Raw genomic sequence first — 57,671 nt, 5'->3', positions numbered from 1 at the left:
TCAAGCTCTGCTTCGGGTAAATCGAGTTGATATAAATGCGCGCCTGACTTCAAATCGGTAACGGTTTCTATATCGAAAATCAGCACAGGTAAACGCATAAAATCTTACTCAATGGGTGATAGAAAAATGAATATCACAATTCAGTATCTTGAACAGAGAACAAACCTGTCGATAAATAACGATCACCACGGTCACAAACAATACAAACAATCACTGCATCTGGATTTTCTTCGGCAATTTTTAAAGCTGCCCATACCGCACCGCCCGATGATGTGCCTGCGCTGATGCCTTCTTTTTGCGCCAGTTTACGCATGGTTTTTTCCGCTTCAATTTGCGGAATATCAATAATACGATCAACACGACTACGGTCAAAAATGGTTGGTAAATATGCTTCAGGCCAACGGCGAATCCCTGCAATACTTGAACCATCTGAAGGTTGTAAACCAATAATTTGAATCTCTGGATTTTGTTCTTTTAAGTATTTAGACACCCCCATAATGGTGCCTGTTGTGCCCATAGAGCTGACAAAGTGGGTAATTTTACCGCCCGTTTGCTGCCAAATTTCAGGCCCTGTGGTCAGGTAATGTGCTTCAACATTATCTGGGTTACCAAATTGGTTCAGCACCAAGCCTTTGCCTTCGCGTTGCATTTGCAAAGCCAAATCGCGCGCGCCTTCCATGCCTTGTGCTTTAGTCACTTCAATCAATTCTGCACCATAGGCACGCATGGCATCTTTACGTTCTTGGCTCATATTGTCAGGCATGATCAGCTGCATTTTATAGCCACGCATAGCTGCAACCATCGCCAAAGCAATGCCGGTATTGCCACTGGTTGCCTCAATTAAAGTATCGCCCGGTTGAATTTCACCGCGTTTTTCTGCCTGCATAATCATGTTGTAGGCAGGACGATCTTTAACAGAACCCGCAGGGTTATTGCCTTCCAGTTTTGCCAAAACCGTTGCCTGCGTATGACTTGCCAAACGCTGCAAACGCACCAATGGGGTTTTGCCCACATAATGATCTAACAAAAATTCATCACTTTGGAAATCTGATTGGGTATCAAGCATGGTCTGCACCAATATCAAGGTGGGCTTATTGTATGAAAATTTGCACCTTCCTGCACGTTTTTCACAGGCTTTTTATCAAAACAGCAATAGTCTGCCGACAATTTATGCATCACTTACTGCCTACACAATTCTAGGCAAGATGAACACAATTTCAGATTGTCTTTTGCGGGATGGATGCAAAAAAATGCACACCGATTGATTGCGAGATGCAGCTGAACCACTCGCACCAAACAGATGAAAACACAGTCGGGAGAAATAAAGCATGCTAAACTGCCAAACATAGGGATTGAACTGCGTTAACCATGTCAAATATCAATAAAAAGTTATTTAAGCGCTTACATTTAAATCATGCTTATGGACAGCTGATTGCACTTATTTTTGTGCCAATTATGGTTTTGGCATGCGTCGGCACGATGTTGGTTTTATCTGAAACCTCGAATGCCGCAAAAGCACAGCAGCGGCAAATGGCAATTGCGATTTTGACCCGTTTTGAGTTGCCATCTGAAGCAGCTTTGCATCAACTGGCTAGCTTTCCGTGGAAGTACGAAGAAGCACGTACTTTTATGCAAAATATGATGAACGAAAAGCACTTGATTCGTACTGCACTGATTGATGCTTCAGGTACGCGCCGTTTAAGCATGGGTTTTCAAGACCAAGCCGAATGGCCCAAATTCCCTAAAAATGCCGATTTTTTTGGCCCAATTCTGTATAAAAATAATCATGTGTATGGCATGCAAATTCAGCAAGACATCAACCGTCCTGCATGGTTGCTGATTGAACTGGACAATCAGCCATTACAAATTGCCCGTTATCGGGTCATGATTGTATTAATTGCCACAGGCTTGCTGACCCTGTTGTTGTTATTGCTGTGTCTGAATTTCTATTCACGACGCTGGATTGCACCCATGTATGAAATCCGCATGCAGCTACAACGCCTGAATGCCGATACGCTCGATCAACACATGGTCATTAACAGCACTGGCGAATTACGCTTATTGCAGCGGGATATTGCCAATGTGGTAAAACGCCTGCATTTCAGCTTTTTAGAACTCAAAGAACATACCGAACAAACCGAAGATGACTTGCGCCGCACCCTCGATACTTTGGAAGTGCAAAACATCACTTATCGTCAGGCACGTGACCAAGCGATTTCTGCCAACCAGTCTAAATCGGTATTTTTAGCTAACATCAGCCACGAACTCAGAACACCGTTAAACAGTATTGATGGCTTTATTCACCTGTTATTGCGTCAGGAAAATCTGAGCAATGAGCAGAATTTGTATTTACAGACTATTCGTAAATCATCGGCGCATCTTTTAGCACTCATTAATGACGTATTGGATTTTTCTAAAATTGATGCAGGCAAACTGGAGCTGGATACCGCACCCTTTGATTTAGAAGAAGCCATTTTTGATGTAATGGATATGCTCTCGCCTTTGGCTGCGCAAAAGCACATCAACATGGCCTTTTATTTTGCCGATAACGTGCCGCAATATGTGCTGGGCGATGCTTTACGTTTCAAGCAAATTTTGACCAATTTAATTTCCAATGCGATTAAATTCACCCCCGATGGTGAAATTATTGTACGGGCACGGGTAGAACATGACGATATTGGACAATGCCTGATTCACTTTAGCGTCCAAGACAGCGGCATTGGTTTAAGCGGCACAGACCGTAAAAAATTGTTTGAGTCTTTCTCTCAAGGTGATACTTCGGTCACGCGTCAATTTGGTGGTACAGGTTTAGGTTTGGCCATTTCCAAACAGTTGGTGCATTTGATGCAAGGTCAAATTGGCTTTGAAGACAATCAGGAACGCGCCCCAACCGAAAAAGGCTCGACCTTCTGGTTTACTGCCATGTTTGCGGTAGATGAAGCGCATGCACAGCAGCATCCAAACTTTAAAGAGATTCAGGTGGTGTCGTATTTGGCGCACCCTGCCACAGCGAATGTCTTGCGTCATTATCTTGAAAATTATGCGGTGCGACATATTGAAGCCGCTTCAATTTTAGATTTATTTAGCCGCTTAAAAGATGTATCCGACCTGCAAGACAATACTTGGTTGATTGTTGATCATAGTGGCGACACCGAAGCTTTATTAAAAGAAATTCGTACCCGTTATCAAGGTAACTTGGCAGTGTATGGCTATCAAATGGCGCTAGACCCAAGTCTGTTAAATGAATATCGAGCGCGGGCTTTGTATCAACCACTCAGTCGTTCCGCCTTAATTGACTTACTTAACAATGAAAACAGTTTTGATGAACAGGATTCTGCATCATTTGATGGTAAAGGCCTGCACATTTTAGCGGTGGATGACCATCTACCAAACCTGATTGTACTCGAAGCCTTGTTAGGCGAACTGAATGTGACCACCACCAAAGCGCAAAGCGGTCAGGAAGCGTTGGGAATTTTGCAGCAACGTATTGAGCAGGGACAGCAACCATTTGACCTGATCTTTATGGATATTCAAATGCCTGTGATGTCGGGGGTAGATACCACTCGTGCGATTCGTTCTTTAGAATCAACTTTGGAAAATCACAAACGCTTGCCTATTATTGCTCTCACCGCGCATGCACTTGCCGATGAAAAGCAAAAATTACTCAAAGTCGGTATGGATGACTATGTCACCAAACCGATTCAGATTGAACAAATCATCCAAATTTTAACCCATTGGACCACGCAAAGTTTTAATAAGCCACCTGCAGTCGATAAAGCCATTGTGATTGAAGCGCTAGATCCACAGGTGTTGGATTGGCAACAAAGCCTAATGCTGGCAGCCAACAAAGAAGACCTTGCAGTGGATTTACTGAAAATGCTAGTGGATAGCTTTGCCACAGAATTACATGAAATTGAACAGCTGATTGAACTGGAAGATTTCCCACAACTCGAGCATGTGTTGCATCGTCTGTATGGTGCGACCCGCTATGTTGGCACACCGAACCTGCAAGAAGTAACAGGCTCATTTGAACAGTTTGTTTCGACCTTACGTAAAGAACGTCGTAAAGCCGATGATCTGTTTGTGCAAGAGGTCTTAAACCGTTATCAGGAATTACAAACCTGTATACAGCAAGTTGAACATGCGGCAGAACACATTTTTACCAAACACAATGCGGTGAGTTAGCCAACATCAAAGTGACATTCACCGCGAACGCCTCAACGAGAAGATACAGTTTGTAAGCACGACTCACCCAGCACTATTCACAAAAAAAAGTCACGTAATCAAAGGCAAGGTCGCAAGGCTTTGCCGTGACTCTGCTGTCATTTATCGCACTGCTGCCCATGTTATGCTTTGCCCAGTAAAAACAAGAGCTCACATCATGACCTTACTTCGTATCGAAAAAAATAATGGCATCGCCACAGTTTCCCTGAACCGCCCAGACAAACGCAATGCCATGAGTTTTGCCCTACTCAAAGAATTGGTGCGGACTGCCGAAAAACTTAAAAAAGACCGCAGCTTACGTTGTGTGATTTTAACAGGCGAAGCAAAGGTATTTAGTGCAGGCATTGACTTGGCCGACCTCAACAATCCACAAAACCGTGCATTTGCGGCTTGGGAGTTAATTAAGCCGGGGCAAAGCCTGTTTCAAAAAGCATTTCTCGTTTGGCAACAATTGCCTGTACCTGTAATTGCTGCAATTGAAGGCTATTGTTTTGGCGCAGGGATGCAATTGGCTTTGGCTACAGATATTCGTATCGCGCATCCTGACACGCAAATGTCGATTATGGAAAGCCGTTGGGGCTTAGTGCCTGATATGGGGCTAAGCCGTTCATTAAAAGGTTTAATTGGTTTAGACCTTGCCAAAGAACTGACCTTAACTGCACGTATTTTTGATGCCAACTATGCCAAAGAAATTGGTTTGGTCACGCATTTAGATGCAACCCCCTTACAAAAAGCACAAGCCCTTGCTGAAGAAATTGCACAACGCTCCCCAGATGCATTGGCTGCAGCCAAACAAGTGCTGGATGCTATGGAACATGCGCCAAATAAATCTTTACGTTTAGAAAAAATTTGGCAATTAAAATTATTGCTGGGTAAAAATAGCCAACTGGCACGTAAAAAGGACAAGAACCCTGAAGTGACCTTTGCACCGCGTCAGTTTTGATTCAGTTCAAACACAACAGACTTTGACCAAAGGCTAAATTGACATTTCAAGCCAGACTTGTACTGTAGGCAAAAACGGAGAATCAGCGCTATGCATTTTGATCGTGACACAAAAATCGCTTTTTTAGGTATGGGACTTATGGGGACGCGCATGGCAACCCGCTTAGTTCAGGCAGGTTTTGAGGTCGCGGTGTGGAATCGTAGCCCTGCGGCTTGCGAATCTGTGCTCAGTCTAGGGGCAAAGTCGCTGCAATTGAGCGAGATCGGACAATATCCAGTGATCTTGAGTTGCCTTGCCGATGATCATGCCGTCCAAGCTGTATTAGATCAAATTGAGCCATTTTTGACTGCTCAACAAGTTATTGTCGATTTTTCCAGTTTGTCTGTAGATCAAACCCAAAAGCTAGCGCAGCAAGCCAGCCTCAAACAGGTCACATGGATTGACTCACCTGTATCGGGAGGCACTGCGGGAGCCGAACAAGGTAGTTTGGTGATTTTTGCAGGGGGTGATGCAAACACCATCGAAAAATTAAGCCCGATTTATCATGTGCTGTCACAACGTGTAACCCGTATGGGTGAAACAGGCACAGGACAAGCCACTAAAATCTGCAACCAACTGATTGTTGCTGCCAACAGCACCCTAATTGCCGAAGCTGTTGCCTTAGCAGGACAGGCAGGCGTAGACACCCGTTTACTTGCACCTGCTTTGGCGGGTGGTTTTGCCGACTCGAAACCGTTTCAGATTTTAACTCCACGTATGGCAACTCACAGTTTTGAGCCTGTGCAATGGAAAGTCCAAACCCTGTCTAAAGATTTAAACAATGCCTTACAACTGGCAGCGCAATTTCAGTTACAGATTCCTGTGGCAGAAAAAGCCCTTTCACAACTGCAAGCCCATCAAGCCAAAGGTTTTGCAGAAGCAGATTTAGCCACCATTATTCATCAGGTCGAAGCTTAATCGGCTTGATTCCTGATCCAACCTTTGCCTGCAAGGAGCACCTGCATGTCTAAACTGGCGGTTAATCTGTCGATGATTTTTACCGAAGTGCCTTTAATTGAACGCTTTGCCCTTGCACGCGAACATGGTTTTCAGCATGTTGAAATTCAATTTCCCTATGAGCTGAGTATTGAGCAGATTCAAACCCAACTCACACTCCACCAACTCAGCCTGTGTTTAATCAATGTCCCTGCGGGTGACCTCATGCAAGGCGGCAATGGTTTGGCGGGCGTACCCGGAAAAGAGATTGAATTTCATCATGCCTTAGAGTTAGCCATCCGCTATGCCACGGCATTAAATGTCCCTAGCGTCAATATTTTGGCAGGCAAACAACCTGTCGATGCCGATTTACTGCCTTGCTTAAACACACTGGCAGAAAACCTAAAACTGGCCTGCTCGATGCTCACTCAACATCATATTCAGCCTGTCTTTGAAATGATTAATGGCACCGACATGCCACGCTTTTTAGTACAAAATATTGCGCAAGCTCAAGAGATGCTAGAAGCAGTCAAACATCCTGCTCTTAAAATGCAATACGACTGTTATCACATGGCGATGATGGGTGAAGATGTGCTGAGCGCATTGCAAGAAAACATTCAGGATATTGGTCATATCCAGTTTGCCGACAATCCAGGACGCCATGAACCCGATTCAGGCGAGCTAGACTATACTACTATTTTCAAATGGTTACAGCACAGTGCTTATTCAGGCTATATCGCTGCAGAATACCGCCCAAGTCTGGCGTCAAATCAATCATTTGCATGGAAAGACAAATACTTTCCCTCAAATCAAAGTGGTTAAAATTAAACCGATTTGAAATTTCAGGCTAAAACAGCTATATTAGACGATGAATAATTTTAGGAAATTATACACCCCATGAATTTAGAACCATCGCCCGGCGCTTCTAATTCTCACGATCTTGCAATGAATACCCAAAAGCATGACGTACAAACTTGTCTTAAAGTTGTACATGAAGCTCTCCTTGATGTAAAAGCCAAAGAAATTGTTGAACTTGATGTCAGCAGCATCAGCAATGTTTCAGATGCCATTGTGATTGCTAGCGGTACATCAACTCGCCACGTAAAATCTCTTGCCGACAATGTTGCCGAAGAAGCGCGCAAAGCAGGCTTCCGCCCAATTGGTATTGAAGGTGAACGTGATGCAGAATGGATCTTGGTCGATCTTGGTATGGTAGTGGTTCACATCATGCTACCAACAGCGCGTAAATTCTACGACCTAGAAAGCTTATGGCGCACTACGCCTGAGTCTGTTGCTTAATACAACAGCTCACTTGAGCAGCCTTAAAGATACACAAAAAGCGACTTTCAAATAAGTCGCTTTTTTAATGCGGATCTTTTGAAGTTTAGATCTCTAATCGTTTTTATATCGTATTAACCTACCCTAACCAAATTCCCTATCTCGACTGACCACTTTACATCAGCCATAAAAAACCGCCCGAAGGCGGTTTCATCTCTAGGAACAGTGTCTTAGTGACCTGTACCGTTGATTGATTTAGTCATATCTTCCACAACTTTCTTGGCATCACCAAAAATCATCATGGTCTTGTCGTTATAGAACAAGTCGTTGTCTAGACCCGCATAACCTGTTGCCATTGAGCGCTTGATGACCATAATGGTACGTGCTTTATGCGCTTCAAGAATTGGCATGCCGTAAATTGGCGAGTTTGGATCGTCTTTTGCCGCAGGGTTAACTACGTCATTTGCACCAATCACCAACACCACATCTGTTGCAGGGAAATCTGAGTTGATTTCGTCCATTTCTAAGATGTCTTCATACGGTACGTCTGCTTCTGCAAGTAATACGTTCATGTGACCCGGCATACGACCTGCCACTGGGTGAATCGCAAAACGAACAGTTACACCTTGCTCTTTTAACAAGTTGGCCAATTCTTTGACCGCATTCTGTGCACGACCTTGCGCCATACCATAGCCCGGTACAATTACTACGCTGTCTGCATTTGACATCAAGAAGCCAGCATCATCAGCAGAACCTGAACGGTAGTTACGTTGCACTTGCGCACCCGCTGCTGCCGTTGGTGCTGCTGCACCACCCATCGCACCACCAAACAATACGTTGATGATTGAACGGTTCATGGCTTTACACATGATGTAAGACAGAATCGCACCTGAAGAACCGACCAATGAGCCTGCAACAATCAGCATGTTGTTTTCAAGTGTGAAACCAATACCTGCTGCCGCCCAACCTGAGAACGAGTTCAACAATGACACCACAACTGGCATGTCACCACCACCCACTGGTGCAATCCATACCCAACCGAATGCCAATGCTAAACCTGTCATTGCCCAGAATGAAGTCATGTTGCCGCTCAGGAAGAAGTGAATCCCAAAACCGAGCATAGCAAGGAAAATTAACGCCTGAACAGGTTTTACCCATGCACCCGAAATAGTTTTTGCCCATTTCTTCGCCGCCAATTTACCGTATGCAAAAACAGATGCAGTAAAGGTAATCGCCCCCACGAAACAGCCCACAAACAATTCAAATAAATGAACTTTGCTCATTTCATGGAAAGTAATGCCATTTGCAGCCAACAAGTCTGGACCAAGTTCGATTAACTTGTTGTTATGAATAATCGCAGCAATCGCAATTAAAACTGCAGCCAAACCGACTAAAGAGTGCATTAACGCTACAGTTTCAGGCATTTGAGTCATTGGCACCGTACGTGCGCGGGCAATACCCACCACCGCACCTGCTGCCATAGCTGCCAGAATCATCCACACAACTGGATTGTCTGCCACAAAGAATGTAGTCAAGACTGCAATCGCCATTGCGATCATGCCGTAACGGTTGCCCGCAATCGCAGTTTTAGGCCCAGACAAACCACGTAAAGTTAAGATAAAGAGCACAGCCCCGATTAAATAGAACCAGTCTGCATATTCACGAATAAATTCCATGCATTAGCCCTCTTTTTTCTTTGCTTTTGGTTTGAACATTTCCAGCATACGTGCAGTCACTGCAAAACCACCGAAAATATTGATGCTTGCCAAGAACACAGCAATCGCACCCAGTACACTCACCACATTAATGGTTTGGAAATCGACACTGCCTTCTACACCCATGATTGGTAGACCAACAGTTTGAATCATCGCACCGACAATAATGATTGAAGAAAGTGCATTGGTTACTGCCATTAATGGCGTATGTAACGCAGGTGTTACCCCCCACACCACGTAGTAACCTACGAAGATGGCAAGGACAAAAATCGTAATTGTTTCAACCATGAGAATTCTCCTTAACCACGCTTTAACAGCACTTGACCGTTATGAGTGACCAGCAACGCTTTCTGAATTTCTTCTTCAGGATTCAATGCGAAGTTCTTGTCGTTATCAAATAATGTTTCAACAAAATTCAACACATTACGCGCATATAGTGCAGATGCTTCTGTCGATACAGTCGATGGAATGTTTGGAATACCCAAAATTTTCACACCATTGGCAGTCACTACAGTTTCACCGCATTGTGAACCTTCGACGTTACCGCCCGTTTCGACTGCCATATCTAAAATCACAGAACCCGGCTTCATTTTTGCCACAGTTTCCGCTTTGATTAAACGCGGTGCATCACGACCCGGCAATAACGCAGTGGTAATCACGATATCCGCATTAGAAACGGCTTTATCGACAATCACTGCTTGGTCTTTAATGTATTGTTCACCAGGCATCCAGCCATAACCATTTTTGGCAGCATCGGCAGCTTTTTGTTGTTCTTCTTCAGACATTGGTACGTCTAACCACTTACCACCCAAAGATTCCACCTGATCTTTTGCCGTTGGACGCAAGTCAGTTGCTTCGACTACAGCACCTAAACGCTTCGCTGTTGCAATGGCTTGCAAACCAGCAACACCCACACCCATGATCACAACACGCGCAGGTTTTACAGTACCCGCTGCCGTCATTAACATTGGGAACATGCGTTGATATTCTGCTGCAGCCAACAACACAGATTTATAACCTGCCAAGTTGGCTTGTGATGACAACACGTCCATATTTTGCGCACGCGACAAGGTACGTGGCAAAAGCTCTAAAGCAAATGCAGACACCTGAGCCGCAGCAAATTGGTCTAATTCAGTATTGCGGTAAGGATCAAACATCGCCACCACAGTGCTGTTCGGTGCAAGTTTTTGAATTTCTTCACCCTTTGGGGCACGAACTTTCAAAATCATTTGGCTACCGCGATAAGCATCATCTGTCATGGTCGCGCCTACTTGTTCATAAGCGCTGTCGATATAAGCGGCTTTTACGCCTGCACCACGTTCAATGACTACGCTATGACCCGCGCTAATCAACTTCTTTACTGTTTCTGGCGTCGCAGCGACACGATTTTCACCGACAACAGTTTCGGTTGGAATTCCGATCTGCATGAGCGTTCCTCAAGCTAGTTTTTCTTAAGTCAACATCGTGGATAACGATGCTTTCCCCTCAGGATAAGTTTTGTTGAATTTTTGGATTCTAATGCAACATTTTTAAATTACCACCCAATATTTATTTAATAAATACCCATATTTTGAACTGATGATTCATAAAAATATTGTTGCGAGATATAATTGATAAGTTTTGCTTCTTGAATATAAGTCTAATTATTCAGCAAAACTTCGATTTGAAGTGTCTAAAAGAAAAAAAGCGATGCTTTGAGCTTGCAGTTGACCACATTTAAATGAATTAAGCATTGATCATTCTGACACGCATTTCACTTAATTGGGAAAATCCGACTTAGCGCTAAAAGATTGCATATCTATACATTTAAGCGCTAAAAGCAAAAACTTAAACACCAAATTGACTTTTTTGACAATTTTTACACCGCACAACAAGGTTCAATTTAGAAGTGTTTTGCGCATCTGAAAACCTTAGAAAAACCTACCTTTGCCTTATGAGTAAAATAGAATATTTGAAACAGTAAAACTTTTAAAAGAAGCTTGAATTTATTCAACTCAGGTCTAAGTTAAGTGCTGCTATTTTTTTCATTTTTTTTGTGCGTCATTTAGTCTGATGATGGATTTTCTCTGTTTTGCAACATTTTTAGCTAATTTGCACCATTATCGTGCAAAGCTCATTTACTCTACTTTTCACAAAATTTATGCCATCTCAAGCAGACCATCTGCATAAAATCGGCTATGCTTACTCAAATACAGCACACAGCTTTATTCATGCAGTCGCATCTGTCTTTATCCATCATACAACTTGTATTTGTGTGCGCGGCATGTGTCACTTTTCTTGCATCCACCTTGCTCGACAGCATTTTTCATGATCAGACTTAACGCCACACAATGGGGCTCCATCTTTGCCTTATTTGCAGCCTTTTTGTTTAGTACCAAAGCCATTTTTATTAAACAAGCTTATGCACTTTCACCGTTGGTCGATGCAACCGTACTCATGGCTTTGCGCATGGCAAGTGCCCTGCCTTTCTTCCTACTGATTTGTTGGCTCAATACCACAGTCGCAACATCTCTACACGCAATTGGCTGCTGCTGATCTTTGCAGGTTTGATGGGCTATTATTTTTCCAGTTGGTTGGATTTTTTAGGGCTGATGTTCATTAGTGCCTCATTAGAACGCATTATTCTGTTTTTATACCCAACACTCACCGTCTTGGCTTCGAGTGTGATGTATCGGCAGAAACTTAGCTGGTTGAGTCTGTTTGCAATTGCCCTGAGTTATGGCGGAACAGTGATTGTGATGTTACAGGAACAGAGCAATACTCCGCATGACACGTATTTTTGGTTAGGCAGTAGTTTAGTGTTCGCCAGTGCAGTGTGTTTTGCAGGCTATTTATTGCTGACCAAAAGCCTGATTCAGCATTTTGGCTCTTGGAATTTTACAGGTCTGGCTTTAAGTATTGCCTGCATCGGTACGCTTACGCATTACAGTTTGGTCACACCGAATCCACTGGGACTGGTGCAACAACTGCCTGTAGAAGTGCTAGGCTATGGTATTGCTTTAGGGATATTTGTCACAGTCTTGCCCACCTTACTCATGGCGCACAGTATCGCCCGTTTAGGTGCGGCACAATCGGCCATGATTGCTTCAATTGGCCCCATCTTGACGATTTTATTGGCCACAGCATTTTTAGGTGAACATCTAAATGGCATACAATGGTTCGGCTGCATGCTCAATATTGTAGGCGTGATGATGATCACCTTGTCCAAAAACAAGTTCTCTCATTAAGTTAAAGGCGACATCCTGCCACTAATGAAGTTGAATATTGGATTCAATCTTTGAGCTACTGCAACCCCGTTTTACCATTGACCTTAGGATAATTATGAACACTGCACCCGACATCAGCCAAGATAAAATCCTGCTCTGGTTGATGGCGATTGCCTGTGGTCTATGCGCGGGGGCGAATTATTATTGCCAACCGCTGATTTACTCGATTCATCAATCTTTCCAAATTCCGCAATCCCAAGTGGCATTGACAGTGACTTTTGCACAAGTGTCTTATGCTCTGGGTTTATTATTCATTGTGCCCATGGGCGATATTGTCAATAAAACCAAATTCATTCCCTTATTGATGTTTTTGGCCTCGATTGGCTTATTTTTATGTGCCTTTTCCAGCAATTTAAGCATGCTATGGATTGGCACGATTATCACAGGGCTGTTTTCAGTTGCAGCATAAGTCTTAATTCCCTTTGCCACCATGACCGTAAAACCTGAAAAAATGGGTGAAGTGGTCGGTTTATTGATGAGTGGTTTATTGGTCGGTATTTTACTTTCGACCAGTTTGGCAGGTTTGCTGTCCAACTTATTCCATTGGAAAGTGATTTACCTGATTAGTGGCGTGCTGATGCTATGCATTGCCGCAGTCCTCAAAGCGCGCTTGCCGTTTATCTCAACCAGCAAACTCAGCTATTTGGCCGTATTTCAGTCTATGGGCAAACTCATTTTAGAAGAACGTCGTTTGGTCTATCGTGCCTTACTCGGTGCGTTTGCTTTTGCAGCGATGAGCGTATTGTTTTCCACCATTGCAGTATTACTTAAATCTAGTTTTGGCTTAGCTGACTTTATGGTGGGCATTGTGGCAATGGTGGGTGTATTCGGTGCTCTTTCAACCAAACACGTGGGGAAAATTGCAGATCGTGGCTATGTTACAGCGCTGACGTGGGGGGGGTTGGCGTTATTGGCAATTAGCTGGGGCTTTCTATACAACGGACAATTTAGCTTATGGAGTTATATTCTTGGTTTTGGCTTAATTAACCTTGGGCTTGCTACCGTACACAGCAGCAACCAAAACGTGATTTTTCGCTTACGCCCCGATGCCAAATCGCGGATTAACTCAATTTATATGACCAGTTATTTTACTGGCGGTGCTTGTGGTTCTGCTTTGGGGATCTATGCTTGGCAACACGGTGGATGGTTGTGGAGTTGCCTAGTTGGTTTGTGTTTTGTTGCCGCCGCAATGAGCTTTGCCCTGCTCGACTGGCAACATCAACGTCAACACACCGCCATGCCTTAAACGCTGCGATTACAATCAAGCAAGTCGCTTAAGACATTTGCATCACAGGATAAAATGGCTGACTCAACTCCACATTTTCTAAATTTTCCAATAAGATTTGGATAAAACACGGCATCAACGCACACAGTAAAGTATTGGCATGGCTGAGTTGTTTGCGGTTGATTGCACTGTTATAAGTTGCACCACCTTGTAAAAGTTGCTGCTGTAACGTCAATAAGCGCTTAAACAAACATGCCAAAATTGTAGCTGAATCATGGATGTGCAATGCCTGCATAATCTGCTGTTTCTCTGCTTCATAATCTGCACGCCATTCAGCTTCAGTCATTTTTTGATTACGCCAATCCCAAAAACTTTGATACAAATAAGGATTGGTCAGCAATACCTCTAAACTTTGTGGATATTTTTCCCAAATGATTCTCGCCATGCGCTGATCGACATCTTTTTGATACATGCGCTGCACAAATTGCTGCAAAGTCTGTTGTGTATGCTCTGCCGTCTGACCTTGCGCATACAAGGCACTCAACGCCACCCATGCTGTCATAAATTGCATATCGACATCATCATGAAACTCAATGGCTTTTTTCCACCAACTTAAACTGCGCTGCATGCGTAAATTAAATGCCGTTGAAAATTCATTTTTCTTAGTGCGATAAATTTCTTCTAATACCAACATTTTATTTTCCCTCTTATGCTGCGTTATCCTATCTTTTCAACATACTAAAAAACGGCTACGCATACAAATACTGAGCAGTTCCGCTTTAGCATCTACGGTTGCGCTGCTTTGTTCATAGCGAACAAAGCAAAGTTAATGCCAATGGATGTGGGTTGGGGATACTGTCGATTTTCACTTAAACCCCGTATAATGCGCGGTCTTGTGCTTTTGTTTTTCAATTCAGGTGGGTTATGACACGTGCCATCCAAACTTTACAACCTCGCATTTCGGTTGCCCCGATGATGGACTGGACTACCCGCGATTACCGTTTTTTTGCACGTTTATTTAACCCCAATATCATTCTGTATACTGAAATGGTAACCACTGGCGCAATTTTATTTGGTGATGCCAAGCGCCATTTAGATTACAGCAAAGAAGAACATCCTATTGTCTTGCAGTTGGGCGGTTCAAATCCGAAAGACCTTGCGACCTGCAGTAAAATGGCACAAGACTGGGGTTATGATGAAATCAACCTGAATGTTGGCTGCCCAAGTGATCGAGTACAAAACAATAAAATTGGTGCGTGTTTAATGGCAGAACCAGACTTGGTTGCAGAGTGTATTGCCGCCATGCGTCAATCGGTTGATATTCCTGTGACCGTAAAACATCGCATCGGGATTGATGACATGCACTCTTATGCAGAGATGCTGCATTTTGTGGATACTGTGGCTCAAACAGGTTGCAATAACTTTATCGTGCATGCCCGAATTGCCTTATTACAAGGTTTATCGCCTAAAGAAAACCGCGAAGTTCCGCCTCTGCGTTATGAGGATGTGTATCGCCTAAAACAAGACCGCCCCGAATTGTTAATTGAAATTAATGGTGGAATTAAAACGTTTGCCGAAACCCAACAACACCTCAAGCATGTCGATGGGGTGATGATTGGTCGTGAAGCCTATCACAACCCTTATTTACTGGCAGAGCTTGGGCAATTATGGGGGCTAGAATTACCTGACCGTTTTGAAATTATGCAGCGCATGTTGCCGTATATTGAACAACGTCTACAACAAGGTGCACCACTTTCTGTCATTACCCGCCATATTTTAGGTTTATTCCAAAACCTGCCAGGTGCACGTAAATGGCGTCAGGCACTAAGTGGCGGCAATGCCAAAACATTTGCAGATGTAGAGCAAGCATTGGTCAATATTCAAGCAGCAATGCAGCGTACGGAAGACTATTCAAAAGAGCAGCAGCTACAACGACCTACTGAATAAAGTCATTGGCGATGTGCAAAATCAAAGAACTTTTTTATAAGCCATGCCTCGCATGGCTTTGATTTATGTATTTTTAGCCTGTAAGGCATCTAACTTTTTCAACACTTCTGCCACAGCTACCATCGCAAAACTGGACGTGACCACCACCGCCGAACCATAGCCGCCACAGCGCAAGCCTGCGCTTGGGCATACATCGGCACTAGAAAATGGATTGTCGATGGAATACACACAGGTAATCCCAAACTTTTCTTTTGGCTTTTTACAAATACCTTTGCTGCGTAATTGGGCGCGCAATTTGGCCAACATTGGGTCTTGTTCGGTTTTAGATAAATCTGCCACTCGAATTTTCAACGGATCAAGTTTGCCACCTGCACCACCCGAAACAATCAGTGGAATCTTGTTAAAACGACAATGCAGCATCAACGCTAGTTTAGCTTTTACGTCATCAATGCAATCTAAAATCAAATCAGGTGCAGTCGCCAATAACGCTTTGACGTTATCTGGACTGAGGTAATCATCGACCAAATTAATTTTGATACGTGGATTAATAGAACGGCAACGCTCTGCCATGACATTAATTTTTTCATGCCCCAAGGTTGAGCTCATGGCAGGCAATTGACGGTTAATGTTAGATGCTGCGACCACATCCATATCCACCAATGTCAGCTCGCCGATACCCGTACGTGCCAACGCCTCAACCGCCCAAGAGCCGACACCGCCAATTCCTATCACCATGACATGACTTTGGGCATAATGCTGAAAAGCACTGTCGCCATAAATTTTGGCCACACCTGCAAAACGGCGTTCATATTCATCATCTTGAAGAAGATCTGTCATGCTGCAATCAAATTTAATTTCAAAGTGTGGGCATTTTACTGCGTTTCGCAGACTTCGTGTTGTTTCATCTAAAGTTTAGGCAGGTCTAATACTTGAACACTATTCTGCCAAAGCTGTGCGGCTAAAGTTTGCGGTGAAATATCTAAACAATCCGCTAAACCTTCAAGCACATAAATCAGGTTCGCAGGGGTATTTCGGGTTCGTGATTGAGTATCTGTCTGACAACATAAAGGCGTCATATCGGGGCAGTCGGTTTCCAAAACCAAATGTTCAGCACCAATTTCCTGCACAACACGGCGCAGTTTTTTTGCATTGGGATTGGTAATCTGCCCTGTCACACCAATTTTAAAGCCTAATTTGATCAGTGCTTTGGCTTCTTCTACCCCACCGCTAAAAGCATGTGCAATGCCACCAAACTGAAATTGTTGCTGTTTGAGTATTTTTAAGGTTTCGGCATGAGCCTTACGAATATGTAGCAGTACAGGTTTTTGTCGATGGCGTGCGATTTCCAATTGCGCGGCAAAAAAATCTTGCTGCTTTTGAAACGCTTCAGGCTGTTTATGTTCAACCAAAAAAGTGTCTAAGCCAATTTCACCCACCGCGACACAATGCTGTTGTTGCAAAAACTGTTCTAAATCTTGTAAATGTTGGTCTTGATGTTGTTCGATATAAAAAGGATGCAAGCCTGGTGCAAGATGACTTTGTGGCACATGCTCAAGTTGGTTTAAAAACTGTTGTGTAGAGATTAAATCTTGAAAACGTGATTGTACAAAGCCAATCAGTACCAAATGTTCTACGCCTGCTGCCTTGGCCGCATACGCCAATTGCTCCCGATCTGAGTCAAAATCAGGTACATCAAAATGGGTATGCGTATCAAACAGCGCAATGCTCATATTAAGATTTCGCTTTGGTTGTGTTTACTGCACTGGCTTCGGCAGATTTTGCGGTTGCTTCAGAGGCTGCTTCTGTTACAGGCAAATACGCAGCTTTTAAAATCCCCTGCAGTTCTGCATACGGAATGGTTAAACGCGGTAAACCAACGACATAAGGGCCTATTTCATATTCTGCGTATTGCAGAATTAAACCCTGTTGACCTAAATAGTAATTTTCCGACAGCTTAAATTTCCACGCTTGTTCATATTCTTGCACATTGGTGGAAAGTTCAGATGCGATGACCCATTGTTTAAACGCTTCGTAGGCTTTGCGCTCCAATTGTGGACGCTGCTTCTCTAACAGAATGTCATTTAACAATACTAATTTTTTCTGTTCTAAATCAAAATTATAGTATTGCTGTGCCGATGCACCATGCGCTCCTCCCAAATAACTACTGCTATTCAGTACCACGGTTGCCAAAGGCTGATCTGCATTCAAAATTTTAGGCTTAATCATCAAACTGATTTTATGATTTGAGCTTAAAGCTTTCAGTTCCTGATCAAGTACCAAAAAGCTTTGCACATAAGGCACAGTTTGTTTTTCTAATTTTTGCGCCAAAGTTTCCACTTGTGCAATGGCTGCTGCAGTGGGGTTGCTGGCAGGTGCATCTGCAGCACTGGCTGCTGTATTTTCACTGGCTGCATTCTCAACTGCTATAGCCTCAGAAGCCGCCTGCTGTGGTGCAATTTCTAAAATTTGTGCCAATTCTTGAATAATTTTCTGATCAATAAAATGGTCGATAAAGGCCTGATTACTATTCAAACGCTCAATTGAAATTTCAGGGCAGTTATTCCCTTCACATTTAGGCAACGACAAATTCAGTTTTTCAGTATCCCCGACCAGTTTTAAGCTTTGTTGTTCCGCCTGCGTCTGCTCTGGCTCGACTGTTTCTGGTTCGGTTTTCTTTGGCTGACATGCAGTAATCCCTAGCGTTGTAATTAAAATACTGATCGCCAAAATACTTTTATTTTTCAACATGGATCCAACCTTGATTTCATCTATTTTTGCTTGTCACCGTACTCACCTACTAAAACATAGATGGATAGATGTCTGCTTTTAAAACTTGTTGTGTTTGTGCTTTGCTTAGGTAAATATCTAACTGCGTGCCATCTTTGACAATTTCATGGGTGCGATAATGCAATCCTAAGCCCTGATCATCAAAAAACCAATCTGCCTGCCCCCAGTATAATTTGGCAGGTGCTGCTTTTTGCACGTCACTGCTTTGTGTTTTGAGCCAATCCTGATAGGCCTGCTGTACAAAAGTATTCATACGGGTTTGTTGTTTGGCATCAATCACATCTAAAACAGACAAGGCTTTTTGCTGCTTCCGATCTGCCACAAAGAAATAATAGCGTTCCTTGACTTGCGTGCCTTCCTGTTTGCTATCTACCCCGACTTGCAACAAAACATATTGATTGCGTTGATATGCCATACGGGTGTACATCGCCAATTCATAAGCTTTATTTTGATCTAATTGTGCCTGCCAAGCATCGGATTTTTTCACATAGGCATCTACGGCTTGCTGCAAATTCATGTTTTGTTTTAAGCCAATTTGGTCTTGAATCACCATGGCCTGATTTTTTGCAATCCAACTGTTGAGCCATGTATCTTGGGTATTTAAAGTTTGTACTTCTAATTCAATGCAGTTTTTATTTTCACAAAATGGCAAGGCAATTTCTGCCGCCTGTTGCTTGATATTCAAATACGGTAAAACATCCGCTTGATCTTTCTGAAAAATAGACGTTTGCTCATCTGAGTTTTGATCTTGTTTAGATGAGTCACAGGCGCTAAGCAAAACCATCCCGCTCAAAATTGCACCCAGATAAACCGATTTTTGCTGCATGATTTCCCCAATTCACTTATCAAAAATAATCTTTAATCTTTTACCGCCCCCATAATAAAACAGCTTCCTAAAGAAGCTGTTTTAATTTTGAAACTTTTAGCCACGCTGAACATTCATCTACGCTACGCTGATCGCACCTGCCAGATCAAACATTAGCAACGGCTTAGTGCTCGCGCGTGTTTCTAAACTCAATGTCAGGGTAACGCTCTTGCATTAACTGTAAATTCACACGGCTTGGCGCGAGATAAGTTAAGTGACCGCCACCATCGACAGACAACTGATCGTGGGCTTTTTTCTTAAATTCGTTAAACTTTTTCTCATCGGCACAAGACACCCAGCGTACCGTGTTGATGCTGACAGGCTCGTAAATACAATCGACTTTGTATTCTTCTTTCAGGCGATAGGCGACGACTTCAAACTGTAGCACACCAACAGCACCTACGATTAAATCATTGCTGTTTTGTGGCATAAAGACTTGCGTTGCACCTTCTTCTGAAAGCTCTTTAAGGCCTTTTTGCAGCTGTTTGGACTTCAATGGGTCTTTCAAGCGTACACGACGGAACATTTCAGGTGCGAAGTGCGGAATCCCTGTAAATTGCAACTTTTCACCCGAAGTGAAGGTATCGCCAATTTGAATCGTCCCGTGGTTATGTAGACCAATAATGTCGCCCGGCCAAGCTTCTTCGAGGTGCTGACGGTCACCTGCCAAGAAGGTCAAGGCATCGCTGATACGTACATCTTTATCAATACGCACATGCTTCATTTTTAAGCCTTTTTCATACTTGCCTGAACAGATTCGCATGAAAGCAATACGGTCACGGTGCTTCGGATCCATATTGGCCTGAATTTTAAAAACAAAACCACTAAAGCCTTCTTCATTGGCTTCTACAATACGGTCTTGCGTTGGATGTGCTTTTGGCGGCGGCGCATATTCACTGAATGCATTCAATACATGATCTACACCGAAGTTACCCAAAGCCGTACCAAACAGCACTGGTGTTTGACGACCCGCTAAAAACTCTTCACGGTCTAAAGGCTCATTCGCCATTTGTACCAATTCAAGTGATTCTTCAAATGCCGCCCATGCCAATTCACCTACTTTTTCACGTAGGTCTGCATGGTTATAGCCATCACGTACTTCAATTTCAGGAATAGTTGAACCAAAACCTGATTTGTACACATAAAACTTTTCTTCGATGAGGTTAAACACCCCTGCGAAATCACGCCCTGTACCCATTGGCCAAGTGATTGGCACACACTTAATTTTGAGGACATTTTCAATTTCATCCAACAACTCTAATGGTTCACGAATTTCGCGGTCCATTTTGTTGACGAATGAAATGATGGGTGTGTCACGCATACGACACACATCCATTAATTTAATGGTACGGTCTTCGACACCTTTCGCACCATCAATCACCATCAGTGCAGAGTCCACCGCAGTTAGAGTGCGGTAAGTATCTTCAGAGAAATCTTCGTGCCCTGGGGTATCGAGCAGGTTAATCATTTTGTCTTTATACGGGAATTGCATCACCGAAGTTGTAATGGAAATACCACGTTCTTTTTCCATTTCCATCCAGTCAGATGTTGCGCCACGATCTGACTTACGGCTTTTTACCATCCCTGCAACTTGAATGGCTTGTCCCCATAACAGCAGTTTTTCTGTCATGGTGGTTTTACCAGCATCGGGGTGGGAAATAATCGCGAAAGTACGTCGCTGTGCGACCTGCGCCGCTAACTCATCTTTAAAACTCATGCAAGACACCTACTGCAACCGCAGTGTATAAGATCAAAATGATCAATATGAAAAATTGGCGTAATTGTAGCAGATTTGAATCAAATTTTATTGATTGTTGATATGTTCTAATTTATCCACAACTGAGAATATAGTTATTTTTTCAATCTATACTTTTGCTTTTGGCTTTTCGGTTTTTCTGGAATCGTACGTTCAATCAAACCTACTTCTATGGCAGGATTCATATCGTTCTTTTGGAATGTTGCGCTATGAGTTAAACCTAACAACTGCATCAACTCAGCCAAACTATATTCATCTTGTTTCATCACTGAAATTAAACGCTGGACTTGGTCGCTCACTTGTACGCTATCTTGAGCGGTAGCATGATCGCTAGCTTAAGCCGAATGTTTAAACAGCTCTTCTAAACGCTCAACATCCATTGGTAAGCCTAATAAGTAGCCCTGTAATTGCTGACAGCCTAAACGGGTTAAAATCTCAGCTTGCAATGGCGTTTCCACCCCTTCAGCGGTCACAGTTAAACCCAGTTTAATGGCTAACTGAATAATACTTTCTAAAATTAATTCTTCTTTGCTGTCCAAACACAAATCTAAAATAAAAGCACGGTCAATTTTCAACTCATCGACTGGCAATTTTTTCAAATACAAGAAACTCGAATGTCCTGTACCAAAATCATCAATCGCCAATTGAATCCCCATTTGACGCAAACGCTCAAAACTACGAATACTCGATTCAATATGATGCATTGCTGTACTTTCAGTCACTTCAATCATCAGGTGATGGGGTTGAATCTCATAGCGTTTAAACAAGTTTTCTAACGTCGAAAATAAGTGTTTATGTTCAAACTGCACTGCCGATAAATTCACAGCCACAGGAAATAACGGTGCACCCGATCTTTCCCAAATTTGAATTTGTTTAAAGGCTTCTTCTAGCGTCCAATAGCCAATTTGAATAATCAACCCCGTCTTTTCAGCCCCTTTAATAAACATATTTGGGGTAAGTAAACCATGTACGGGGTGATACCAACGAATTAAAGCTTCTACGCCACAAATTTTATGGTCAGCGGCTTTAAACTTTGGCTGATAGAACAACGCAAATTGTTGTTGTTCAACCGCTTTATATAAATCATTAATCAACTTACTTTGGCTTTTGGCCTCAAGTAACTCCAGATCATAATTAAATACCGAACTGGTGTTACGCCCCTGATATTTAGAGGTCAGCATCGCCGCATCAGCATTCATTAAAATATCTTGCAAATTGGTGCCATGCTCTGGATACATCGCAATGCCAATACTGCCTGAAATATTAATGACCTTGCCTGCAATTAAGAAACTTTGCTGAATCAGTTCTAATATTTTTTCAGAAATGAGCGTGGCTTCTGCGATATCGGTATGTTCAATCACCAAAAGAAATTCATCGCCACCAATTCTTAATAACTGGGTATTTTCGCCCAAGTGGGATTGCACACGTTTAGACAACTGAATCAGCAATTGATCGCCAACATGATGCCCAAATACGTCATTCACCGCTTTAAAGCGGTCTAAGTCGATATACAAAAATGCAATTTTAGTGTTTTTTTGCCGATGCTCAGAAAAAAGCAATTGTGCATATTCAGCTAAATATAAACGGTTGGGCAATTTGGTCAGGTTATCTTTGACTGCCTGATTGGCCAATTCACGGTTGGCTAAAGACAATTGTCTGCTTTTTTCTTCTAAGCGCAGCTCCAGCAGAGATACGCCCACCGCAGCAGCAAAAATCAGACTGGTCACTAAAATAACCACCAACAGAGCTGGCCCTTGCCCGATCTGGAAGTGCCCTGATTGAGGCAAATCTGCTGTAGAGTAAAAATGCAGTGCTTCCATGCCTATATAGTGCATGGCAACAATGCTCAGACTCATGAGCACCGCAATGAAAATTTTATATTGTGCCTGACGCCCCATTCTGCACTTGGAATGAAACATAAACCAAAAGGTAAGTATTGCACCGCCAATGGCCACTAATACAGACAGCAAAACAATGGTAGGATCATAATAACTACGGTAGCCTTCTACCTGAATTCCCATCATGCCCGTATAGTGCATGCCTGAAATACCCAACCCCATTAAAATGCCGCTCAGGATCAAACGCGCCACAGGCAAGGTCGATTGCGTGGTCAGCCAAACCGCAAACGTAGAGGCGATAAATGCAATAACAAAAGATAGGGTCGTAAAGCTAAGATCAAATTGATACGGTGCAGGTAACTGGCAGGCCAACATGCCCACAAAATGCATACTCCACACTGCCGCACCCAGCAGCAAACCACTCATGATTAATGCAATTTTTTTTAGTTGTTGTTGTACATTTTGAAAAAGCATTTGCCCAACAGACACTGCAAAATAGCAGGCCAATACTGAGATTGCTACCGAGCCAATTACCAAGCTCAGATCATAATGTACATGCATCATTAGATGTATCCATCTCTGTCATATTTTATTGTTTTTCGGCTACTCAATCTCACACTCTCTTATAAATAATAACTAAAAAGCAACCTGAACGACGGATTGATCTAGCAAAGACTGCATTGACTTAAGAGTCTAATACTATTCCGCTTTGGTCAATAGTCAAATATATAATATGTCATCATGAAATAATGGCAATTCAAAACTGCTAAAAATAGCTGTCTGACTCAAAGCTATATGCATCTTGTCACTTTACTTTTCGCTTTAGGATGAAAAAAACCAGCAACTTTTCGCTGCTGGTTCTATTTGATTAAGATTCTAACATTGTTTTAAGGTTGATTCGGCTCAGAAACACCTTTTTGTAACATGGCATAGTCTTGCAACACCTGCGCTGCTTCAATCACAAAAGCTTCTTCCTCAGGTAAAGCAGGGCGTTGTGCCGCTTTCATTTTGGCACGCGCTTCTGCCAAAGCATCAATAGATGCCTGATAGCTTTCCCAATTAGCAAATGGTTTCAAACCTGTTTCCTGACGGCGTTTGTTTTCCGCAGTCAGCGTTTGTTGCTCCAAAGCTAACAACTCTGCTCTGCGTTGTTCAATATCTAACACAATGCTTTTGCGATCTTCAGTTTGTTTGGCAATTTGCTTACGTTGTTCCAAATATTGAAATTGTGGATCAAGCGTGACACGTTGCTGTGACAATTGACCCAACTTGGTGATGTACGGCTGTACTGAACCTTCACGCTTAAATGGCGCAGTTGGAATGGTATCCCACTTCAAGGCATTTTTAGCTTTACGCTCACCAAACTCCTCATTGTAAATATCCACCAGTTTAATATCTGGAATCACACCTTTGTTTTGGGTACTTCCACCTGTAATACGGTAGAACTTACGTTGAGTTAAGGTCGCCTGCCCATAAGCTAAGGTGTCGAGTTGTACCTGCGCTGTACCTTTACCTGTGGTGGTGCTACCAATCACAATCCCGCGCTGATAGTCCTGAATTGCAGCAGAGTAAATTTCACTGGCCGAAGCAGAAGCAAGGTTAATCATCACTGCCAATGGGCCTGCATAAGTCTGTGCACCGCCATCGTCATCTTCAAATACGCTCACGTTGCCATTGCCATCACGAATTTGCACTACAGGGCCTGATTTGATTACTTGCCCAAGCATACGTGCCACTTCTTCTAGTGAACCGCCAGGGTTGTTACGTAAATCGACAATAATCCCTGCGACATTTTTGGCCGCCAAACTTTTCAGGGCATTGTTGGTATCTTCCGACACCGAGCGATATTCATTACCTGCACGACGCGCACGGTAATTCAAATAAAACGATGGAATTTCAATCACACCATAGGTATAAGTTTGACCATCACGTTTGATGTCAATCGTTCGTGAGCGAACTCCCGCATCTTCTTCCTGAATCACATCACGCACAATGGTCACATTACGCGCCTGATTCATCGCCGCACCCGCACCCAACAAACGCACAGTGACTTTGGTGCCACGTTTACCGCGAATCAGCCCCACAATTTCATTGCTCGGCCAACCCACAACATCCACCATTTTTTCGCCATCTTGCGCCACACCAATAATGCGGTCACCCGATTTCACCTGCCCTATTTTACTGGCAGGGCCACCTTCAACAATGGTTTCAATTTTAGTGTAGTCTTCATTGCCTCGTTCAGGACGAATCGACACCCCAATCCCTTCAAGCTGCAAAGTCGTTTGACGATTCAGCTCCATCGCATCAACAGGTGGGAAATAATTGCTGTGCGGATCATAAGTCAGCATCATCGCATTCAAAGTTTTATCCAGCACATCATCGCTCTTTAAACGATCCATGCGCTCTAACTGACGAGTATAACGCTTAGTTAAAGTCTGCACTGGAGTCAAATCTTCTGGACTTGCCAAATCCTGACCATTGGTCAATTCAGGGTTATCTTTAATGGCTTTTTGTTTTGCCAATTCTTCTTCTTTGCTAATGGTCAGGTTAATGAGCTGTGACACCAACATTTTTTGCCAATGCTTACGCATTTCTGCTTCAGTATTAAAGAACGGTGCTTTTTCCCGATCTGTTTCAATCGTGACATTTGGCTGTTTTAAATTTTGTGGTTTTTTCAGCTCTGCCAACATGAAATGATAAAACTGTTTTAAGCGTTCACGATACTGTGCATGAATTTGATACGGCCCCGCCAAATTGCCTGCTTTTAATGAAGCGCCAAATGTTGCTGCATATTGTTTGCGGTATTGCTCAACTTCTTTAGCCAAAAACAAAGTATGGTCTGGGTCTAAACTGTCGATATAAAAATCAAAAATGCGCTGCGACGTCGCAGCATCTAAACGCTGATTTAAATAATGCTGACGATCGACCAAGGTCGCCAATTGACGCGAAACCAAAGCTTGTTCCTGCGTCGGCACAATACTGTTAGCAACGACAGCGGTATTATTGGCTGCAATTGCCTCGTTAATGGCGTGAGAAAAGAAAAAACCGCCAGTTGCTATTGCAACCGCACAAGCGATGGTTTGAAGTTTCATAAAAATATTTACGTCCTTGGTTTTTGACCAATCTCTGCTTTTCACAATGAATTGAGCAGATTCAAAATCTTATACAACTTAATTTGGGTCTATCGTGTAGTTTTATCATAATCTGTGCTGTCAAAATGTAGCAAATCATTGCAGAATTCAGGTATTGTTTTTTTATTGATAAAAATCGAATACGGACACCCAATATGATTGGCGCATTGATGCTCGACATCGCTGGCACAGAACTTACTCAAGAAGATATTGAACTATTAAGCGCTCCGCAAGTCGGTGGAGTCATTTTATTTGCCCGAAATATCCAATCTCCTGCGCAAGTACGCGCCTTGACCGACCACATGCGTCAGGTACGCCCTGATATTTTAATTGCAGTCGATCAGGAAGGCGGACGCGTACAACGCTTAAAACAAGGTTTTACCCTATTGCCTGCTATGGGTAGATTTGGCGAGTTATACCAAAACGAACCTGAACGTGCCTTAGATTTAGCCGAAGAATGTGGCTGGTTGATGGCCACCGAAGTATTAGCCGTAGGCATTGATTTTAGTTTTGCACCCGTTTTAGATTTAAATGACATCAGTGATGTCATTGGAGATCGTGCTTTTGCTGCGCGTCCTGTCGATATTATTGCTTTGGCAGATGCTTTTTTACGTGGAATGCATCGTGCAGGAATGGCAACCACAGGCAAACACTTTCCTGGACATGGATCGGTTAAAGCAGACTCTCACGTTGCTGCCGCGATAGATTCACGTTCTTTTGCCGAAATTCAACAACAGGATATGCAAACCTTTATCCAACTGCAAAATCAACTGGATGCGCTCATGCCTGCGCATGTCATTTATGATCAGGTCGATCCGAACCCTGCAGGTTTTTCTGAGTTTTGGTTACAGCAAGTGCTTCGCAAAGACTTGGACTATGATGGTGTACTCTTTTCGGATGATTTAAGCATGCAGGCGGCTTGTGTAGCAGGCGATGCCGATGCACGTATTCATGCCGCTTTGCTTGCAGGCTGTGACATGGGATTGGTCTGCAACAACCGTGCTGCACAACGATTGGCTTTAAATGCGATTGCCGATTTACCCTTGCCGAATCAGGCACGTTTAGAACGCATGCGCGGTAAAATCCCTGAGCTTAGTGCAGAGTTTAGCATTGCTGAAGTTTTAGACTTGGGTGATGAATGGCGAAGCGTCCGTGATCGTATCTTGGTATTTAAAGAACAAAGTGCCACGCTACTGGCAGCACAAACTAGTCACGACCCGACCAATTATTCAAGTACCACTAAAAACGCTGCGACTTGAGATCACCACAAACTAACTAGGGTCTGTTGACAATTCGTCTATGTTTGCGACGTGAGAGATATATCTCGCAAGATTTTTTAGCTGATATAAGGCATGGGACAGGAAATTTAGTCATTCTAAATGACTGGCACATAACGCAATAGCAGCAAAAAATATGCTCGCCCCCTTGCGCAGCAAACAAAGCAACGCTTTGTTCTTGCTCATGTGGCTAAAACTTTCTCAGATTGCGTTATGGAACTTGAAAATAGGTCCACTATTCCCTGCGTTTTATGCCTGATCTGCTCAGTTTTAGCCTACAGCGCAAGCCATTTATGAAATGTCAACAGACCCTATACGCCTTCACTTTTTCACAGCATTTATACGACAAAGGAACACGACAGCTTGTTCCTTTTTGATTATGATAAACTTATTCTATTTTGAGTATATGCCTGACACCGCAGCTTGAGTGTCAAAGCATGCCTAAAAAGACAACGACCACCATACAAACAATTAAGGTCTATACGAAAATGACAAAAACATTGCTGAACAGCAAAATCACGACAGAAAAAAGGACTGAAATGCACAACTCGGATGCCAAGCCAACTCGCTCAGACACGACTGCATTGTCCAAACATCAGCATATTTCTTTTACCGCACATTATACGGGATATATCTGGTATCAAAGGGGGATTTCACATCCTGTATTTGCGACCCGAAAAGGCAAGTTTTTAGCCAAATTGGTACATCCTTTAGAAAACTGGGCAGAACGTCATGTGGGCGGCAGTATGCGCAGCACCCTCAAACAACGTCACCAAATGATTGATGCACACTTAACCGCACTGATTCAGCAACATCCGCAATTACAAGTGCTCGAAATTGCATCTGGGCTGTCACCACGCAGCTGGAACTTTCGACAAAAATATCCTGAACTGAATTACCGTGAACTGGATTTGCCTGATATGGCGCAAATTAAAACTCAAGCGTTACGACAAATTGACCACGACGCACCTGAAGTTCTCACCGCCGATATTTTTAGTGAATCCTTTCAACAGGCCTTTGAATATTTTGATCACTCGCAGCCCTTAGTAATTATTAGTGAAGGTTTAATTAACTACTTCAGCAAAGACATGCTACAACAGCTGTTAAATGGCATGTGTAACTACACCCAAGACTTTCCAGAACTGCATTATTTAACCGATATTTACCCTGAACCCGTCAAAAACAAGCTCGCCAATTTTATTTGGAACTGCAGCCGATTATTGAAATTTATGTCACGCAGTGCTTTCACCTTTCACTTTCAATCTCCGCAGGAATTAACTCAGTTTTTTCAAAATGCAGGTTTTGAGCAAGTGCAGCTACAACAACCACAACTGTATTTTTCCAACAGCTCTTTAGAAAAAACAACCGCAGAACATTTAGGCGATTTAGTCTGGATGGTTCATGCCTACAAAAAAAATAGCGTGGTTTAACACGCTATTTTGATTCTATTTTCTTTGGATAATTTTAAACCAAGCACTGATTTTATCTACTAACGGGCATATTCCAAATTTTGTGCAGCCGCTTTTTGACGTTCCACATAACGCAACAAACGCTCTGCCACCTCAAAACTACCATGCTTAAATAATGCGCGTAGTTGCTGCCCTTGGCTTTCAAAAATTAAACATTCAATGCTAAAACTGCCTTCCTCATCCTGTAATTCTAAGGCCATATCTCGTTCAAACTGTGCTGCTTGTGCCGCCAACGCAGCATTTTCAAAATCAAGCAATACACCAAAGAAGTTTAAATCGACAATGTGCGTAGCAATTTTCAAATCAGAATGACGATACTGCAAATGACTTTGCGGATTTTGCACCCGAATACGCGCTTCTCCACGGCGTTCCATCGTCAATAGTTGCGCACGTGTCATTGGAATAATGCCATCTAAGTCCTGAATAGATTCATCGCTTAAAAAGGTCGCAAATAAATTCATGGTTTCTTTACGGCGCTGTAATTGCGGCACATGATCTGCATTGGCAATCATGGCAAATTCCATGTTCGGGCACTGTAAGGCAAAATTGGCATTTTCATGCGGCAAGGTAAAACTGTCATATTGCCCACACGCCACCAAAACCTTACATTGCGGAATAGGCACATTGGTTAACCGCAATAAACGGTTGCAGTTCACATCGTAGCGATCTTGCTCTGTAGCGGTAAAGTCGGCCATTTGTCGGTAAAACAAACGCTTTGCAGTCGGTGACATGCGAGTTTGTTCCATTTTGGCATGATTGACCAAGTATAAAATCACCGCCTGACCAAATTCATCCATGCGCTGCTCTTTCATTAAATGCAGTGATTCTTCAAGCAACATGCGCCAACTTTTACGGGTCTTTTGCATAACCCCCATTAAAATCATGCGATCAATCAATTCAGGACGCTGATCTGCTAGACACGATGCCACCACCGAACCCAATGACATGCCCATGACGGATACTTTATCTAAGCCGACAATATCCAGCCAATCACCCAACATCTGACCTAAATCATGCAGTTCTAGCGTTCCTGCCGACTCACCTGTTTCCACATTGGTCATTTGCTGATTGGCGCCCATAGATGGCATATCAATTAAAATGATTGGCCCTGCACGAAAAAGCTGCTCGACACAATATTTATATGAATTAAAGTTTTGGAATGCACCACCAATAATCACAATTGGAGTTAAATGTGCGGTTTCTGGCTGAGCAATTGCCATGTATTCCACTTTCCAGCCGTTGATCCAAGTGGTACGAGCGGGTTGTTTAAAGCTGTGTTTATCATAAATATCAAAAAAACAGACATGCGAACTTGCGTCCTGTACATCCGTGTCCATCTGGATCATGGAATTCATATTCCTTACCTCCATGCGCATTTTATTTTTATTGTGCAAGTGTTCGTCATTGAACGATTACCCACTTATCTGAATTAAAGTGGCATCCTGCTTATTGTTGTGAATGACATCAATGTCGTTATCGCATCATTCTATACAGGTGCTGATTTTATACGCAACATTTTCTATGACCGCTCATCTACTTTTAAATCATAAAGCATTTCAAAATATTAATTTTTGTGATGAAAGCATTGAAAAATATGAAAAGATTGAACAATTTAGTCGATTTTCCGCTGAGACGCTTCATTGTGCAGGCACAGACTGTTAATATCGAGTTGAAATTTCTAAGTGATCAAACCGCTATGCAAGAGTCTATTGAACAATATATGCAAACGGTAGGACAACAAGCACGCCAAGCCTCTCGTGTCTTAGCAAGCGCTTCTACCCAATCTAAAAACAATGCGTTATCGGCTATTTATACGGCATTGGAAAATAGCGAGTCCGCTATTTTAGCTGCCAACCAAATTGATATGACCAAAGGTCGTAACAACAACTTGGATAGCGCACTGCTTGATCGCTTAGAACTTAACCCCGCACGCTTTAAAGGCATGTTACAAGGTCTGAAAGATGTGATTGGTCTCATGGATCCAATTGGTGAAATTACCGATATGGCTTACCGTCCATCTGGTATTCAATTGGGCAAAATGCGTGTACCGCTAGGTGTGGTGGGCATGATTTACGAATCACGTCCAAACGTAACCCTTGAAGCTGCGTCTTTGGCATTAAAATCAGGCAATGCGATTATTTTACGTGGTGGTTCTGAAGCACTGGAATCTAACCAAGCGATTGCTGCCGCGATTCAACACGGCTTAAAAGCATCAGGCTTGCCAGAAACATCGGTGCAAGTGATTAACACCTCAGACCGTGCTGCCGTTGGGCAATTAATTACCATGTCTGAATATGTAGATGTAATTGTGCCACGTGGCGGTAAAAGTCTGATTGAACGCATCAGCAATGAAGCGCGTATTCCAGTGATTAAACATTTGGATGGTAACTGTCACGTATTTGTAGAAGCACAGGCCGATTTACAAAAAGCCCTGCCTATTGCCCTGAATGCAAAAACTCACCGTTATGGCGTCTGTAATGCCATGGAAACATTGTTGGTCGATGAGGCTGTTGCCGCACAATTCTTGCCACGTATTGCCGAGCTATATGCAGAAAAACAAGTCGAATTACGCGGCTGTCCTGCAACCCAAAAGATTTTAGGCACGACCGTCAAAACTGCCACAGAAGAAGACTGGTACACCGAATATCTAGGTCCGATTTTGGCGGTTAAAGTGGTTTCAGGCATAGATGAAGCGATTGAACATATTAATAAATATGGTTCACATCATACCGATGCGATTATTACTGAAAACTTTAGCTTGGCGCGCCAGTTCCTTGCTGCGGTCGATTCAAGCTCAGTCATGATCAATGCATCTACTCGCTTTGCCGATGGTTTTGAATATGGCCTTGGTGCTGAAATTGGTATTTCAACCGACAAAATCCATACCCGTGGCCCTGTAGGCTTAGAAGGCCTAACCTCACAAAAATGGGTGGTTTTTGGTGATGGTCAAATTCGCCAATAAAATCCATCTATAATTTTGACACATCTAAATGTAATGTTCAGTTTCACATGAAGCTGAACATTACCCGACGACTCGCTTTAGACACAGTTCCACTACACACTTTCAAATTACACTCGCCTAAAATTTAAAAATTGATGATTAGAAAAAATCAGTAAAAAGAGTGACCTTGCTTATGTTTTATTACTTAATTATTAGTACTTTTGCCTTGGCACTTTTAGTGTCATTTGTGGTGATGCGTCTATTCTCTGGCTCCATTAATGCTATTTTGGCACGTATCATTCACGACCCTATCCATGAAGCATGGGCAAAATACACCAAGTTTGCAGGCATGGTGGTCGGCACATCTTCAGGCATTCGTATTTACGATATGGAAAAATACATTACCCCACTCACCTATGCCGAAAATGACAAAAGAATTGTGATTGAACTGACGCAAGAACGCTGGGTATTGGAAATTTACCGCACCATTATTGAAACCTTACAAGGCTTGGCGTGGATGATGTTGGTGTTTTTTATGGTGGCACTGATTGCTTATGTGATTGTCCGTTGGTCGGAAATTAAATACGCTGCCAAATCAAAATAAACCGACAAAGATTGAGGAAATAATTTAAAACAGTTTGCCACTCGCCTGCAGAATGAAGTGTGCTATGTTAAGAGAATACAACAGGAATTAAGCAGAAATTTTAGACCATCATTTCATGAAAAAATGAAAGTTTCGGGCTGATAAATTTTAATTATTTCTGATTTCATGGTCGATAATGCTTAAGTCTAATCTCCTAAAGTCTATCTAGGAGCAATAAAAAACCCATGATAAAACATACGTAATGATCAAGATTGCAACACAATAGATTGCCGTTTGCCATATCTTGCAATGCAGCTTGATTGACTAGGGATAACTTCAATTAGAATTCGGGTACATAAAAGTGACTACATCAGTATTAGTGATTAACTGCGGATCTTCTTCTATCAAATATGCGCTTGTATCTGAAAGCGTTGGAGATCGTATCTTTGGTTTGGCAGAAAATCTAGGTTCTGCTGATGCGCGCATTAAAGGCATTACCGCAGGTGGTGAGCCGCTCGAACTTTCTATTCCACATGCTGACCATGAAAAAGCATTGGAAACTATTCTTGGTCGCTTATCTCAATATAAGCCACAAGCCATTGGTCACCGCGTTGTACACGGCGGTACTTTAACCAAAGCAGAATTATTAACTGAAGAAATCGTGCAACGTATTCGTGAAGCAACTCCGCTTGCACCTTTACACAACCCTGCACACTTGGTGGGTATTGAAGCAACAATGCGTTTGTTCCCAGAACTTCCGCAAGTGGCTGTATTTGATACTGCATTCCACCAAACGATGCCTGCTCACGCTTACCGTTATGCAGTGCCTAAATTCTTATATACCGACCACAACGTACGTCGTTATGGCTTCCACGGTACAAGTCACGCATACGTTTCAGAGCGCGGTTCAGAGTTGGCTGGCAGCTTCAAACAAGGTGGCTGGTTAACTGCTCACTTGGGTAACGGTAGCTCGACTTGTGCAATCTGGAATGGTCAAAGTGTAGACACATCGATGGGCCTAACCCCACTTGAAGGTTTGGTGATGGGTACTCGTAGTGGTGATGTAGACCCAAGCTTACACAGCTTCCTTGCAAGCAACTTAGGTTGGGATATCTACAAAATTGACAAAATGCTAAACAGCCAAAGTGGTTTACTTGGTTTGTCAGGCTTATCGAACGACATGCGTACCCTGATTGAAGCATCTGAACAAGGCAACGAAGATGCAACGCTTGCAATTGAAGTATTCTGCTACCGTTTAGCTAAATCTTTAGCTGCACTTAGCTGTGGTTTACCACGCTTAGATGGCTTATTCTTCACAGGTGGTATTGGCGAAAACTCTGCGTACATCCGTGAAAAAACTGTATCTTACTTGCCACACTTTGGCTTTAACTTCAGCAAAGAACGCAATGACAGCTTAAAACGCGGTACTGAAGGTCGTATTGATGCAGGTACAGGCGGTCCACAAATTTGGGTTGTACCAACTGACGAAGAAGGCCGTATTGCGAAAGAAACTGCGCAAGTTGCAGAGGAGCTAAAGTCAGCTGGAAAAAAGTCTGAATGTGATGCTGCGATTGCTTAAGCAATCGTAGTGCTCAGCCACTTTCAATCAGTCCCTTTACGATTTAGAAAAAATTATGAAAACAATACTTTTGGTTCCTACAGAAATTGGTGTTGGTTTAACATCAGCATGTTTAGGTTTAATTTACGCTTTGGAATGCCAAGGCGTAAAAGCAGGTTTCTTAAAGCCTTTTTCACAAGAATTACAACCTGAAGCAGACCGCACAACTGCGTTGTATCGTCACCTGTTCAAGCATGAAACAGTTGAGCCGATTTCTTATACTGCGCTGACTGAGCGTTTAAAAAATGATGAAAATGACGAATTGCTTGAAGATGCAGTTCGTTTACATCGTGAAATTTCTAAACATCACGATATCATTATTGTAGAAGGCGTGTTGCCAAACGGACGTGATCCATTTGCAACTGAATTGAATGCAAATTTGGCTAAAGCACTTGATGCAAAAGTCATTATTGTCAGCAATGCCGACATCAACAATGCTGTTAAAACAGCGTCAAAAGTAGACAATCAATTACGTTTCTTTGGTGGTGCAACTTGTGAGCGTACTGCGGGCGTATTGTTTATGCGTACCAAAGGTTTACCAGAAGATTCTGCACAAATTCCTGTTACGCTTGATCCAAACTTACGTTTAATTAGCGACACCAACCAGTTTGTCAGCAAAATTCAAACTACACATCCAATGATTGGTAAAGATTGCATGCCAGTGATTGGCTTGGTGCCATTCAGCAATACTTTAAGTGTGCCACGCATGTCGGACTTGGCTGCACACATTTCTGCAGAATGGATTAACCAAGGTGAAGCAGCGCAGCGCCGTGTATTACACAGCAGCTTAATTGCATCGAATATTGAACACGAAATGCATAAATTCGTTGCAGGCGAGCTGATTATCAGTGGTTCTGACCGTGTCGATGTATTGCTTGCCAGTAGCTTAGCCAGCAGCAATGGTATTCCACTTGCAGGTTTGGTGTTAACTGAACATCAAGCACCAAGCGCACAAGCTTTAGAGTTCTGCCAAGCAGCAATGAAAAATGGCTTGCCAATTTTACATACTAAATTGAGCACCTTTGAAACTGCACAACAGTTATTAAACCTGAGCAACGAAATTCCTGTAGATGATACTGAGCGTGCAGAACAAGTTACCCGCTTTGTGGCCAGTCACATCAATGCAGAATGGTTAACCCAATTAATCAGCGATACGCATAAACCACGTTTATCGCCTTCTGCGTTCCGCCATGAATTGGTGCAAAAATCTATTGCAGCGAAAAAACGTATCGTGCTTCCAGAGGGTGATGAGCCACGTACCGTTCAAGCTGCAGCGATTTGTCAATCACGTGGTATTGCCCACTGCGTATTATTGGCAAAACCAGAAGCGGTAGTCGATGTTGCCAAAGCACGCGGTATTGAGCTTCCACACGACTTAGAAATCATTGATCCTGACTTGATTCGTGAAAACTATGTCGAAAAAATGGTTGCGATGCGTAAAGGCAAACTTACTGACGATCAAGCACGTGAACAGCTGCAAGACACTGTCGTATTAGGTACGATGATGTTAGCACTTGATCAGGTTGATGGTTTGGTGTCTGGTGCTGTGCATACTACAGCCAATACAGTTCGTCCCGCATTCCAGCTCATTAAAACTGCACCTGATTATTCATTGGTATCTTCAGTATTCTTTATGCTGTTACCAGATGAAGTATATGTGTACGGTGACTGTGCGATTAACCCAGACCCAGATGCTGAACAATTGGCTGAAATTGCGATTCAATCTGCTGACTCTGCAAAAGCGTTTGGTATTGACCCACGTATTGCCATGATTTCTTACTCAACTGGTACTTCGGGTGCAGGTGCTGACGTAGAAAAAGTAGCGAAAGCGACTGAAATTGCGAAACAACGTCGTCCTGACTTACTGATTGATGGCCCATTACAGTACGATGCAGCATCGGTTGAAAGTGTTGGTCGCTCTAAAGCACCAAACTCTCAAGTTGCAGGTCGCGCCAATGTGTTCATTTTCCCTGACTTGAACACAGGTAACACGACGTATAAAGCAGTACAGCGTTCTGCTAACGTGGTGAGTGTTGGCCCAATGCTACAAGGCTTGAACAAGCCAGTGAATGACTTGTCACGTGGTGCATTGGTAGATGACATTGTGTTCACGATTGCATTGACTGCGATTCAGGCAGAGCAACAAGCAGCTCAATAATTCGTAAAGTTAAGTTTTACAAACCACCTGATTGAAAAATTGGGTGGTTTTTTTATTCCACACTGTAGATTCATAGATCACTACAAAAATTGATTAGCTCCATCCAATCTATTTTTAAAACCTCTGCGCCAACCACACCGTATGCCCTGCACAGTCCTGATCTTCCGCGAGCATTTTCACAACTTTAAAGCCATAATCTTTTAACAATTGCCGATATTCATCCTGCGACAAACTGGCGTGATAAAGTGCTTCACCAAACATTTCCCCAATCGCCTCACCCGCAGCAGGTCCACTGCTAAACATTAAAACTGTATTGGCGGTAGACCATTGCGCAAATTTCTCGAACATGCAGCGCTGATCGTTTGGCGTTAAATGAAAAAAGCTATCCCACGCCAAAATACCATCAAAGCACCGATTCAAGTTCACTGAGCGCATATCGGCTTCAATCCAGCACTGTTCAGGAAAATGTTCACGTGCCATCTCCAGCATGCTGTCTGCGCTATCTACCCCTGTAAGTTGATGCCCATGCTGTAATAGATATGCAGCAATAGGACGCCCCGAACCACAGCCCAAATCTAATATTTTGGCCTGCGCAGGCAAATAAGCAAGAAAACGATCCAGCCAAGTTTTTTCATATAACAACTGACCGCGCAAGTCTGTCCACGCTTTTGCATGCCGTTGATAAATGGGGATAATCTGAGCAGCTAAATGCGTGTGATCATTCATATTTACCCCAAACATCATTCCAAAGAAGTCTTTGAACATAGCTGAATTTGCACCAACAAAACAGCAAAATCATGGCCCGTTTTGACGACATAATTTTATGGATATTTCACAAATTCTCTCAAGCTAACGACTGATATTAAACTTTCGCCCAAAGCTTGATCAAAGTGCCCACAATCGCTGCATTTTATCTTATAATTTAGCCCGCTAGCTATCCGCCCGCTCAAGAGATTTTTGATATGACAACTATTATCAAGCAAGATGACTTGATCACTTCGATCAAAGACGCGCTTCAGTTCATTTCCTACTATCATCCACAAGACTTCATCCAAGCGATGAGCCGTGCTTATGATCGTGAAGAAAACAAAGCTGCGAAAGATGCGATTGCACAGATCTTAATTAACTCACGTATGTGTGCAGAAGGTCATCGTCCAATCTGTCAAGATACTGGTATCGTAAACGTATTCCTTGAAGTGGGTTTAGACGTTAAATTTGATTTAACGATGAGCTTGGACGATGCGATCAACGAAGGTGTACGTCAAGGTTACCTAGAAAACTCAAACGTACTTCGTGCATCGGTATTGGCTGATCCTGCATTTGGTCGTAAAAACACCAAAGACAACACCCCTGCAGTAATTCACTACAAACTCGTTCCGGGTAACAAAGTGGATATTACAGTTGCTGCCAAAGGTGGCGGTTCAGAAAACAAATCTAAATTGGCGATGTTGAACCCATCTGACTCAATTGTAGATTGGGTACTTAAAACTGTTCCGACTATGGGCGCAGGCTGGTGTCCACCGGGTATGCTTGGTATTGGTATTGGTGGTACTGCCGAAAAAGCCATGATGCTTGCAAAAGAAGCACTCATGGAAGAAATCAACATGGACGAATTATTACGTCGCGGTCCACAAAACAAAATGGAAGAACTCCGTATCGAGATCTTCGAGAAAGTGAATGCTCTTGGTATTGGCGCACAAGGTTTGGGCGGCTTAACGACGGTTCTTGATATTAAAATTAAAGACTACCCTTGCCACGCTGCAGGCAAACCAGTGGGTATGATTCCAAACTGTGCTGCAACTCGTCACGCACACTTCCAGTTAGATGGTTCAGGTGTAGCCCATATTCAAGCACCTAAACTTGAAGACTACCCAGAAGTAACTTGGGATTCTTCTAAATCTAAACGTGTAGATTTAGACAACATTACTCAAGAAGAAATGAACTCTTGGCAGCCAGGCGATACGTTGTTATTAAACGGTACGATTTACACAGGTCGTGATGCTGCGCATAAACGCATGGTCGACATGATCAACAATGGTGAAGAATTACCAGTCGACTTAAAAGGCAAATTCATTTACTACGTTGGCCCTGTCGATCCTGTTGGTGATGAGGTCGTTGGCCCTGCAGGTCCAACAACGGCAACCCGTATGGACAAATTCACCCGCCAAGTCTTAGAACACACTGGTTTGTTCGGTATGATTGGTAAGGCAGATCGTGGTCCTGCAGCCATTGAAGCGATCAAAGACCACAAAGCGACTTACCTCATGGCAGTAGGTGGTGCAGCTTACCTCGTATCTAAAGCAGTACGTGAAGCAGAAGTGGTTGCTTTTGAAGACTTAGGTATGGAAGCGATCTACAAATTCAAAGTGGAAGATATGCCTGTGTCTGTTGCAGTTGATGTCAATGGTACATCTATCCACGCGATTGCACCAAAAATCTGGCAAGCTAAAATTGGCAAGATTCCCGTTGTAGATGCTGCAGCAGAATAATATTCCAATTTAGTAATAAGCGAAAAAGCACCCAACATTGGGTGCTTTTTTATGCTTACTGGAAATAAATAAAAGCAATGCATGAGATAAAGATGCAAAACCTTACCACGTTCTCGGATCCCACAATTTAAAGGGTTGGGTTAAGTGCACATCTTCCGCAGGGTCATATTTCTCATGCTTGATTTTTTGTGGCTTTTTACGCAACTTACCTGTGGTTTGATCTTCCGCGACAAAGTTATAGCTTTCGGTTTTCAATTGAGTAAACGCTATTTCCTGTTGTGCCGTACTTGAAGGCATAAGAATTAAAGGCCCTGAAACCTCTTTGCGGGTACTCAAGTTTTCTTCATCATATTTAATAAAATACGACTGCCCTGCCTGTACCTGAAAATCCAAATACTTTGGTTTTTGGAAATGTAATGCACCCAAAGGACGACTCACACTCAGACGATACGCGCCCGGTGCCAGTTCAACCCAGTAATAATGATTGTGCAATAAACTTGGAATCCGATGTTTGTTGATAAACATACTAGCAGCGACAATTTCCTGTCTGTTCCATTTAGAATCTGGACGATATAAATACACGATGGCAGCATCGGCATGTTGTGCCTGAACAGGTTTAAAATTTTGCCCTAGTTTTTGATTGACCCAACCACCAATGGTCATCATGCCCAAACGGTGTTGTTCTACAAAACCAGGTTTTTGTTCTAAATCTAAAACTTTTAAGGTACTAGGTGGTTGCGTTTGTTGCACCACGTTTTTTTTGCCATGACATCCCAGCAACATTAAACTGGTCACGACCAAGATTGCGACACCACGCATGTCTATCCCTCACTGCGTTTCTTATTTTTGTAAATCACGTTTTTGAAATCACGCTGCAAATTCATTTTGCAATTGTTGTTTTGAATAATGGGCATCCACGCCTAGGTCTAAGATTAACACTGCCTTGATTTTTTTGACAATAAAAAACGTGCCGAAACCTAGCGTTTCGGCACGTTTCAGACGAATAGCGTATTAAGCAGTTTTGCTGTCTAATACTTTTAAGTCAATTTTTTCTGCTGCAGGTTCTTCTGTTTGAGGCTGACGTTCGGTCTGAAATTCAGGTTTAGCACCTTCTTCAATCACCGCTTCAGTCACTACCACTGTGCCAACATCGGTACGGCTTGGCAAGTCGTACATGGTTTCGAGCAAGGCATTTTCCAGAATTGAACGCAAACCACGCGCACCTGTATTACGTTCAAGGGCTTTTTTCGCCACTGCACGTAATGCTGCATCTTCAAAGACTAAATCGACATTTTCCATCTCGAATAAGTATTGATATTGACGGGTTAAGGCATTTTTCGGCTCGGTCAGAATTTGCATCAATGCATCTTCATCTAGCTCGTCTAGCGTTGCAATTACAGGCAAACGACCAATGAACTCTGGAATTAAGCCAAATTTCACCAAATCGGTTGCTTCTACCTGACGAAATAAATCAGACAATTTCTTGCCTTCATCTTTTTTCTTCACGTCTGCCGTAAAACCAATGCCGCCTTTTTCTTGGCGTTGCTGCACAATTTTCTCTAAACCAGAGAATGCGCCACCGCAAATAAACAAGATATTTGAAGTATCAATTTGAATGAATTCTTGCTGCGGATGCTTACGTCCACCTTGAGGCGGAATAGAAGCCACCGTGCCTTCAATCATTTTGAGCAAGGCTTGCTGAACACCTTCACCAGACACATCACGAGTAATTGATGGGTTTTCAGACTTACGCGTGATCTTGTCAATTTCATCAATGTAGATAATGCCTTTTTGTGCTTTTTCTACATCGTAATCGGCTTTTTGCAACAGCTTTTGCACGATGTTTTCGACATCTTCACCCACATAACCCGCTTCGGTTAAAGTCGTGGCATCTGCCATTGCAAAAGGCACATCTAATAGACGTGCTAAGGTCTGTGCAAGTAAGGTTTTACCCGAACCCGTTGGACCTACCAACATGATGTTACTTTTTGAGATTTCGACAGCATCGCCTGCTTTATGCGCCTGATTGCTCACTTTTAGGCGTTTGTAATGGTTATACACTGCAACCGATAAGGTTTTTTTTGCAGTGTCCTGACCAATCACATACTGGTCTAGCGCAGCACGAATTTCATGTGGTTTTGGCAATGGACGTGTGGCCCAATCACCCGACTCAACTTGTTGACTGGTCTGAACCAAGTCTAAGCATACGTCCACACATTCATTACAGATGTATGCGTCCTCGCCTGCAATCAGCTTCCCGACTTCAGACTGCGTTTTACCGCAAAATGAACAATGTTTTTGTCCCTGAGGATGTTCGGACATAGTCACTCCAATATCTCAATCTTTAAAACTTATGGACGTTTTGTTAAAACTTCATCCACAAGACCGTATTCCTTCGCCGCCTGTGCAGTCATGAAGTTATCACGGTCGGTATCTCTTGCGACAGTTTCATAGTCCTGACCACTATGTTCTGCCATTAAACGGTTTAAACGCTCTTTAATGAATAGAATTTCACGTGCATGAATTTCAATATCAGATGCCTGACCACGGAAACCACCAAGTGGCTGGTGAATCATGACACGCGCATTTTCAAGACAGTAACGCTTACCTTTTGCACCTGCGTTGAGCAGAAAAGCACCCATAGATGCTGCTTGTCCCATACAGTAAGTCACAACATCAGGCTTAATAAATTGCATGGTATCGTAAATTGCCATACCTGCAGTCACTGAACCGCCTGGTGAGTTAATGTATAGGTGAATATCTTTATCTGGGTTTTCTGCTTCTAAAAACAACATCTGCGCCACGATTAAGTTGGCCATATTATCTTCGACTTCACCCGTCAAAAAAATGACACGTTCACGTAAAAGACGTGAATAAATATCAAAAGAACGCTCACCACGAGAGGATTGTTCAACCACCATGGGTACTAAAGCATTTTCAATTGTTGGAACATACATATGGTTATTTATTCCTAAATTCTTGTGACACGACTCATGTTCACAATATGAGGGATAATTGTCTAAATTGCAAAATATTCACAGCTTAAATCGTAGATATTTTGAGTTAAATGTTGTCGATCTGTGAAAAATCCAAAAACTGCGATGCAATAAAAAAGGCGCACAAAGCGCCTTTTTTACCTAAAGCCAATTAGCCTTGTTGACGAGCTTGTTGCTCTTTCAATAAGTCTTCATAGCTTACAGATGTATCAGTCACTTTTGCAGAAGCCAAGATGTGATCTACAACCTGATCTTCTAAAACAACTGCTTCGATTTGTGAACGCTGTTGTTTGTCATTTTTGAAGTATTCAATCACTTCGTTTGGATCTTCATAAGAAGAAGCCATATCTTCGATGTAAGCATCTACACGTGCTTGGTCAACTTCAAGTTTAGCATCTGCCAATACTTTGCTGACCAATACGCCTAGTTTTACAGATTTTTCAGCTTGTTCTTTGAACAATTCATCTGGAAGCATGCTTGAGTCAAATGCTTTTGCACCTTGCGCACCAAACTGCTGAGTGAATTGCTGAATCATTTGCTGACGTTGACGGTCAACTTCTTGAGCAACCATCGCTGCTGGAAGTTCAACTTCGTTTGCCGCAACGAGTGCATCAAAAGTTGCGCCTTTCACTTGGTTACGTAAACCATTTTTCACTTCACGTTCCATGTTTTTACGAACGTCAGCTTTTAATTTGTCTACGCCATCTTCTTCAGAAATACCGAAGATTTGTAGGAATTCAGCATCAATTTCTGGAAGTTTTTGCTTTTCAACAAGTTTCACAGTGATTTTGAATTGAGCTGCTTTACCTGCAAGGTTTGCTGCTTGGTAGTCTTCAGGGAAAGTTACATCAATCACTTTCTCTTCACCTTTTTTCATGCCCACGATGCCATCTTCAAAACCAGGAATCATGCGACCAGAACCAAGTACTAATTTAAAGTCTTCAGCTGCACCGCCTTCAAACTTCTCACCATCTACAGTGCCTTCAAAGTCAAAAGTCACTTGCATGTCTTTTTTCGCCATGCCTTTGGTTTCTGCCCAAGAAGCACGTTGCTTTTGAAGATTTTCAAGCATTTGTTCAACGTCTTTGTCGTTCACTTCTGAAGACTTACGTTCAACTTCTAAACCTTCAAATTTCACTTCAACTTCTGGATAAACTTCAACTGTCGCTTCGTAAACTAAAGCGTCGTCTTTCATTTCAGTTTTTTCGATATTTGGCATACCAACAGCGTTGATTTTTTCTTGTTGGATTGCTTCAAAAACGGTGTCACGAATAATGTCGTTCACCACTTCTTGATAAATACCCGCACCGTATTCACGACGAACAACGTTTACAGGCACTTTACCTGGACGGAAGCCGTTGATCTTCACAGTTTTGGCAGTGCGTTTCAAGCGAGCTTCAAACTGCTCGTTAATACGGCTCGTCGGTACAGATACATTTAAACGACGGGCAACGCCCGAAACCGCTTCAGAAGTTACTTGCATGGCTTCCTCGATATAGTTAGTAATAACAGTTTATAAAAAAGTGCCACATTATATGACAACATTAAAGGATATACAAAATACGTTCTGATCTCGACTGAATTTTTTTAATCGGAGCGCTATTTTCTGTAAATTTTCAACTTTGTGTATATTTCTTGTTGTAAATAAGAATCCTTATCATTATTATTAGCCAACTCCTTCATGAATGATTCTAATTACCATATAGGTTCAATTGGCATCATCAATTCATAATCAGAGATTTCATTTTATGGCTAAGTTCAACCTACACCCGCTGTGTTTTGCTTTACTTGGGGCAACCTCTACTGCTGTTTTCGCAAATACCTCTACCGATGCGACTTCAACCCACCAACTTTCCACAATTGTGGTTTCAGCGGCAGGTTTTGAACAAGAGCTAAAAAATGCACCCGCATCTATAAGTATAGTCAGTAAAGAAGATATTGAGAAAAAAAATGCCACCAGCATTGCTGACTTACTGGCTGATGTCCCTGGAGTCGATATTCGTAACGGCGTAGGTAAAACCTCAAACTTAAATATCGGTTTGCGTGGTATGGGGCAAGAGTACACGCTGATTCTGATTGATGGACGTCGTCAAACCACATCTTCAGATGTCACCCCGAATGGTTTTGGTGAAACATCAAATGGATTTTTGCCACCACTTGCTTCAATTGAACGCATTGAAGTAATTCGTGGCCCTATGGCAACGCGCTATGGCTCAGAGGCAATGGGCGGTGTGATCAATATCATTACCAAAAAAGTGTCAGATGAATGGAATGGTAATGTCACTATCAGCGGTAATGTAATGGAAAACAATGCCGAAGCCGATTCATGGAAAACCAATTTTGTTGTCAATGGCCCACTGATCAATGAACGTTTAGGCTTACAACTACGTGGTAGCTATTTAGACCGTCAGCGTTCAGAACGCATTCAGGGCTCAACAGGTCGTGACCCACGCCCAAGTACAGCAGACAATTACGATGTTGGTGCTAAACTCGACTTTAAACTGGATGATCAAAATTCATTTTGGATAGATGGTTTTCATTCTAGCCAGCAATATAAAAATGAAGATAACCGTTTAGGGACTTTAGATACCGCAACCAAAGCATCAGGTTATAAAGATGAATTAGAATTCAACCGTACTCAAATTTCTTTGGGACATGAAGGTAATTACGATTTTGGGATTTGGAAAAGCTATGTTAGCCATTCAGACACTGAAACTAAAGGTCGTACTCTACCAACCGATGCTTTTGACAAAACTGCGCAGCAGAACAATCCACTCATTGGCAGTGACCGTACTTTAGAAAATACCGATCTGGTTGCAGATAGCCATCTAATTTCCACCTTTGGTGCGCACAAAGTTACAGTCGGTGCAGAATATAAAAAGCTCACCATTCGTGACAATATTGCTCAACATAAAAGCGGCAAAGATGAATTTGAGAAAGACTCTTGGGCAATCTATGCCGAAGATGAGTGGAGCTTACTCGACAATTTGACCTTCACGTTTGGTACACGCTATGAAGACCACTCTGGTTTTGGTGGCGAGTTTAGTCCACGTGCTTATTTAGTCTGGAATACCAATGATATTTTAACCATTAAGGGTGGTGTCAGCACAGGTTATAAAGCACCTTCGCCTAAGGCACTCTACGATGGTTTAATCAATATGAGTGGTCAGGGTTCGACCTATGTATTTGGTAACGCTGCTTTAAAACCAGAAACATCGACCAATTACGAACTTGGTTTTAATTTACAGCCTAATGATCAGCTGAATTTTACCGCCACAGGCTTTTACAGCCAAATTGAAGATGCGATTGTTTCCCAAGACATCTCTAATTTAGCGATTTGCCCTGTAGATGATTGCTCTAGAAGTGTAAATGCCAACGAAGCCAAAATCTATGGTGCTGAGACGTCTTTACAGTACAGCATTATTCCTGAATGGGATATTAAAGCGGCCTATACTTACACCAAAAGTGAAATTACAGATGGTAAGGATGAAGGACTGTACTATAACAACAATCCTCGCAATGCCTTTAACCTGACCTCGACTTGGCACATTAATCCGAACGTTGATGTGTGGTTACAACACGAATACAAGTCAGCCCGTTTGCGCTTCAAACAATTACCAACAACACCACAAACTAGCGATTTTGAAGAATACAAAATCATGGGCGATAAATTTGGTGGCTATAACGTATTTAACTTAGGTGCAAGCTATACAGTAACAGAAAATCTTCGTTTCAATATGGCAGTGAATAACCTATTAGATAAGGACTTCACCAAAGATAATCAGAGCTATACCTATGTCAACAAAGGTAAAACTCAAACTGCAACTGCCTATAAATACTTAGACATTGGTTCATCTGTTTCGGGCACATATTTAGCAGGTCGCAACTACTGGCTCTCTGTTTCTTATGACTTCTAAGCCTTAAATTTCTTTTTAAACCCTGCTTCGGCAGGGTTTTCTGTCTTTATTCCCAAGCCTTTCACGTTTACATCGTTTTATTAAATAAAAATATTGATAATGATTATTATTTTCAAATAAGAATCAAAAGAAAGTGTCATCCCACACATTGTTGTTGATAATGATTCTCAATACAATTAGCAACAATTGTTATAGACGTCATAACAACAACTTCACACTTTATTCATTTTGAACTAAAAACGCTGAATAAAGCGTGGCCTCCTGTTGGTTTACATTTAGGGAAATACCATAAATGGCACAGATCAAAAGCCGCAAACACAATCGCTCTGCGCAACTGATGGCTTTAGCCGCCTCTCTTCCACTACTTGCACATGCCGCAAGCCCTGAAGATGACGTCACCCACTTACCCACCATTACGGTTAAATCAGAAGCCGAAAGCAAATACAAGGCAGACCGTTTAAGTTCTGCAAAATATACACAGCCGTTGTTGGATACCCCACAAACAATTTCTGTGATTAAAAAAGAAATGCTACAAGAACAAGGCGCAACGTCCTTAGTTGAAGCCTTACGCAATACACCAGGCATTACTCTACAATTGGGAGAAAATGGCAATACTAGTGCTGGCGATGCCTTTCAAATGCGTGGTTTTTCCACCCAAACCTCGACCTATGTTGATGGTGTCCGAGATTTAGGCGCAATCAGCCGTGATGTATTTAACATTGATCAAATTGAAGTTGTCAAAGGCCCATCGGGTTCAGAAGCGGGTCGTGGTGCAGCATCGGGTTATATCAATTTAGTCAGCAAATTACCGCAAAGTGAAAGCAGTCAGGAAATTTCTGCAACTTACAACACAGCACAACATACAAGACTTTCTGCAGATATTAACCAGGCCATCAATCCAAATACCGCATTTCGTCTAAATGTAATGGGGCAAGAAGGCGGCATAGAAGGACGTGACTATATTGAAAACAATAGTTATGCCATCGCCCCTTCTATTGCCTTTGGATTAAACACTGCCACACGCCTTTATTTATATTCTCAACACATCAGACAACGCAATATTCCAGATGGTGGCATTCCAACTGTGGGCATGCAAGGCTTTTACAATACCGATTCACTGTTAGCCACTGCGCCTAAAGTTAATCGGGAGAATTTTTATGGTCATGTCAATGACTATGAAGATGTCGATGCTGATATGTTCACCGCAAAAATTGAAAGTGATTTAACCGATCAACTCAAACTGACCAATATCACCCGTGTAGCGAAAACCCACATGAATCGGGTTTTAACAGGCATCAATACAGGTGCAAATGGTCTTCGAACCAATGGTTCATCAAACCCTGCCGAATGGGAAGTGAACCGCTCCCGCCAAGGCGTCGATCAAGAAAATAAAATTCTGGCCAATCAAAGCACTTTAAACTGGAGTGTCAAAACGGGGGCAGTACAGCATGATGTTGTTGCAGGCATGGAGTTTTTAAAAGAACAGCAATCTAGCAAACTCATGGCAACCCAGATGCCTGGCGAAGCCACTGCCGATACACCGTGGGCCAATCTTTATCACCCAGACCGCAATCAAGCCATGCCAGCGCTTATTTATAATGGCGGTTATACCGATGGTGAAACCCAAACGGCAGCCGCATATTTATTTGATACTCTAAAATTTGGGGAGCGTTTTCAACTGAATGGTGGCGTACGGGTCGATTATTATGAAACAGATTATCAAGGGCTTACTCTGCCACGTGGGGGAAATGCTTTGGTGGCCACAGATCTGAGCACCCACGATACGCTGTTCAGTTGGAAACTTGGCGCTGTGTATAAGCCTACGTTAAATAGCAGCATTTACGCTGCGTATGCAAAATCACTAACGCCACCCGGCAGCACCAACTTCACGCTGTCTGAATCGGGCAATGACGCAATCAATGCCAAGCCTCAAGAAACCCATCATTATGAAGTAGGCAGCAAATGGGAGTTACTACAAGGCAAGCTGGCTTTGGCTGCTGCAGCGTATCGTACAGAAAATGAAAATCAATCGACTATAGATCCAATTTCTCAGCTTGCTGTACAAGAGGGTAAAAAACGGGTCGATGGCATTGAGTTGAGTGCCGTTGGTCAAATGACCGAAAACTGGAATTTGTCTGCAGGCGTTGCGCACATGAAAGTGAAACAACTCAATCAACGTTCAACGAGTGCCACAACCTTATCGGAACGTTGGTCGCCTGAATGGACTGCAAGTTTATGGTCAACCTACGACTGGGCGGGCTTTAAATTAGGTTTGGGCGCGCGTTATGTCGATGAACAAAAACGTGTTGTGACTGACAGCAACGCACCAGCCAACATGCCAAATATTCCAGGCTATGTCGTGTTTGATGCATTGGCAGGCTACAACTTCAACAAAAATGCCTCGTTAAATTTAAACCTTTATAACCTTGCCGATAAAGAATACATCAGCACGCTAAACAATGGTGGTGGTCGCGTCGTGCTTGGGCAGCCACGCTCGGCAGCAATCAGCTTAAACTACAAGTTCTAAGTTATAGCAAATCTGTAGTAGCCCGCTTAAAACAGGCTACAGATTTAGATTCGAGCGATAGATTATTTTTCATACCATCTATTGCTCGAACTTTGCATGCCGAACAACGCTGTAGAATGTTCAGCAGTTTGAATTCAAACTTTTTCAGGAAGAATCGGTATGATGCTTCACATTCCAGAGGTCCTCAGCAAAATTCAAGTCCAACGAATTCGTGCTGAATTGGACACCGCAGATGCATGGCAAAATGGTCAACTCAGTGCAGGGGCTCAAGCACAGAAAATTAAACAGAATTTACAATTTGACCTGCAGCATCCGAGCTATGTAACTCTGTCACAAGACATCCTCAGTGCACTAAAACAACAGGCTTTATTGCAGTCCTTTGCCTTGCCGCTGCACATTCTGCAACCCATGTTCAATTGTTATCAAAACACAGGAACTTATGGCAATCATGTCGATAATGCCGTGCAATATTGTGCACAAGTACGACGCCCGATTCGCACCGATGTATCCATGTCCCTATTTTTAAGTGAGCCTGAAGAATATCAGGGCGGTGAACTGATCATTGAAGATAGTTACGGTAGCCATGCGGTTAAACTCAATGCAGGCGATGCCATCGTGTACCCTGCTACCAGTTTACATCGGGTCGAACCTGTTACAGCAGGTCAACGAATTGCAGCGTTTACATGGTGTCAAAGTATGGTAAAAGATGACTGGCAACGCAGTATGCTGTTCAATTTAGATATGACTATTTTGCAATTGCGTCAACAACTTGGAGATACAGCAGAAGTATTGGCACTAACCGCACATTATCACAATCTGATTCGTCAATGGAGTCAGTTATGAATACCACGCCATTGGCAGCTTTGAATCACATCCCGCCACATTTACACACCATTGCCGACTATCAAAAACAGGCGCAATTACATTTAGATGCAGCCACTTGGGCCAATTTAGAAGGCGCTGCAGGCGATGAATATAGTCTGAACAACAATTTACGTGCGTTTGCCGATATTCAATTATTGCCCCGTCATTTAAATACTTTTGCAGGGGCAAATACGCAAATTCAGCTCTTGGGCGAACAGTATCCACACCCAATTTTTTTAGCACCCGTGGCTTACCAACAACTGTTTCATCCACAGGGGGAAATTGCTACAGCGCAAGCGGCAGCCGCCCTACAAGCCCCCATGATTCTCAGTCATTTAAGTACCACTTCAATGAGCACACTGAATCAGGTTTCGGGCGCGGCAAAATGGTTTCAACTGTATTGGCAAGGCAGTCGTAAAGCTGCTTTGGATTTGATTTTTCAAGCGCAACATTATGCCTATCAAGCCATTGTTCTGACTGTAGATGCACCGCACATGGGTATTCGAGATCGTGAACGTCGTGCTTACTTTCAGTTACCCGCACATATTCAGGCAGTGCATCATCATCTTGTGAGTACAGCAACCCTCAAAGACAATCAGCATGCTCTATTTGATGGCTTAATGCAGCAAGCCGCCACATGGGAAGATATTGCTTGGCTGGTACAACGCAGCCCGCTCCCTATTTTACTCAAAGGTATTTTACACCCTGCCGATGCACAACAGGCGTATCAATACGGCGTACAAGGGATTATTGTGTCTAATCACGGTGGTCGAGTTTTAGATACCGCAGTCAGTCCAATTCAAGTTTTAAGTACTATCCGAAAAATTTTACCGCACGATTTCCCTATTCTATTGGACAGTGGTATCCGCCGTGGCACAGATATTTTTAAAGCACTGGCCTTGGGAGCAAATGCAGTTTTGGTCGGTCGTCCATATATTTATGGCTTGGCAGTTGCAGGCGCGCTAGGGGCAGCGCATACTATCAAGTTGTTAAAAGAAGAATTTGAAGTCACAATGGCACTTATGGGAACAAACTGCATCGAACTAATCAACAGCAGTTATATTTATCACCAAAACAGCCAATAGCCGAAAAATATTTCACAGCACATGCCGTATATGTAAAAAACAGGGAATTATTACCCTTGCAGATCAATTAAGATACAGATATTGGTTTACAAGTGCCATGATTCTACTTTTAGCGATAGCCTCCTGAAAACAGCTTGTAAATTGATAGAATAGACACAATCTATATTTATAGTAAGTTGCCGTTATCCACGCGATGCAACCGCTACTATTCAAGGAGTTTTCACATGATGTTGGCAGATCCAAGCAAAAAATACCGTCGTATGTACCAGCGTGTCGATTTACCAGACCGCCAATGGCCAAATAACGAAATTACCAAAGCGCCAATTTGGATGAGTACCGACCTACGTGACGGTAACCAAGCGATCTTTGAGCCAATGAACATCGAACAAAAATTCAAAATGTTCCAAATGCTTGTGAAAATTGGTTTTAAACACATCGAAATTGGTTTCCCATCGGCATCTCAAGTTGACTTCGATTTCACGCGTAAATTGATTGAAGAAGGTCATATTCCAGATGACGTGTATATTGAAGTCTTGGTACAAGCGCGTGACCATTTAATCGCACGTACTTTTGAATCTTTACAAGGTGCTAAACGTGCGATTGTGCATATTTATAATGCCAACTCGCCAACCTTCCGCAACAAAGTCTTGAATGTTGATGTTGCGGGTGCCAAACAATTGGCGATCAATGCAGCTAGCAAAGTAAAAGAATACGCAGCGAAGCAACCTGAAACAGAATGGGTATTCCAGTACAGCCCAGAATGTTTTACTGCAACTGAGTTGGAAGTGGCTAAAGATGTTTGTGATGCCGTGACTGAAATTTGGGAAGCATCGCCAACCAATAAAGTGATTTTAAACTTGCCTGCAACGGTAGAAGTGTCTACACCAAACGTGTATGCCGACCAAGTGGAATGGATGCACCGCAACATTGCGCGTCGTGATGGCGTGATCATTTCAGTACACTGTCACAATGACCGTGGTTGTGGTATTGCCGCTTCTGAATTGGCCATCATGGCGGGTGCAGACCGTGTAGAAGGTTGTGTATTTGGTAACGGTGAGCGCACAGGTAACGTAGACGTTGCTGCGATTGCGTTGAACATGTACACCCAAGGTGTTGCACCAGAGTTGGATTTCTCAAACATCAACGAAATTATTGCAACAGTTGAAGAATGCACAGGCTTGCCAGTACACCCTCGTCATCCGTACGCAGGTGACTTAGTCTTTACTGCATTCTCTGGTTCACACCAAGACGCAATTAAGAAAGGTTTTGAGTTCCAGAAAAATGAAGAAATTTGGGATATGCCTTACTTGCCAATTGACCCGAAAGATTTAGGTCGTGACTATGACGCAGTGATTCGTGTCAACTCACAATCGGGTAAAGGCGGTATTGCTTACTTGTTAGAATCGAACTACAACGTGACTTTGCCGCGTCGTTTACAAATCGAATTCTCGCAAATTGTGCAACAACGTACCGATGAACAAGGTACAGAAATTAGCGCAAGCGAAATTTGGAACTTGTTTAAAGAAACTTACGTTGCGGTAAAAGATGCACAATATGCAACACAAAACTACAAATTGTCTGATGAAAATGGCAATCAGGTCATTGAACTAGATGTTGTAGTAAATGGTGAAACGCAGCACTTACGTGGCGAAGGCAATGGCCCAATTTCAGCGATTTTAAACGCATTGCAATTGCCAATTGATGTCTTGAACTACGAAGAGCGCAGCATTAGCTCGGGTGCACATGCAAAAGCGTTGGCTTTAATTGAATTGCAAGTGAAAGGCACAGGTAAATCTGCATTTGGTGCAGGGGTTCATGACAACATTGTGACTTCATCAATTGATGCGATCATTGCTTGTACAAATCGCTTGATTGAGCAAGGTGTATTAAGCACGGATCAAGTGGTTGCTGCCGCAGTTTAAAGCGCTGCAAACGCATAAAAGCATTTTGAAAAGGATACCCCAAGTGGTATCCTTTTGTTTATTCATCCTCAGGATTTAAGGCGAATTATTCCCGTGTCTTTTCCAGCTGACTCAGTAGGCATTGTTGTTCCAGAAAAGTTCCAATTTGAAGAACCCCTAGAGCTCGAATGTGGCCGTGTTCTACCCCGCTTCGAACTGATGGTCGAAACCTACGGCACGCTCAATGCCGATAAATCCAATGCGATTCTGATCTGTCATGCACTATCAGGGCATCACCATGCTGCGGGTTATCATCATGCCGATGATAAAAAAGCAGGTTGGTGGGATGCCTGTATTGGCCCTGGAAAAGCCATTGATACCAGTCGTTTCTTTGTGGTGGCGCTAAACAATATTGGCGGCTGTAACGGTTCTACTGGCCCCACATCGCCTAACCCTGAAAATGACAACCGTCCTTATGGCCCAGACTTCCCGTTAGTTACGGTGCGAGATTGGGTAAAAACCCAAGCCATGCTGTCTGATCGTTTAGGCATTGAGGTCTGGTATTCGATTATTGGCGGCTCTTTGGGTGGTATGCAGGCCTTGCAGTGGTCGGTAGATTATCCTGACCGTCTGAAAAAATGCGTGATTATTGCCAGTGCACCAAAACTGTCTGCACAAAATATTGCCTTTAACGAAGTCGCACGTCAGTCCATTTTATCTGACCCAGATTTTCATCATGGGCGTTATTTGGAACATGACAGCTATCCAAAACGTGGATTGATTTTGGCACGCATGGTCGGACATATCACCTATTTGTCTGAAGAGGCCATGAAACAGAAATTTGGTCGTGACTTAAAATCAGGCAAATTTATGTATGGTTTTGATGTCGAATTTCAGGTCGAAAGCTATTTACGCTATCAAGGCGAGCAATTTAGCCGTAACTTCGATGCCAATACTTATTTAATTATGACCAAGGCACTCGATTATTTTGATCCTGCACGTGAATACGAGCAATCCTTACAAAAAGCCATGGCGAATACAAAATGCAAGTTTTTAGTGGTGTCATTTACCACCGACTGGCGCTTTAGCCCTGAGCGTTCGCAGGAAATTGTGGATGCGCTAATTAGCAATCATAAACCTGTCAGCTATTTAGATATTGATGCCGAACAAGGACACGACTCGTTCTTGTTCCCAATTCCACTGTACGTGAAAGCCATGCGTGCATTCTTGGGCGGAACAGAACATCTTCAAGCAACCCCACAGGAGGCCGTGTAATGCGTCTTGATCAGCAACTTGCCGAAAAGTGGATTAAACCCAATTCTAAAGTACTCGATTTGGGTTGTGGCGATGGTGAACTGTTGGCACACATGAGCAAACAGCATAATATTCGTGCATACGGATTAGAAATTGATCAAGAAAAGATTGCAATTGCGATCAGTCGCGGGTTAAATATCATCCAACAAGACTTGAATTTGGGGCTTAGCCGTTTTGCAGACCAGTCTTTTGACTATGTGGTCATGGCACAAGCCTTGCAAGCAGTAGATGCACCTGACGTATTATTAAGAGATATGGTACGTGTGGGTAAACAGGCAATTATTACCTTTCCGAACTTTGCGCATTGGAAGACTCGCTCTTTTCTTGCCTTAAAAGGGAAAATGCCTGTTTCAGATGCATTACCTTATATGTGGTACAACACCCCAAATATTCATTTGTGTACGTTTCGTGATTTTGAGGCACTTTGTGCCGAAAATAATATTCGCATCATTAACCGACTTGCCGTGAATGGGAATCAACAAGATAGTTTACTCAGTAAGCATCTGCCTAATTTGTTTGGTGAAGTCGCAATTTATCGAGTGAGCGCTCTATGAAAAAACTATTATTAAGCACCACGCTATTGGTTGGACTGTTGAGCATTCAAGCCCATGCAGATTATGTTTCACCATCATCTTCTGTAGCGAGCCAAGCGGCTCAATATTCAACCATGGATATTAATGGCTTGATTAAAGCAGCCAAAGCAGGTCAGGCAGGCGCACAATTTTACTTAGCGACAAAATATCAACAAGGTAAAGACGTTCAACAAGACAGCCGTCAAGCGTTTGCTTGGTACAAAGCTGCGGCAGATCAAGGTTTATCGGCTGCGCAATTAAATGTAGGTCGTATGTTGGCAGATGGTATTGGCACGAAAAAAGACGAAGTCTTAGCACGTCAATATTTTGAAAAGGCGGCTAGCCGTGGTGATAACCGTGCCAGCTTTAACCTTGCCATGATGGAAGAACAAAAGAAAAACTATATGGGTGCGTATCAGTGGTATGAGTTATCTACCCGTGATGGCATGCTCGACAATAAAGTAATTTCTTTGTCTGAAGGTAAGAAAACCGCTTTGGCAGCTAACTTAACTCAAGAACAAATTCGTCAAGCACGTGACCGCGCAGACCAATGGATTCAAGCGCAATAAATTTAACTACGTTTGAAGTGATCTCAAAGCACCTTCGGGTGCTTTTTGTTTTATCCGAAATAAACTGCCTGCATGGCCTGTAGCAGTTCAGGACTGAATTCTTCTACTGCAGCAGAACCTAATGCCGCATCTATACCACAATGCGGACAAATTGCGGTTTGCTCATCATCACACCAATCTTCAATTTCGCTATAAGCAAAAGTTTCCAGACAGTAAAAACAGCCACAACGCTCACTTTGCTGCAGTAATGCGCGGTGCTGACTCGAATAACGGTAAATCTCTGATATTTTGCTCATCATGATTCCCCTACTTTTTGAAACCTAAATATTATTAGCATGTATGAAAACAAATCTGTGCAAGATTAAACTTTTAAGTCTGCAAAATCCGTTAAAATATCCAATATTATTTTGAATTAAGATCTGAATTATGGCTGTAACTGATTGGCGCGCTCAAGGTACTTTGGTTTTAGCAAGCAATAACAAGGGAAAAATTGCAGAATTTGAAACCCTGTTTGCGCAATTAGACTTGCCTGTGCAAGTGATTCCGCAAGGTCAACTAAATATTGAAGATGCTGTTGAAGATGGTTTGAGCTTTGTTGAAAATGCCATTTTAAAAGCACGCCATGCCGCAAAAATTTCAGGAAAGCCTGCCATTGCAGATGACTCTGGTTTATGTGTGCCTATTTTAGGCGGCGCACCGGGGATTTATTCTGCACGTTTTGCAGGCGAACATGGCAATGATGCAGCCAACAATGAAAAACTTTTGAATAAACTCAAACCACTACGTCAAGACGGCGCAGCAATTGAAGGTATGTTTGTTTGTGTTTTGGCTTTGGTTGAACATGCCGATGATCCATTACCACAAATTTTCCAAGGTATTTGGAAAGGCGAGATTTTAGCAGAAGCTCGTGGTGAAAATGGTTTTGGCTATGACCCGCTCTTTTGGTTGCCTGAATTGGGAGTGTCGAGCGCAGAAATGTCGAAAGCAGAAAAGAATAAAATCAGTCACCGTGGTCAGGCGATGCAACTGTTTAAAGCAAGTTTACAAGCTTAGATTTAACAGATGTGATTGATCTTACAGCCCGTTTTCAAACACGGGCTGTTTTATTTTCAAGCTTTACAAATCAGGTCAAACATCCCTTGTCGTCAAATCGCAACACATTCGTCACCGCATTGTCATACAGACCTGTTGAGATAGGCTCAACTATTGAGAGGTCTAAATCATGGCAGGATTATCTATTTGGCACGTGCTGATTTTTGCAATTGTGGTCATTTTATTATTTGGTACATCTAAGCTTAAAAACTTAGGTAAAGATGTAGGTGGCGCGGTCAAAGATTTTAAAAAATCAATAAAAGATGATGAGGCAGAAGCGGCGCAACTGAAAGAACCTCGTACGATTGAACATCAAGCCAATAGCAGTGATGTAAATTCGACTGTAAAGCATTAAGGCTGAGGGTTTGAGATTATGCTCAATATTGGAATGACGGAACTGCTGATTTTCGGCATCATTGCATTATTGGTGCTGGGTCCTGAAAAACTCCCTGAAGCAGCGCGTTTTGTCGGCAAGTGGTACGCTAAAATTAAACGTATGGTCAGTAATGTTCAAAATGACATTGACCGCGAATTGCGTTTATCTGAATTACGCGAGCAAATGCAGCAAGAAATGGCGCGTATTCAGGAACTTGAAGCAAAGATGCAAGCACAAATGCATGAAATGCAGCAAGAAAAAATATTTGAAGATACAACTGCAAAAAGCACACATTCCCCGCATGCCGTATCAAAAAATACCTTACAACAGCATCATTACACCTTGGTTTTAAATACTGAAAAAACCTCTGCGGTGTTACTCCCTAAAACTAAAATGACATCACATTCAAATTTATCTGCGCTACAACATACTACAGCGCCCTATACTGAAATGAAGGTTGCAGTATGAGCCAATCAAACGCTTCTGAGCTTTCACATTTGCCTGTGAAGGCAGAGCAAGTCGCATTAGAAGAAATGCCAATTATCAAGCACTTGATGGTGCTGCGTAATCATCTTTTTAAAATTGTAGGGCTTATTCTTGCCTTATTCTTCTGTTTATTGCCCTTTGCCAATAAAACTTATCAAGTATTGTCGGAACCATTACGTGCACAGTTGCCACATACATCAACCATGATTGCGACTGATGTTACCGCAACCTTTATGGCGCCGTTTAAACTAAACTTTTTTGTCGCGCTGTTCATTGCGATGCCATTTATTTTGTATCAGATTTGGGCATTCGTAAAACCAGCGTTATATGAAAAAGAAAAAAGTTTGGCGCTGCCTTTGCTGATCGGCAGTATTTGCTTGTTCTATATCGGAATTAGCTTTGCTTACTTTGTCGCCTTGCCATCCATTCTGCACTTTTTCATTAGCGTTTCCCCTGAAACAGTCGCCCCGATGACCGACATTAATAGCTATCTTACGTTTTGTTTGAAGCTGTTTTTGGTTTTTGGTTTTACCTTTGAGATTCCAATTGTCACACTTTTGCTGATTATGATTGGTGTCGTGTCTACGCAAACTTTGGTTGAAAAACGTCGCTTTATTATTGTTGGCTGTTTTTTTGTGGCCATGTTTGTCACACCGCCAGACGCTTTATCGATGATCATGCTTGCCATTCCGATGTGGATGCTGTTTGAAATTGGTTTGTTTTTTGGCAAATTAATTGAGAAGCGCCGAGTCAGTCACAGCTAATCTAAAATATTGAATTTTAAAAAGAAGCACATGGTTGCTTCTTTTTTTGTGCGTGTAGATCACAACTGAACGGATTTAATCAGTTTGACACATAAGCTTAACCCGCATGTCATGTTTAGCCACTAATTTACATATAACTTTCAAACGACTAAGCAATTTGCTAGGAAAAAAAATGACTGATTTTATGCCTTACAATGAAGATCAAGAGTTAGATAATAACACTTCAGACAATACGCACTTTCGTGACATTCTAGAACAACGCATGAGCCGTCGCAGTTTAATTAAAAAAACTGCAAGCGGTGCAGCAGCTTTAGCTTTAGCTTCTTCTTTATCTGCATGTAGTGATGATGATGAAGATACAAATGTAACACCACCAACAAGTAAAGAAGAACCCAATACCAAGCCTGAAACATTAACATTTAAAGCTGTAGATAAAAATTTAAATGATATTGTTACTGTTCCTGAAGGTTACCAAGCAACTGTATTATATGCTTTAGGTGACTCAATCAATCCTTCTTATAGCAATTGGAATGCAGATGCAGATGTTCCATCTGGCCCAAGTTTCCAATTCCGCTCTGGTGACTGTCACGATGGCATGAGCTATTTTGGCTTAAGTACTAAAACTGGTCGTTATGATGAAAATGCATCAGATCATGGCTTATTGGTTTTGAACCACGAATATATCAACCAAACCTTCTTACATCCAAAAGGCGCAACTAAAAA

The 57,671-nt window shown here is 42.6% G+C and carries 46 protein-coding genes and 3 pseudogenes (2 of these 49 running past the window's edge); 28 read left to right on the top strand and 21 right to left on the bottom strand.

Annotated elements, in window-relative coordinates; all coding sequences use genetic code 11:
• Together FTU35_RS05535 and cysM are read right to left on the bottom strand one after the other, a co-directional pair.
• Positions 1-98: the 5' portion of a 3'-5' exonuclease gene (locus FTU35_RS05535; RefSeq protein WP_004974933.1), read on the bottom strand. Its footprint begins 778 nt before the window's first position; the window shows 98 of its 876 coding nt (coding positions 1-98); it begins with the start codon at positions 96-98; its stop codon lies off the left edge, out of view.
• 35 nt (positions 99-133) lie between these two features.
• Positions 134-1,066 carry a cysteine synthase CysM gene (gene cysM / locus FTU35_RS05530; protein ID WP_179988696.1) on the bottom strand — a complete coding sequence of 311 codons (933 nt, stop codon included), beginning with the start codon at positions 1,064-1,066 and terminating at the stop codon, positions 134-136.
• 302 nt (positions 1,067-1,368) lie between these two features.
• On the opposite strand from cysM, the gene FTU35_RS05525 reads away from it, so the two are divergent.
• The 5 genes from FTU35_RS05525 (at position 1,369) to rsfS (ending at position 7,441) form a co-directional block, all read left to right on the top strand.
• Positions 1,369-4,185: an ATP-binding protein gene (locus FTU35_RS05525; RefSeq protein ID WP_004974930.1), complete on the top strand. Its 2,817-nt coding sequence runs from the start codon at positions 1,369-1,371 to the stop codon at positions 4,183-4,185.
• Positions 4,186-4,381: 196 nt separating this feature from the next.
• The gene (locus tag FTU35_RS05520) at positions 4,382-5,167 is read left to right on the top strand and encodes a crotonase/enoyl-CoA hydratase family protein (protein ID WP_179990684.1); all 786 of its coding nucleotides are present in this window, start codon (positions 4,382-4,384) and stop codon (positions 5,165-5,167) included.
• A gap of 90 nt (positions 5,168-5,257) precedes the next feature.
• Positions 5,258-6,124: an NAD(P)-dependent oxidoreductase gene (locus tag FTU35_RS05515; protein WP_004974928.1), complete on the top strand. Its 867-nt coding sequence runs from the start codon at positions 5,258-5,260 to the stop codon at positions 6,122-6,124.
• A 45-nt stretch (positions 6,125-6,169) separates the two neighbouring features.
• On the top strand, positions 6,170-6,964 hold the full coding sequence (locus tag FTU35_RS05510) for a hydroxypyruvate isomerase family protein (protein WP_096901402.1): 795 nt from the start codon (positions 6,170-6,172) through the stop codon (positions 6,962-6,964).
• A 75-nt stretch (positions 6,965-7,039) separates the two neighbouring features.
• Positions 7,040-7,441 carry a ribosome silencing factor gene (gene rsfS / locus FTU35_RS05505; protein WP_004974926.1) on the top strand — a complete coding sequence of 134 codons (402 nt, stop codon included), beginning with the start codon at positions 7,040-7,042 and terminating at the stop codon, positions 7,439-7,441.
• A 209-nt stretch (positions 7,442-7,650) separates the two neighbouring features.
• On the opposite strand, the gene FTU35_RS05500 is transcribed toward rsfS, so the two are convergent.
• The 3 genes from FTU35_RS05500 to FTU35_RS05490 are packed head-to-tail and all read right to left on the bottom strand — an operon-like array spanning position 7,651 to position 10,562.
• Complete coding sequence (locus FTU35_RS05500) at positions 7,651-9,096, bottom strand: NAD(P)(+) transhydrogenase (Re/Si-specific) subunit beta (protein ID WP_004974925.1); 1,446 nt, start codon at positions 9,094-9,096, stop codon at positions 7,651-7,653.
• 3 nt (positions 9,097-9,099) lie between these two features.
• Complete coding sequence (locus FTU35_RS05495) at positions 9,100-9,423, bottom strand: proton-translocating transhydrogenase family protein (RefSeq protein WP_004974924.1); 324 nt, start codon at positions 9,421-9,423, stop codon at positions 9,100-9,102.
• An 11-nt stretch (positions 9,424-9,434) separates the two neighbouring features.
• Positions 9,435-10,562: a Re/Si-specific NAD(P)(+) transhydrogenase subunit alpha gene (locus tag FTU35_RS05490; RefSeq protein ID WP_004974923.1), complete on the bottom strand. Its 1,128-nt coding sequence runs from the start codon at positions 10,560-10,562 to the stop codon at positions 9,435-9,437.
• A gap of 880 nt (positions 10,563-11,442) precedes the next feature.
• Between FTU35_RS05490 and FTU35_RS05485 the strand changes: the two are divergent.
• Positions 11,443-12,362: pseudogene (locus FTU35_RS05485) on the top strand (DMT family transporter).
• A gap of 94 nt (positions 12,363-12,456) precedes the next feature.
• Positions 12,457-13,647 (top strand): annotated as a pseudogene (locus tag FTU35_RS05480) (MFS transporter).
• Positions 13,648-13,675: 28 nt separating this feature from the next.
• Here the strand turns inward: FTU35_RS05480 and FTU35_RS05475 are convergent.
• Positions 13,676-14,320 carry a hypothetical protein gene (locus tag FTU35_RS05475; RefSeq protein ID WP_004974903.1) on the bottom strand — a complete coding sequence of 215 codons (645 nt, stop codon included), beginning with the start codon at positions 14,318-14,320 and terminating at the stop codon, positions 13,676-13,678.
• 230 nt (positions 14,321-14,550) lie between these two features.
• Between FTU35_RS05475 and dusA the strand changes: the two genes are divergently transcribed.
• A complete protein-coding gene (gene dusA / locus FTU35_RS05470; protein WP_096901399.1) occupies positions 14,551-15,573 on the top strand; it encodes a tRNA dihydrouridine(20/20a) synthase DusA in 1,023 nt (340 codons plus the stop codon).
• A 63-nt stretch (positions 15,574-15,636) separates the two neighbouring features.
• Here the strand turns inward: dusA and FTU35_RS05465 are convergent, their stop codons facing one another.
• The 8 genes and pseudogenes from FTU35_RS05465 to FTU35_RS05430 all read right to left on the bottom strand — a co-directional run bounded on the left by FTU35_RS05465 (position 15,637) and on the right by FTU35_RS05430 (position 25,911).
• Positions 15,637-16,410 carry a ThiF family adenylyltransferase gene (locus FTU35_RS05465; RefSeq protein ID WP_096901398.1) on the bottom strand — a complete coding sequence of 258 codons (774 nt, stop codon included), beginning with the start codon at positions 16,408-16,410 and terminating at the stop codon, positions 15,637-15,639.
• 68 nt (positions 16,411-16,478) lie between these two features.
• Complete coding sequence (locus FTU35_RS05460; RefSeq protein ID WP_180064569.1) at positions 16,479-17,303, bottom strand: TatD family hydrolase; 825 nt, start codon at positions 17,301-17,303, stop codon at positions 16,479-16,481.
• A gap of 1 nt (position 17,304) precedes the next feature.
• On the bottom strand, positions 17,305-18,321 hold the full coding sequence (locus FTU35_RS05455; protein ID WP_096901396.1) for an RsiV family protein: 1,017 nt from the start codon (positions 18,319-18,321) through the stop codon (positions 17,305-17,307).
• Positions 18,322-18,370: 49 nt separating this feature from the next.
• Positions 18,371-19,186: a hypothetical protein gene (locus FTU35_RS05450; RefSeq protein ID WP_004974888.1), complete on the bottom strand. Its 816-nt coding sequence runs from the start codon at positions 19,184-19,186 to the stop codon at positions 18,371-18,373.
• Between the two features lie 163 nt (positions 19,187-19,349).
• Positions 19,350-20,942 carry a peptide chain release factor 3 gene (locus tag FTU35_RS05445; protein WP_004974887.1) on the bottom strand — a complete coding sequence of 531 codons (1,593 nt, stop codon included), beginning with the start codon at positions 20,940-20,942 and terminating at the stop codon, positions 19,350-19,352.
• A gap of 134 nt (positions 20,943-21,076) precedes the next feature.
• Positions 21,077-21,313, bottom strand: a pseudogene (locus FTU35_RS05440) (Fic family protein); the annotation flags it as partial.
• A 3-nt stretch (positions 21,314-21,316) separates the two neighbouring features.
• Positions 21,317-23,383 carry a bifunctional diguanylate cyclase/phosphodiesterase gene (locus tag FTU35_RS05435; RefSeq protein WP_154320324.1) on the bottom strand — a complete coding sequence of 689 codons (2,067 nt, stop codon included), beginning with the start codon at positions 23,381-23,383 and terminating at the stop codon, positions 21,317-21,319.
• Positions 23,384-23,706: 323 nt separating this feature from the next.
• Entirely contained in the window at positions 23,707-25,911 is a 2,205-nt protein-coding gene (locus FTU35_RS05430; RefSeq protein WP_180064568.1) for a carboxy terminal-processing peptidase, read from the bottom strand.
• A 194-nt stretch (positions 25,912-26,105) separates the two neighbouring features.
• Between FTU35_RS05430 and nagZ the strand changes: the two genes are divergently transcribed.
• Together nagZ and FTU35_RS05420 are read left to right on the top strand one after the other, a co-directional pair.
• Complete coding sequence (gene nagZ, locus FTU35_RS05425; RefSeq protein ID WP_096901392.1) at positions 26,106-27,209, top strand: beta-N-acetylhexosaminidase; 1,104 nt, start codon at positions 26,106-26,108, stop codon at positions 27,207-27,209.
• 557 nt (positions 27,210-27,766) lie between these two features.
• A complete protein-coding gene (locus FTU35_RS05420) occupies positions 27,767-28,657 on the top strand; it encodes a class I SAM-dependent methyltransferase (protein WP_096901407.1) in 891 nt (296 codons plus the stop codon).
• Positions 28,658-28,716: 59 nt separating this feature from the next.
• Here FTU35_RS05420 and FTU35_RS05415 read toward each other — a convergent pair whose 3' ends face one another.
• Positions 28,717-30,051: an alpha/beta fold hydrolase gene (locus FTU35_RS05415; protein ID WP_004974874.1), complete on the bottom strand. Its 1,335-nt coding sequence runs from the start codon at positions 30,049-30,051 to the stop codon at positions 28,717-28,719.
• 341 nt (positions 30,052-30,392) lie between these two features.
• Here FTU35_RS05415 and FTU35_RS05410 point away from each other — a divergent pair, with 341 nt between their 5' ends.
• The 4 genes from FTU35_RS05410 (at position 30,393) to pta (ending at position 35,996) form a co-directional block, all read left to right on the top strand.
• Positions 30,393-31,658 (top strand): glutamate-5-semialdehyde dehydrogenase, encoded by a 1,266-nt coding sequence (locus FTU35_RS05410; protein WP_180037473.1) that lies wholly within the window; start codon positions 30,393-30,395, stop codon positions 31,656-31,658.
• A 172-nt stretch (positions 31,659-31,830) separates the two neighbouring features.
• Complete coding sequence (locus tag FTU35_RS05405; RefSeq protein ID WP_180064567.1) at positions 31,831-32,241, top strand: hypothetical protein; 411 nt, start codon at positions 31,831-31,833, stop codon at positions 32,239-32,241.
• A 340-nt stretch (positions 32,242-32,581) separates the two neighbouring features.
• Positions 32,582-33,799 (top strand): acetate kinase, encoded by a 1,218-nt coding sequence (locus tag FTU35_RS05400; RefSeq protein ID WP_180064566.1) that lies wholly within the window; start codon positions 32,582-32,584, stop codon positions 33,797-33,799.
• Positions 33,800-33,854: 55 nt separating this feature from the next.
• Positions 33,855-35,996 (top strand): phosphate acetyltransferase, encoded by a 2,142-nt coding sequence (gene pta, locus FTU35_RS05395; protein WP_004974865.1) that lies wholly within the window; start codon positions 33,855-33,857, stop codon positions 35,994-35,996.
• 114 nt (positions 35,997-36,110) lie between these two features.
• On the opposite strand, the gene FTU35_RS05390 is transcribed toward pta, so the two are convergent.
• Positions 36,111-36,722, bottom strand: coding sequence for a class I SAM-dependent methyltransferase (locus FTU35_RS05390; protein ID WP_131260570.1), 612 nt, complete (start codon positions 36,720-36,722; stop codon positions 36,111-36,113).
• A gap of 236 nt (positions 36,723-36,958) precedes the next feature.
• Between FTU35_RS05390 and FTU35_RS05385 the strand changes: the two genes are divergently transcribed.
• Positions 36,959-38,485, top strand: a complete 1,527-nt coding sequence (locus FTU35_RS05385) for a fumarate hydratase (RefSeq protein WP_004974861.1) — start codon at positions 36,959-36,961, stop codon at positions 38,483-38,485.
• 102 nt (positions 38,486-38,587) lie between these two features.
• Here FTU35_RS05385 and FTU35_RS05380 read toward each other — a convergent pair whose 3' ends face one another.
• The 4 genes from FTU35_RS05380 to tig form a co-directional block, all read right to left on the bottom strand.
• On the bottom strand, positions 38,588-39,304 hold the full coding sequence (locus tag FTU35_RS05380) for a DUF2846 domain-containing protein (RefSeq protein WP_070153234.1): 717 nt from the start codon (positions 39,302-39,304) through the stop codon (positions 38,588-38,590).
• A 192-nt stretch (positions 39,305-39,496) separates the two neighbouring features.
• On the bottom strand, positions 39,497-40,807 hold the full coding sequence (gene clpX, locus FTU35_RS05375; protein ID WP_004974856.1) for an ATP-dependent protease ATP-binding subunit ClpX: 1,311 nt from the start codon (positions 40,805-40,807) through the stop codon (positions 39,497-39,499).
• 29 nt (positions 40,808-40,836) lie between these two features.
• Positions 40,837-41,442, bottom strand: a complete 606-nt coding sequence (gene clpP / locus FTU35_RS05370; protein WP_004974855.1) for an ATP-dependent Clp endopeptidase proteolytic subunit ClpP — start codon at positions 41,440-41,442, stop codon at positions 40,837-40,839.
• 190 nt (positions 41,443-41,632) lie between these two features.
• Positions 41,633-42,964, bottom strand: a complete 1,332-nt coding sequence (gene tig, locus FTU35_RS05365) for a trigger factor (RefSeq protein WP_168417894.1) — start codon at positions 42,962-42,964, stop codon at positions 41,633-41,635.
• Between the two features lie 265 nt (positions 42,965-43,229).
• Between tig and FTU35_RS05360 the strand changes: the two genes are divergently transcribed.
• The 8 genes from FTU35_RS05360 to FTU35_RS05325 all read left to right on the top strand — a co-directional run bounded on the left by FTU35_RS05360 (position 43,230) and on the right by FTU35_RS05325 (position 54,230).
• The gene (locus tag FTU35_RS05360; protein ID WP_180064565.1) at positions 43,230-45,398 is read left to right on the top strand and encodes a TonB-dependent receptor domain-containing protein; all 2,169 of its coding nucleotides are present in this window, start codon (positions 43,230-43,232) and stop codon (positions 45,396-45,398) included.
• Between the two features lie 292 nt (positions 45,399-45,690).
• Entirely contained in the window at positions 45,691-47,925 is a 2,235-nt protein-coding gene (locus tag FTU35_RS05355) for a catecholate siderophore receptor Fiu (RefSeq protein ID WP_180064564.1), read from the top strand.
• 159 nt (positions 47,926-48,084) lie between these two features.
• Positions 48,085-48,768: a Fe2+-dependent dioxygenase gene (locus FTU35_RS05350; protein WP_180064563.1), complete on the top strand. Its 684-nt coding sequence runs from the start codon at positions 48,085-48,087 to the stop codon at positions 48,766-48,768.
• Positions 48,765-49,874, top strand: a complete 1,110-nt coding sequence (locus FTU35_RS05345; RefSeq protein WP_180064562.1) for an alpha-hydroxy acid oxidase — start codon at positions 48,765-48,767, stop codon at positions 49,872-49,874. Before FTU35_RS05350 ends, FTU35_RS05345 begins: the two co-directional genes overlap by 4 nt.
• Positions 49,875-50,098: 224 nt before the next feature.
• Complete coding sequence (gene leuA, locus FTU35_RS05340) at positions 50,099-51,796, top strand: 2-isopropylmalate synthase (protein WP_180064561.1); 1,698 nt, start codon at positions 50,099-50,101, stop codon at positions 51,794-51,796.
• Positions 51,797-51,889: 93 nt separating this feature from the next.
• The gene (locus tag FTU35_RS05335) at positions 51,890-53,050 is read left to right on the top strand and encodes a homoserine O-acetyltransferase (RefSeq protein WP_004974835.1); all 1,161 of its coding nucleotides are present in this window, start codon (positions 51,890-51,892) and stop codon (positions 53,048-53,050) included.
• Positions 53,050-53,643, top strand: coding sequence for a methionine biosynthesis protein MetW (metW, locus tag FTU35_RS05330; protein ID WP_004974832.1), 594 nt, complete (start codon positions 53,050-53,052; stop codon positions 53,641-53,643). Before FTU35_RS05335 ends, metW begins: the two co-directional genes overlap by 1 nt.
• Positions 53,640-54,230, top strand: a complete 591-nt coding sequence (locus FTU35_RS05325) for a tetratricopeptide repeat protein (protein WP_070153255.1) — start codon at positions 53,640-53,642, stop codon at positions 54,228-54,230. The genes metW and FTU35_RS05325 overlap by 4 nt, the downstream gene beginning before the upstream one ends.
• Positions 54,231-54,280: 50 nt before the next feature.
• On the opposite strand, the gene FTU35_RS05320 is transcribed toward FTU35_RS05325, so the two are convergent.
• On the bottom strand, positions 54,281-54,526 hold the full coding sequence (locus tag FTU35_RS05320) for a cytoplasmic protein (RefSeq protein WP_257224300.1): 246 nt from the start codon (positions 54,524-54,526) through the stop codon (positions 54,281-54,283).
• Positions 54,527-54,656: 130 nt separating this feature from the next.
• On the opposite strand from FTU35_RS05320, the gene rdgB reads away from it, so the two are divergent.
• The 5 genes from rdgB to FTU35_RS05295 form a co-directional block, all read left to right on the top strand.
• The gene (gene rdgB / locus FTU35_RS05315; RefSeq protein WP_154320316.1) at positions 54,657-55,283 is read left to right on the top strand and encodes an RdgB/HAM1 family non-canonical purine NTP pyrophosphatase; all 627 of its coding nucleotides are present in this window, start codon (positions 54,657-54,659) and stop codon (positions 55,281-55,283) included.
• A 169-nt stretch (positions 55,284-55,452) separates the two neighbouring features.
• Entirely contained in the window at positions 55,453-55,677 is a 225-nt protein-coding gene (gene tatA / locus FTU35_RS05310; protein ID WP_004974820.1) for a Sec-independent protein translocase subunit TatA, read from the top strand.
• Between the two features lie 18 nt (positions 55,678-55,695).
• Entirely contained in the window at positions 55,696-56,166 is a 471-nt protein-coding gene (gene tatB, locus FTU35_RS05305) for a Sec-independent protein translocase protein TatB (RefSeq protein WP_019836836.1), read from the top strand.
• Positions 56,163-56,948: a twin-arginine translocase subunit TatC gene (gene tatC / locus FTU35_RS05300; RefSeq protein ID WP_180064559.1), complete on the top strand. Its 786-nt coding sequence runs from the start codon at positions 56,163-56,165 to the stop codon at positions 56,946-56,948. Before tatB ends, tatC begins: the two co-directional genes overlap by 4 nt.
• A gap of 172 nt (positions 56,949-57,120) precedes the next feature.
• A protein-coding gene (locus FTU35_RS05295; RefSeq protein ID WP_131260576.1) for a PhoX family phosphatase crosses the window boundary here: on the top strand, positions 57,121-57,671 show its 5' end (the start). The gene runs 1,765 nt beyond the window's last position; 551 of the gene's 2,316 nt are visible here — the first part of the coding sequence; it begins with the start codon at positions 57,121-57,123; its stop codon lies off the right edge, out of view.

It is taken from the genome of Acinetobacter sp. YH12095 (assembly GCF_013419245.1).
GTDB lineage: Bacteria > Pseudomonadota > Gammaproteobacteria > Pseudomonadales > Moraxellaceae > Acinetobacter > Acinetobacter towneri.
Note: the sequence above shows the minus strand (reverse complement) of the source record. Positions and strands in the feature narration are given on the sequence as shown.

Bases quoted from the DNA above. Each gene is read 5' to 3' on its own strand.
- clpX (WP_004974856.1), bottom strand. From the start codon at position 40,807: ATGTCCGAACATCCTCAGGGACAAAAACATTGTTCATTTTGCGGTAAA.
- FTU35_RS05435 (WP_154320324.1), bottom strand. From the start codon at position 23,383: ATGATGCATGTACATTATGATCTGAGCTTGGTAATTGGCTCGGTAGCA.
- tatB (WP_019836836.1), top strand. From the start codon at position 55,696: ATGCTCAATATTGGAATGACGGAACTGCTGATTTTCGGCATCATTGCA.
- leuA (WP_180064561.1), top strand. From the start codon at position 50,099: ATGATGTTGGCAGATCCAAGCAAAAAATACCGTCGTATGTACCAGCGT.
- FTU35_RS05390 (WP_131260570.1), bottom strand. From the start codon at position 36,722: ATGAATGATCACACGCATTTAGCTGCTCAGATTATCCCCATTTATCAA.
- FTU35_RS05475 (WP_004974903.1), bottom strand. From the start codon at position 14,320: ATGTTGGTATTAGAAGAAATTTATCGCACTAAGAAAAATGAATTTTCA.
- FTU35_RS05445 (WP_004974887.1), bottom strand. From the start codon at position 20,942: ATGAGTTTTAAAGATGAGTTAGCGGCGCAGGTCGCACAGCGACGTACT.
- FTU35_RS05500 (WP_004974925.1), bottom strand. From the start codon at position 9,096: ATGGAATTTATTCGTGAATATGCAGACTGGTTCTATTTAATCGGGGCT.
- tig (WP_168417894.1), bottom strand. From the start codon at position 42,964: ATGCAAGTAACTTCTGAAGCGGTTTCGGGCGTTGCCCGTCGTTTAAAT.
- clpP (WP_004974855.1), bottom strand. From the start codon at position 41,442: ATGTATGTTCCAACAATTGAAAATGCTTTAGTACCCATGGTGGTTGAA.
- FTU35_RS05355 (WP_180064564.1), top strand. From the start codon at position 45,691: ATGGCACAGATCAAAAGCCGCAAACACAATCGCTCTGCGCAACTGATG.
- FTU35_RS05520 (WP_179990684.1), top strand. From the start codon at position 4,382: ATGACCTTACTTCGTATCGAAAAAAATAATGGCATCGCCACAGTTTCC.
- FTU35_RS05385 (WP_004974861.1), top strand. From the start codon at position 36,959: ATGACAACTATTATCAAGCAAGATGACTTGATCACTTCGATCAAAGAC.
- FTU35_RS05450 (WP_004974888.1), bottom strand. From the start codon at position 19,186: ATGCAGCAAAAATCGGTTTATCTGGGTGCAATTTTGAGCGGGATGGTT.
- rdgB (WP_154320316.1), top strand. From the start codon at position 54,657: ATGGCTGTAACTGATTGGCGCGCTCAAGGTACTTTGGTTTTAGCAAGC.
- FTU35_RS05325 (WP_070153255.1), top strand. From the start codon at position 53,640: ATGAAAAAACTATTATTAAGCACCACGCTATTGGTTGGACTGTTGAGC.
- FTU35_RS05405 (WP_180064567.1), top strand. From the start codon at position 31,831: ATGTTTTATTACTTAATTATTAGTACTTTTGCCTTGGCACTTTTAGTG.
- FTU35_RS05360 (WP_180064565.1), top strand. From the start codon at position 43,230: ATGGCTAAGTTCAACCTACACCCGCTGTGTTTTGCTTTACTTGGGGCA.
- FTU35_RS05525 (WP_004974930.1), top strand. From the start codon at position 1,369: ATGTCAAATATCAATAAAAAGTTATTTAAGCGCTTACATTTAAATCAT.
- FTU35_RS05320 (WP_257224300.1), bottom strand. From the start codon at position 54,526: ATGAGCAAAATATCAGAGATTTACCGTTATTCGAGTCAGCACCGCGCA.
- tatC (WP_180064559.1), top strand. From the start codon at position 56,163: ATGAGCCAATCAAACGCTTCTGAGCTTTCACATTTGCCTGTGAAGGCA.
- FTU35_RS05380 (WP_070153234.1), bottom strand. From the start codon at position 39,304: ATGCGTGGTGTCGCAATCTTGGTCGTGACCAGTTTAATGTTGCTGGGA.
- FTU35_RS05515 (WP_004974928.1), top strand. From the start codon at position 5,258: ATGCATTTTGATCGTGACACAAAAATCGCTTTTTTAGGTATGGGACTT.
- pta (WP_004974865.1), top strand. From the start codon at position 33,855: ATGAAAACAATACTTTTGGTTCCTACAGAAATTGGTGTTGGTTTAACA.
- rsfS (WP_004974926.1), top strand. From the start codon at position 7,040: ATGAATTTAGAACCATCGCCCGGCGCTTCTAATTCTCACGATCTTGCA.
- FTU35_RS05430 (WP_180064568.1), bottom strand. From the start codon at position 25,911: ATGAAACTTCAAACCATCGCTTGTGCGGTTGCAATAGCAACTGGCGGT.
- tatA (WP_004974820.1), top strand. From the start codon at position 55,453: ATGGCAGGATTATCTATTTGGCACGTGCTGATTTTTGCAATTGTGGTC.
- FTU35_RS05455 (WP_096901396.1), bottom strand. From the start codon at position 18,321: ATGTTGAAAAATAAAAGTATTTTGGCGATCAGTATTTTAATTACAACG.
- dusA (WP_096901399.1), top strand. From the start codon at position 14,551: ATGACACGTGCCATCCAAACTTTACAACCTCGCATTTCGGTTGCCCCG.
- FTU35_RS05460 (WP_180064569.1), bottom strand. From the start codon at position 17,303: ATGAGCATTGCGCTGTTTGATACGCATACCCATTTTGATGTACCTGAT.
- metW (WP_004974832.1), top strand. From the start codon at position 53,050: ATGCGTCTTGATCAGCAACTTGCCGAAAAGTGGATTAAACCCAATTCT.
- cysM (WP_179988696.1), bottom strand. From the start codon at position 1,066: ATGCTTGATACCCAATCAGATTTCCAAAGTGATGAATTTTTGTTAGAT.
- FTU35_RS05415 (WP_004974874.1), bottom strand. From the start codon at position 30,051: ATGAATTCCATGATCCAGATGGACACGGATGTACAGGACGCAAGTTCG.
- FTU35_RS05350 (WP_180064563.1), top strand. From the start codon at position 48,085: ATGATGCTTCACATTCCAGAGGTCCTCAGCAAAATTCAAGTCCAACGA.
- nagZ (WP_096901392.1), top strand. From the start codon at position 26,106: ATGATTGGCGCATTGATGCTCGACATCGCTGGCACAGAACTTACTCAA.
- FTU35_RS05410 (WP_180037473.1), top strand. From the start codon at position 30,393: ATGCAAGAGTCTATTGAACAATATATGCAAACGGTAGGACAACAAGCA.
- FTU35_RS05490 (WP_004974923.1), bottom strand. From the start codon at position 10,562: ATGCAGATCGGAATTCCAACCGAAACTGTTGTCGGTGAAAATCGTGTC.
- FTU35_RS05495 (WP_004974924.1), bottom strand. From the start codon at position 9,423: ATGGTTGAAACAATTACGATTTTTGTCCTTGCCATCTTCGTAGGTTAC.
- FTU35_RS05345 (WP_180064562.1), top strand. From the start codon at position 48,765: ATGAATACCACGCCATTGGCAGCTTTGAATCACATCCCGCCACATTTA.
- FTU35_RS05465 (WP_096901398.1), bottom strand. From the start codon at position 16,410: ATGACAGATCTTCTTCAAGATGATGAATATGAACGCCGTTTTGCAGGT.
- FTU35_RS05420 (WP_096901407.1), top strand. From the start codon at position 27,767: ATGCACAACTCGGATGCCAAGCCAACTCGCTCAGACACGACTGCATTG.
- FTU35_RS05510 (WP_096901402.1), top strand. From the start codon at position 6,170: ATGTCTAAACTGGCGGTTAATCTGTCGATGATTTTTACCGAAGTGCCT.